The sequence below is a fragment of the Shuttleworthella sp. MSX8B genome (genome assembly GCF_000524295.1).
In the GTDB taxonomy this organism is placed as follows: Bacteria; Bacillota; Clostridia; order Lachnospirales; family Lachnospiraceae; genus Shuttleworthia; species Shuttleworthia satelles.
Genome location: NZ_JAQT01000011.1, coordinates 57,672 through 108,064 on the forward strand (window position 1 = coordinate 57,672; position 50,393 = coordinate 108,064).

Genomic DNA, 50,393 nt, shown 5'->3' on the forward strand with positions numbered 1-50,393 from the left:
CGTGTCCACACCAAAAATAAGCCCCTGGCAGAAGATGTGGATCTCGCGACAGTGGCGCGGACGACGGTTGGCTTTACAGGTGCGGATCTGGAGAATTTGATGAATGAATCCGCCATCGCCGCGGCCAGAGAGGGACGGGCTTATGTCAGGATGGAGGATATCCGCTCCTCCTTTGTCAAGGTCGGAATCGGGACAGAGAAGAAGAGCCGGATCATTTCCGAGCAGGAGAAAAAAATTACGGCTTATCACGAGTCGGGACATGCCATCCTCTTTCATGTTCTGCCTGATGTAGGGCCGGTCTATTCGGTCTCCATTATACCTACAGGCGCTTCAGCGGCAGGCTACACCATGCCGCTGCCGGAGAAGGACAATATGTTTGTCACCAGGGGGAAGATGTTCCAGGATATCGTGGTTGCCTTCGGCGGTCGTGTCGCAGAGGAATTGATCTTCGATGATGTGACGACGGGGGCTTCTGCTGACATTAAGCAGGCGACCCGCACAGCAAGGGAGATGGTGACCAGGTACGGATTCTCCTCCAAAATCGGGCCCATCGCATATGGCGATGATGATGATGAGGTCTTCATCGGCAGGGATCTGGCTCATGCCAAGTCTTACGCGGAGTCTACGCAGGCGGGGATTGATGCGGAAGTGCACAAAATTATCTCCTCAGCCTATGATAAGGCCAGGGAGATTCTGACAGCCAATATGGATGTCCTTCACCGGTGCGCGGACCTGCTGATCAAGCAGGAGAAGATTCACCGGGAGGAATTCGAGGCGCTCTTTGCAAAACACTACAGCCAGCCGGAGGAAGGCGGCGTGACGGTGGAGGAGATGTGAGCTGCAGCGCTTCCTGCGACTGGTCGGCAGACAGGGGGATCAAAGGCGGATGAGCTGTGGAGCGCGGGTTAGCGGCGGGAGGTCAGAGTTCTCTTGCATATCCATATGACGAGGGCAATTCCTGCGATAAGAGCCAGAATCCTGGTGATATCGGGTTTGCCATCCATGGCGTGGCAGTCGCTCGGATGATCCGGGTTGTAGGCGACGGTAAGGGTCTCGCCCACCTGGAGGCTGGTGTCCCTGTCAAAGGTCACCCAGGCCTGTACCTGCTTGCCATTGACCGTGTATTCCACTTGCAGTGTGCTTCCATACTTCGTGTCTGAGCCATCGCTTCGCCTCTGGTAGTTCTCCACCTTGAGGATGCGGGCCTCTGTCTTGGGGTAAGAGTTATAGGGAGAGGCCTTCATGCGCATGCCGATGATGACGACAACTGCTCCCAGGAGGATGAAAATGATGACAAGTCCGATCCAGATTGCTTTTGTGGCGACATGTTTCATGGTCTGGTCTCCTTTCTGTCTTCTCATACAAGTGTAGCACAGATGGAAAGGGGCAGATGGATATTTCTCCGGTTCTGCCGAAGAGAAGCCTATTTGGAATCAGCGGGGAGAGTATCAGGCGGTTCTGCCATATTGGGGCTGACGCCGGACATAGACCGGCCGAGTAAAAACCCCAATACATTTTTTACTACCCCCATAGTAAAATACCTTCTCCTGAGAGCGGCTTCCCCAAGCTGCTCTCTTTTTCGTCTGGAAGCAAATACGAGCAGAGCAGAAATTCTATTTTTTGCATTCGATTTCATAAACGTTTCATATAGGATCGATAGCATATGGTTTGTGAACAAAAGCGGCGGAAAAACAGACGCCTTACCTGCAGGGGGCGAGAAGGAAAGGAGTGGGGGCAGCAGTGATCAAAAATGCCATCGCATATGTCTTGCGAAAAAAGACCCGAACATTGATTGTTTTTGTCATACTGACATTGGTTCTCTCCTGTCTGTATATATGTTTAAGCATTATGCGGACCAGTGAAAATCTGGAGCAGACCTTATACCAGTCTTCAAATTCATCCCTTTCGATCACGAAGAAGGATGCGGACGGATATTTTGAGATCAGTCCGTTCGCGCAGACAGATCAGATCAAAGAGATTACCCAGTCGTCTCCTCAGTATGAGGGGCCGGCAAGACTGACCAATGCAAAAGCGGTCGAGGGGGAGCAGGCGATTACGAGAGACGATCTGACGGACGAATTCAAAAATCTGGTCTCGATTGAGGCCGGCGGTGAAACAGATAAAAACGTCCTCTTCAGCAGCGGGACATTCAGTCTGAAAGAGGGAAGAGGGATTCAGAGAGGTGATTCGGACGCTCTACTCGTCCACGAGGAGTTCGCCAGGAAAAACAAGCTGAAGGTAAATGATGAAATTCGTCTGGAATACATTGACTCCAGGAATGCAGATCGCAAACTTGAGGAGCGCACCTACAAAATCGTAGGCATTTTTTCCGGGAAGAAGCAGGAGAGGTACACGGGGCTGTCATCGGATCTGAGTGAGAACATGATGTTCGCAGACTATGCGTCAAGCCAGAAGGGGCTTGGCCTGTCGGAGAATCAGTGGATTGCCAGTAAGATCACTTTGTCCTGCGCGGGATCTGAGAAGATGGATGAGGCGATCAGGAAGATTCAGGAGCTTCCCGCGGATTGGTCCCAATATCGTGTTGACAAGAATACAAGCGCCTTTCAGGAGGCCATAGAGGCGATTGGCGGCGTCAGGCACATGATCGGGATGATGACCTACGCGATTATGGCCGGCGGCGTGGTTGTACTCTCCCTGATTCTGATCCTTTGGCTGAGAGAGCGAATCTATGAGATTGGAATCCTCCTGTCGATTGGAGTCGGAAAGGTCAAAATCGTGGGCCAGTTTCTTGTGGAGCTGATCCTGATATCCATTCCGACCAGCCTGGCCGCTTTTGTGGTCGGGAGTCTGGCAGTCAGGCAAATTGCAGGGGGATTGCTGGGGGCGGATCAGACAGCATCTCTTATGACAAACTTACCGACCGGTGCGGGCGGAGTCAGTCAGTTGCTGGTGTTTGTACAGAGCTATGGCGTTTTGGCTGCCGTTATCGCGGTATCAGTGATCATTGCATCCGCAATGATTCTGATCAAAAAGCCAAAAGAGATTTTATCCCAAATCAGTTAGGAGGCCAGTATGAGTATCTTAGAAATGAAGAATGTAACTTACAGCTATTCCGGCTCCAGAGAGCGGATTCTCTCATCCATCAACCAGGGCTTTGAGTGTGGGAATTTCTATGCGATCATCGGGAAATCCGGCGCTGGAAAGTCAACCCTGCTCTCCCTTTTGGCAGGACTGGATCGTCCCGATCGGGGAGAGATTCTGTTTAAGAATGAGAATATTGAAAAAGAGGGATACAGCAGGCACAGGAAAAATCATATATCGCTTGTCTTTCAGAACTACAACCTGATCGATTATCTCTCTCCCCTGGAGAATGTGAGGCTGGTCAACAGCAAGGCCTCTGAGGAAATTCTGCTGGAGCTCGGGCTGGATAAAAGCCAGATCAAAAGAAATGTCATGAAGCTCTCCGGAGGCCAGCAGCAGAGAGTCGCAATTGCCAGAGCCCTGGTGTCAGAAGCGCCGGTTATTCTGGCGGATGAGCCGACAGGAAATCTGGATGAGTCTACCGCCGGAGAAATCATAGGAATTTTAAAGAAACTGGCCAAAGAGAGGAATAAGTGCGTCATCGTGGTGACACACAGCAAGGAAGTCGCCGGCGCGGCAGACACAATTCTGGAATTGAGCAATAAGAAGATCAAGCAGGTGAAATATATCTAGGAGGGCGACAATGATCAGAAACGCATTTGCCTATGTCACAAGAAAGAGTCTGAAATCCTTCATCATACTTCTGGTGGTTTTGTCCATGTCTGTCCTCAGTCTGATCAGCCTGTCGATCAGGGATGCGACCAACCGGGCCTCAGCGGAGACCTTTGGAACGATTACCAATAGTTTCTCCATGGAGATTAACCGGCGGGTCAACCAGGGAACACCGCGGGGAGGAGGAAATGTAAGAGGACAGGATATCAAGAAAATAGCTGAGTCCAAGGATATTGACGGCTATGTGAAGAGAATCAACAGCGTGGCCGATCTGGATGGCTATGATATCATTGAGACCAAGGAGACGCTGGCATCCCAGTCTGAAGAGCGCGCAAAGAATTTCAAGAGAACCGTTATGCTGACCGGAGTCAACGATTCATCCAAGGAGACGAAATTCGTATCCGGGGCATACCAGCTGGTTGAGGGACAGCACCTGACCGGGACGGATAAGAATAAAATCCTGATGCATAAGGATCTGGCAGCCAAGAACAATCTGAAAGTGGGGGATAAGTTAAAGATCAAGTCCAATCTCTTTGATGCGGATAATGAGAAGGGCGCCAATGAGACGGTGGAAGTGGAAATCAAGGGCCTGTTTGACGGACACAACAAGGGCGGCGTGAGCGCAGCCCAGGAGCTCTATGAGAACACGCTGATTACAGATCTGGACACGGCGGCGAAGGTCTATGGCAATACGGAAGACACAGCCACCTATCAGGACGCGACCTTCTTCGTGAAGGGGAATAAGAACCTGGATCAGGTGATCAAGGATCTGGGCTCTCTGGATATCAACTGGAAGGCCTATAACCTGATCAAGAGCTCGTCTAATTATCCGGCTCTGCAGAAGTCTATTTCCGGCGTATACGCAATTGCCAACCAGTTGCTGACAGGCTCCTTAGTCTTTGCCGGTCTTGTCGTATCTCTGCTTCTGCTCCTCTGGATGAATGCCAGAAAGAAAGAGATCGCGGTTCTCCTGTCACTGGGCTTTTCCAAGATGAGAATTCTGGGGCAGTTTATGATGGAACTTTTGTTCATCGCGATTCCGGCCTACATCGGGGCTTACTTCCTGGCCGGACATGTGGGGAAAGCGCTCGGAAACCGCATCCTCCAGAGAGTTACGGGGAATATCGCGGATCAGATAGCCAAGCAGTCGGCATCGACCGGCCTGGGCGGCGGCGCGGAAGTGGACGGCTTCAATAAGACCCTGACCAGCCTGGATGTGATCGTCGGTCCTAATGCTCTGATCTATGTGGTACTGTTTATGTCGCTGATTTTGATCGTTTCCGTCCTCATATCCTCGTTTGCGATTTTAAAGAGAAGTCCCAAGGAACTGCTGACAGATACCAAGTAAGAGATCACGCGAAGCAGTGAAGCCCGGCTGGGTCGTAAAGAACTTTCGGATCGCTCTGCCGTCATACCTGTTGATGGGATCGGGGAATGGTCCATTCATAGGGGACAGGAATCATAAGAGCGGATCCGGGAATGAAGCGAGAGCTGATTGTCATAGGACGCATGCGCGTATTTGGAGCGCATGTGTCCTATGATGGTCGGCTCTCTTTATCCATTATTCACGACATGGAATGACAGTAATCTGGAGCGTCTTCTCTGCGAATGAGGGTTCCTTTCCTTCAGAGCGGCCGCCTGGCGGGGAAGCAGCGCGAATACCCGGCTGTTTTGCGTGCCTTCATAGACATTGCCGGGTGTGGTCGGTAAAATAGACTTTGACGGTAAATTCGAGGACATGCCGACGGGGGTTGGGGCGCTTGCGCAGGAAGGGGAGAGCCTATGAAAATACTTGTTGTTGAGGATGACCAGATGATCCGGGAAGGCGTCTGCGAATACCTGTCCGAATCCGGTTATGAGATGGTCGAGGCGGGGGACGGGAGAGAGGCGCTTGCCAGGTTTTATTCAGATGATATCGACCTGGTAATCCTGGATATACAGATTCCGCATATCAACGGCTTGGACGTACTCAAGGAGATTCGAAGAAAGAGCAGGCTGCCGGTACTGATCTTAACGGCCTTCAGTGATGAGGAGTATAAGATAGAGGCATTTACCAGTCTGGCGGACGGCTATATTGAAAAACCCTTTTCTCTGCCTGTGTTAAAGGCCCGCATTGACTCTCTGATAGAACGGCACTTCGGGCTGACAGATCGATTTGCCTACAGGGGAACGGAGGTGAACTTCAGCAGCTATTCGGCCAGAGTGGACGGGGAAAAGGTCGATGTGAACGCTAAGGAAGTGGAGATTCTAAAATTTCTGCTGGAACATGAGGGCTGCGCCCTGACAAGGGCGCAGATTCTGGACGGGGTTTGGAAGGAGACAGAGGAAATCCCCTTTGACCGGGTCATTGATGTCTACATCAAGGAACTGCGGAAGAAACTGGGACTGGACTGCATTATCACCGTTCGGAATGTGGGCTACAAGCTGGAGAGACAATGAAGAATCTGAAAATATTTCCCAAGATGTTCCTGCAGACCTTTGCGATCCTGAGCATTCTCATTGTTCTGATGCATCTGCTGATTTTTTTCGTCTTCCCCAAGACCTATCTGGAGACCAGAAAGCAGGAAGTGTCTGCCAAGGCGGATGAAATTGCCAGCAATATTCAGGGGAGAGATCTGAATTTCGTCGAGCAGTCCCTGGATTTCTACTCCAAGACCAGCCAGATCAAGGCCTTTGTCAAAGAGCAGGGAGCTGATGACGGGATCAGAATCGAAGAGGAAGTGGGAGCTGACTTAAAGAGCAGCAGCAACTCTCTGGTTATTGAGGAGAGAGAGATCCAATTAAACACGGGGAGAAAGATATGGGTTCAGTTCGTCTCGACTGCAGATATGCAAAGAGATGCCAAAGAGCTGAGCCTGAAATTCCTGCCATATTCCCTGATCCTGTCTTTTCTTCTCTCTGTCGTCATTTCCCTGATCTATGCCAGGTCGATCACAAAGAGTATCCAGGAAATCAAGGACGTCACAGATCAGATGATGAAGCTGGACAAGGACGCCAGCCTGAAAGTGGATTCGACCAATGAAGTGGGGCAACTGAAGGGACAGATCAATGAATTGTATGAGACCCTTTTAAATTCCATGGAGCATCTGGAACAAAAGAATCAGGAGGTTCTGCGGCTGGAGAAGCTGAAATATGATTTCTTCCGGGGAGCCTCCCATGAGATGAAAACACCTCTGGCCAGCTTGAAGATCATCCTGGAAAATATGCAATACAATGTCGGAAAGTACAAGGACCGGGACAAGTACATCGGCAGCTGCCTTGCGATTGTGGATCAGCTGACCAGAAATATCTCCCAGATGCTGTCCGTCTCGTCTCTTGACCAGCTCAAAAATGATGAGGAGGAGGTTTTGGTCAGAGATATTTTACAACCGCTTCTGGATCAGTACAGACTGCTGGCGGGCCAGAGGCATATCAGCGTGAGCGAGGAGCTGGGCGATGAGACCATGTATATCGGAAGGCGGGCGCTCAAGATGGTCCTGTCGAATCTGATCAGCAATGCCGTCAAGTACGCGAATGAGAAGGGAGAGATTCACATCGGAGCGGAAGACAACTGGCTCTATGTGGAAAATACGATTGATGAGGAGACAGAGGCGGATCCCAATCAGATTTTTGACGGCGGTTTTGACCTGAACAGCGAGAGGGGGAACGGACTAGGTCTGTATATTGTCCGAAACATCCTGTCCAACTATGAGATCCCATACCGGGTGACCGGGGACAAGGGGAGGATTCGCTTTCTGATCCGGCTGGCTTCACAGTGATTTCCGTTGCGGAGGACGGATAAGGTAGAATATAATAAATCTCGTGGAATTTCCGGGAGAGAGGTTCTCTTCAATCAACCGCTGACGCGGGAATAGAAAGAGGTGAGAGGATGATCGAAGACGCGATTGTCAAGGTGAAAGAGGCGGAGGCCAAAGCCGATGAGATCGTCGCCTCCGCCAGGCGTCAGGCGGCGCAGATTCGCCGCCAGGCGGAGGAAGACGCGGCCAGAGCGAAAGAGGAAGCGCTTGCGAAGGCTGACTCTGATCGGAAGGAAGCCAAAAAAGCGGCCGATGCCCTGACCGCTGCGGCGGAGCATCCTGCTTCGACAGATGGAGAGACCCGGAAACTGCCGGAGGATCAGAGGAGAGCGGCGATCGACGCCGTGATCGGACTGGCGCTGAAGTAAGGAGGATGTTCCATGGCGATTGTGAAGATGCAAAAGATCAGCATCGCCGCCGCGAAGAAACACAGGAAAGCCATTCTCGAGCAGCTGCAGGACATGGGGCTGATGGAGCTCCATGAGGAACAGATTGAGGACGTCGATTTAGAGCGCATGGATACCCAGGCGGCCCGCAATAACTTTGAGCGGGCGGCGCAGACCCTGGATATGGCGCTGAAGCTTCTCAAGGAGTACGCGCCGGAGAAAAACGCCGGACTCTCCCTCTTTTCCGAGAAAAAGCTGATCCCGCGCAGTGATTTTCAGGCGCATGACTCGCGGGCATCGGGCTTGTTGACCAAAGCCCAGAAGCTGGTGGACCTGGAGAAGGAGATTCATGAGCTTGGGGCGGCTAATCTCAAGGATCGGGCGACGATCAGCGGTCTGACCCCCTGGATGAGTCTGGATATTCCGATGTCGACCAGGGGAACCGCGAAGACGGAGGTCTTTATCGGAACCTTCCCCGAAGACCAGAGCGACGAGGCTCTGATCGCGGGGTTGACAGCGGATCTTCCGGCGGATGCTCCGCTCGATGTCAATATTCTTGCCAGAGAGAACCGGATGGTCTACGTCTGCCTGATCGCCGCCAAATCGATCAGCGAGACCCTGGCAGAAAACATGCGCCAGATGGGCTTTGCCCGTCCTGCGGTCAGCTGCAGGCGGATCCCCGGGGACAAGATCAAAAGCCTGGAGGAATCCATCGAGAGGCGGAAGAGAAAAATAGAAGAAAACAAAAAGGAGATGGCCTCCTACGGGTCGTTGCGCCGGGACTTTTACATCAGCGCGGATTACTATCGCAGCCGCGCGCTCAAGTATGAACTTCTGGGGAAGATCCCGCAGACCCGGCATATCTTCTTTTTGCAGGGCTGGGTGACAGACCAGTCGGCCGAGCCGCTTGCCAGGCTCTTAAGTGAGAAGTACGGGGCTTTTGTGCAGAGGGAAGAGCGGAATCAGGACGAGCTGGAGCCCACGGTTCTCGACAATCCCCGGATCGCCAGGCCCGTCGAACCCATTTTGGCTTCCTACGGACTGCCGACGCACGGCAGATTTGATCCGACGAAAATCATGACCTTTTTCTATGTGATTTTCTTCGGAATGATGTTGTCCGATGCCGGATACGGGATCCTGGTCTCTCTGGGGACAGGCCTCATCCTCCTCCGCCACAGGCGCCTGGAGGAAGGACTTAGGCGAATGCTGCAGCTCTTCTTCATGTGCGGCCTGTCAACGACCTTTTGGGGCTTTATGTACGGCGGATTCTTCGGAAACGCCATAGATACCGTGGCTTCGACCTTCTTCGGCTATCAGGGAGACGCCATATTAAAGCCTCTTTGGTTTGAGCCGCTGAAGGATCCCATGCGGCTTCTGATCTGGTGCATGCTCTTCGGCCTGATTCATCTCTATACCGGACTGGCCATCAAGGGATATGAGACCCTGAAGGCCCATGATGTGGTGGGCTTCATCTCGGACATCCTGTCCTGGTTCATGATGCTGACAGGTCTGGTGCTGATGCTTCTGCCGAGTGACCTCTACGGCTCCATTGCGGGGACGGCATATCAGTTCCCTGCCTGGCTGGTCGCATTCTCTAAAATTCTTGCGGGGGGAGGCGCCCTGATCATCCTTGTCATGAGCGGAAGAAGCAAGAAGAACTGGGCGCTTCGGATAGCCCTGGGGGCCTATGACATCTATGGGGTGACCGGCTGGCTGTCGGATTTGCTCTCCTACTCGAGACTTTTGGCTCTGGGGCTCGCGACCGGCGTCATCGCCAATGTCATTAACCTGATGGCCAGTATGGTGGGGGGAGGTCCTCTCGGACCGATTCTCTTTGCCGTCGTCTTTATCCTCGGCCACAGCCTCAACATCGGCATCAACCTGCTGGGCGCTTATGTTCACACCAACCGACTGCAATACGTCGAGTTTTTCAGTAAGTTTTACGACGGAGGCGGAAGAGCCTTCCAGCCATTTGGCAGACAGTATAAGTACATTCAAATCAAGGAGGACAAGTGAGATGAGTTTAGGAATGGTATTTGCATTAACCGGAGCGGTTCTGGCAACAATTCTGGCGGGCATGGGATCTGCCTGGGGCGTAGGTCTCGCCGGTCAGGCGGCCGCAGGCGTCGTCGCGGAGGATCCGGATCAGTTCGCCAAGGTTCTGCTCCTGCAGCTCCTTCCCGGTACCCAGGGTATCTATGGACTTCTGGTCACCTTTATCACGCTGACAAGGATCGGTGTCCTGGGGGGCAGCGCCATTACGGATACCTGGACGGGACTTCTGTACCTGGCGGCCTGCCTTCCCATCGCCATTGTGGGACTTGTCTCCGGCTACCATCAGGGCCGTACCTCTGTGGCCTCCATCGGCATAGTAGCAAAGAAGCCGGATCAGTTCGGTAAGGCTATGCTCTTCCCCGCCATGGTAGAGACCTACGCTATCCTGGCTCTTCTGGTCTCTATCCTCGCGGTTACGAATATTGGTTGAGCAGGTTTTTCATTCATGACAATGGATTCCCCGCAGAGAGCGCATTCGATTGCTCATGAGAGAGGGCCTCGCCAGGCGAATATTCCATCGCTTATGGCAATGAAATGCAGGAAGAGCGTATCTTCCGTTGCTTGACAGAGTAAAGACAGGAGTAGCTATGGCAGGAATTGATAATATTCAATCTGAAATCCTGCAGGAGGCGCAGGCTGCGGCCGATGCCCTGATCGAGGATGCCAGGGCGGACGCAAAGAAGCTGGCGGCAGAATCCGTAGAAGAGCTGGATGCGATCCGCAGGCTGGCGGAGGGAGATTGTGAGCGCATCAGAGCGGCGGGACAGGTTCGCCTGGCGTCGAGGCAGGAGATGCTCAGAAGACAGGAAATCCTTCGCCGAAAACAGGATGCGGTCTCAGGCCTGATTGCGGAAGCTTACGATCAGCTGGCCAATGAAGACCAGGAGTCCTACTGGCAGATGGTGCTCTCTCTTCTGGACGCCCATATCCGTCCGGAGAAGGGGAGGATCTGCTTCTCTCAGAGGGATCTGGAACGCATGCCAAAGGAGGTCAGGAGGTCGATTGAGAAGAGGGCAGGGGAAGCGGGAGCCGACCTGACGATTGCGGCTGACGCGTCGGTCGCCAACGGTTTTGTCCTTGATTTCGGAGGAATTGACGAGAACTGTACGCTGAAGGCGATTTTCGCGGAGCGGTATGAGCAGATGCAGGACGCGGTCTCCGCGATTCTGTGGCAGGAGTAAGTGTCTATGAGGGATGTGGAATATACCTTTGCGGTAGCCAGAATCCGCGTGCTGGAGAAGCATTTGCTCAGTGACGATGACATCAGCGCCATGATCAGTCTGAAAGATGTGCCTGCGGTCGTGGCCTACCTTCTGGACAGGGGCTGGGGCGACGGGAACCAGCAGGATCCCGACCGTCTTCTGGCGGCGGAAGCGTCGAAGACCCTGGACCTGATGCGGGAGCTCAAGGTGGATCCGGAGATCTTTCGGATCCTGACCTATCCCCGTTACTTTCACAACTTAAAGGCCGCGATTAAGGAACTCTGCACAGAGGTCCGTGTGGCAGGGGCCTACTACGAATTAGAGGATTTTGGCAGAGAGAGACTCCTTGAGCTGCTTCGGGAGAAGGACTACCGGGCGCTCCCGGAGGATATGCAGGATGTCGCCGCGGAGGCCTTTGAGACCATGGCGTCTACCCAGGACGGACAGATCTGTGATCTGATGGTTGACCGGGCCTGCCTGGATGCCATGATGGAGATCGGCCGAAAGAACGGCAGCAGCCTGATCCGGGCATACGAGGAGATGACCGTCGCTGTGACGGACATCCGCATTGCCTACCGGGCGGCCAGGACGGGAAAGAGCCTTCGCTTCCTCAGGGAGGGGCTGGCAGAATGCGACAGTATTTCGGTCTCTGCTCTGGCCGACGCGGCCAGCCGGGGGAGTGAGGAACTTCTTACTTTCCTGAGGGGCGCGGGATACGGACAGGCCGCGGACGCGATTGAGGAGGGTCCGTCGGCGTTTGACCGCTGGTGCGACAATCGCCTGATCGAGATATTGAAGCCCCAGAAGACCAATACCATTTCGGTCGGCCCTCTTGTGGCCTATTATCTGGCTAAGGAGAATGAGATCAAGAGCGTTCGCATTCTGCTGACGGCCAAGGCCAATGGTTTCCCGGAGGAGGCAATTCGCGGAAGGGTGCGTGAGATGTATGGATAAGATAGCGGTCATGGGAGATTACGACAGCATTTACGGCTTCGGGGCCCTGGGAATGGAGCTCTTTCCCACGGATGAGGACGAGGATCCTGCAGGCACCCTGCGCAGGCTTGCCCAGAGCGGGTATGGCATCATCTACATCACCGAGGCGGTCTGTCTGGAGCTTGCAGAGACAATCGAAGAATACAGAGAGAGAGTCAGCCCGGCGATCGTTCCGATTCCCGGGATCAGCGGGGATACAAAAGTCGGTGTCGACGCGGTGAAGAGGTCTGTGGAGCAGGCGGTCGGAAGCGACATTCTCTTCTCCCAGGATTAAGACAGGAAAGCGAGGCGTGCGATGAGCACTGGAGTGATCAAGAAGGTTGCGGGACCTCTGGTTATCGCGACCGGGATGCGCGATGCCAACATGTCTGACGTGGTTCGCGTCAGCGATGAGCATCTGATCGGAGAGATCATTGAGATGCATGGAGACGAGGCCTCCATTCAGGTATATGAGGAGACCCAGGGACTTGGCCCCGGCCAGCCTGTGGAGTCGACCGGGATGCCCATGTCGGTCGATCTGGGGCCGGGTCTGATCGGCTCTATCTACGATGGGATTCAGCGTCCCCTCAACAAGATCAGGGAGCTGTCCGGGTCTGATCTCCTCCACCGGGGGGTACAGGTACCTGCTCTGGACGAGGAGAAGGTCTGGGATTTTGTCCCGACGGTCTCTGTAGGAGACGAGGTGGAGGCCGGCGATATCATCGGCACGGTTGAGGAGACGGCGGTCGTCACGCAGAAGATCATGGTTCCCTACCGCCTTTCCGGGAGGATCAAGCGCATTGAGTCCGGACAGCACACCATCCGGGAGACGATCGCGGTCATTGAGACGGACGCGGGAGACGTGGATGTAACCATGGTTCAGAAATGGCCTGTCCGCCGTCAGCGCCCCTATGCCAGGAAGCTGGCTCCCAATATGCCTCTGGTGACGGGACAGCGGGTTATCGACGCCTTCTTCCCCATTGCCAAGGGCGGTGTGGCAGCGATCCCCGGCCCCTTCGGCTCCGGCAAGACCGTCACCCAGCACCAGCTGGCCAAGTGGGCCGAGGCGGATATTGTGGTCTATATCGGCTGTGGTGAGCGCGGAAATGAGATGACAGACGTTTTAAACGAGTTCCCCGAACTGGTTGACCCAAAGACCGGGGAGTCCCTGATGAAGAGGACCGTTCTGATCGCCAACACGTCTGATATGCCCGTTGCGGCGCGAGAGGCTTCGATCTACACGGGAATTACCATCGCGGAGTACTTCCGCGATATGGGTTACTCTGTCGCCCTGATGGCGGATTCCACCTCCCGCTGGGCAGAGGCCCTGCGCGAGATGTCCGGGCGCCTGGAGGAAATGCCGGGTGAGGAGGGCTATCCCGCTTATCTGGGATCCCGTCTGGCTCAGTTCTACGAGCGGGCCGGCCGGGTGATTTCTCTCGGCAGCGAGGGACGCGAGGGACAGCTGTCCGCCATCGGAGCCGTGTCTCCTCCGGGAGGAGATATTTCCGAGCCTGTCTCCCAGGCGACCCTGCGCATTGTCAAGGTCTTCTGGGGACTGGACGCAAACCTGGCCTATCAGAGACATTTCCCGGCCATCAACTGGCTGAATTCCTACTCCAACTACTTGGATGATATGGAGCCCTGGTTCAATGAGAACGTCAAGTCGGACTGGATGCAGGTCCGGCAGAATCTGATGTCCCTTTTGACAGAGGAGGCCTCGCTCAATGAGATCGTAAAGATGGTCGGGATGGATGCCCTCTCGCCCCAGGACCGCCTGAAGATGGAGGCGGCCAGAAGTATCCGCGAGGACTTCCTGCACCAGAATTCCTTCGATGAGATCGACACCTATACCTCTCTGCCCAAGCAGTACGACATGATGAAGCTGGTATACGCCTTCTACGAGGAGGGGAGCAAGGCCTTGAAGGCCGGAGCCAATATTGAAGATATTGTCAGCATGCAGGTCCGCGAGCGGATCGGCCGCTTCAAGTATACGAAGGAGAGCGATATCGCGGAGGAGTACAGCTCGGTTCAGGAGGCTCTGGCCACCGAGATCGCCACGCTGACCCAGGACAAGGAGGACTAAATTATGGCGAAGGAATATCGCACGATAGAGGAAGTCGCCGGACCTCTGATGCTGGTACAGGGGGTATCAGGCGTCAGCTATAATGAAATGGGCGAGATTGAGCTGGCGGACGGAAGCATCCGCCGCTGCAAGGTTTTGGAGATCGACGGGTCAAATGCCCTGGTACAGCTCTTTGAGACCGCAACCGGAATCAACCTGTCCAATTCCAAGGTTCGCTTTCTGGGCAAGTCTCTGGAGCTTGGCGTGTCCGAGGATATGCTGGGCCGCGTCTTCGACGGTATGGGGCGGACCATCGACGACGGGCCGCAGATCCTTCCGGAGAAGAGGATGGACATCAACGGTCTGCCCATGAATCCGGCGGCCCGTCAGTACCCATCGGAGTTCATTCAGACCGGGGTCTCATCCATCGACGGCCTAAACACCCTGGTTCGCGGACAGAAGCTGCCCATCTTCTCGGCTTCCGGTCTTCCCCATGCGCAGCTGGCGGCTCAGATTGCCCGTCAGGCCAGGGTCCGCGGGACCGACGAGCCCTTTGCTGTTGTCTTCGCCGCGATGGGAATCACCTTCGAGGAGGCTAACTTCTTCCAGGAGTCCTTCCGGCAGACCGGAGCCATTGACCGGACGGTTCTCTTTGTCAATCTGGCCAATGACCCGGCCGTCGAGCGTATTTCCACCCCCCGTATGGCCCTGACTGCCGCGGAATATCTGGCTTTTGAGAAGGACATGCATGTCCTTGTCATCATGACGGATATCACCAACTACGCGGACGCCCTGCGCGAGGTATCCGCGGCCCGCAAGGAGGTTCCCGGCCGCCGTGGTTACCCCGGTTACATGTACACGGACCTGGCGACCATGTATGAGAGAGCCGGCCGCCTGAGGGGACACAAGGGATCCATCACCATGATTCCCATCCTGTCCATGCCGGAGGATGACAAGACTCATCCCATTCCCGATCTGACCGGGTATATCACGGAGGGACAGATTATTTTGAGCCGTGATCTCTACCGCAGGGGAATTACCCCCCCTGTGGATGTCATGCCCTCCCTGTCCCGTCTGAAGGACAAGGGAATCGGAGCCGACAAGACCCGTGAGGACCACGCGGCGACGATGAACCAGCTCTTTGCCGCTTATGCCAGAGGCAAGGACGCCAAGGAACTGATGGTGATTCTGGGCGAGGCGGCCCTGACAGAGATGGACCTGCTCTATGCCAGGTTCGCGGATGAATTCGAGAGCAGGTACATTTCCCAGGGGTATCAGACCGACCGGTCCATTGAGGAGACCCTGGATCTGGGCTGGGATTTGCTGCGCCTGCTCCCAAGGTCAGAGCTCAAGCGAATCAGCGACGATATGTTGGATAAGTATTACGAGAAGTAGGGTCGCCGGGGATTCCACCGGCGGAGTGCGCATCTCATCAGACGGGGCCGCTCCTCGGAGTGGATTGAGGAAGGATAAACAGATGGCGGGAACGAATGTGAATCCCACGCGAATGGAGCTGACCCGGCAGAAGCAGAAGCTTGCGACTGCCATCAAGGGCCATCGCCTGCTCAAGGACAAGAGAGACGAGCTGATGCGGGAATTTTTGGACCAGGTACGTGAGAATATGGATCTGCGCCTGAAGGTGGAAGAGGGGATCAAAAAGGCCAATGCCGGCCTGGTCTTAGCCAGGGCGGGGATGTCGGAGGAGCTTCTCAAGGAGGCTCTGATGGCTCCCAAGCAGGAGATCTGCTTAAAGAGCTCCAGGCGAAACGTCATGTCTGTCGATATTCCCCAATATGAGATCGACATGCGCACCAGCGATCCCAATGACATCTACGCCTATGGCTTCGCCTTTACTTCCGGGGAACTGGATTCGGCGGTCAGAGAATTGGCGGATCTGACGGAGGATATGCTTCGCCTGGCGGAGCGGGAGAAGGCCTGTCAGCTGATGGCGGCCGAGATCGAGCGCACCAGACGGAGGGTCAATGCCTTAGAGCATGTTATTATTCCGGAGGCGCAGGAGAATATCAGGACCATTTCCATGAAGCTGGACGAGAATGAGAGGTCTACTCAGGTTCGCCTGATGAAGGTTAAGGACATGGTCTTAAAACAGGCCAGAGAGGCGAAGAAGAAGGAGAGAGCTTCCTGATGGGCCGATGAAAATCACGGCAGAGAGCATTTCAGTCCTTGGCTTCGTCAAGGGCTGGAATGATCGGCCTGAAAAATCAACAATAGAGCGTTGTATGCGGAAGTTCCCGGGTGTTTGCGAACAGAGCGCCCGGGGATCTTTTTATAACAATCAGAATGCCGGCGAACCGGATTCTCCGCGGCTGTCATATCATACCGGGAGAGCGTGCGGAAGAAGGCATACTTTTTATTATAATTCTTGCGTTAACGTTAGCTTTCAGTTGTAAAATCTTCTTGAGACCAGGCGTGATTTTTAAGACGCCTTCGCGCTGGCAGGTGAGTTCGCGAGGTGTCGCCACGGCACATAAGTCAGGAGGTTTTTATGTATCATTTTAAGTTTTATGCGCCGACTAAGGTTGTCTTTGGAAGGAATACCGAGGAGCAGCTTACCGATCTGGTTTGGGAGTTCGGCGGAAAGAAGCTGCTCATTCACTATGGAGGAGGCAGTGTCATCCGCTCCGGTCTCCTGCAGAAGGTGAAGGATCAGTTGGATTCGTCGGGGATTTCCTACGTGAGTCTGGGCGGTGCTGTGCCAAATCCGAGGTTGGGACTGGTCTATCAGGGAATTGAGCTCTGCAGAAGAGAGGGAGTTGACTTCATTCTGGCAGTTGGAGGCGGCAGCGCCATTGACTCCGCCAGAAAGCTGAGCGAGAAGGATATGCTGGCCATCTATCAGGCGAGCAGGTGAATTGAGGGGAAAGCAAGAGGAGAAGCGCTTGCAAAGAAGCCGAGGATTCATGATAAAGGAATATGTACGAAGCGTATGGTTTGTGCCATAGCCTCTCATCATCTATAATAAGTGTTCCAGGTTGTTTGCGGAAAATACAGGGAAAGGAGAAGCCGGCATGGCCTATCAGGCGCTCTATCGCAAATTCCGCCCCCAGACCTTCGAAGACGTCAAGGGACAGGATCACATTGTTACAACTCTGAAGAATCAGCTGAAGAACGACCGCATCGGCCACGCCTATCTCTTCACGGGAACCCGTGGAACAGGCAAGACGACCGTCGCCAAGATCCTGGCCAGGGCGGTCAACTGCCAGCATCCCGTTGACGGCAGTCCCTGCGGGGAATGCCGTATTTGTAAGGCCATTAATGCCGGAAGTTCGATGAATGTCATCGAGATCGACGCGGCTTCCAATAACGGTGTGAACAATATTCGGGAGATCATCGAGGAGGTGGCCTATCCGCCGACGGAGGGCCGCTATAAGGTCTACATCATCGATGAGGTTCACATGCTCTCTCCCGGGGCATATAATGCCCTCTTAAAGACCCTGGAGGAGCCGCCGGAGTATGTCATTTTTATCCTGGCAACTACGGAGGTCAACAAGATTCCCATCACGATCCTCTCTCGCTGCCAGCGCTATGATTTCCATCGGATCAGCGCGGAGACCATAGGGGGCCGGTTGCGTCAGCTCATGGATGAAGAGGGGCTGGCAGTTGAGGACAAGGCGGTGGATTATATCGCCAGGGCAGCGGACGGATCCATGCGGGATGCCCTCTCCCTTATGGATCAGTGCATCGCCTTCTACCTCGGGCAGAAGCTGACCTATGACGACACGCTCAAGGTCCTGGGAGCGGTGGATACGGAGGTCTTCAGCCGCCTCCTGCGGGCGATCATTGACAGAGACGTCACGGAGTCGATCCGCATGATCGGGGAGATTATCGCGGAGGGAAGAGAGCCGGTCCAGTTCGTCAATGATTTCACCTGGTATCTGCGCAATCTGCTCCTGTTAAAGAGCGGGGATCATATGGAAGACGCCCTGGACATCTCCAGTGACAACCTGGTCCTGCTGAAGGAGGAGGCGCAGATGGTTGAGGATGAGATCCTCATGCGCTATATTCGTATCTTGAGCGATCTCTCCAGCCAGATCCGCTATGCTAGTCAGAAGCGAATCCTGATCGAAATCGCTGTGATCAAGCTCTGTAAGCCCCAGATGGAGACCTCCTATGATTCCCTGATTGACCGGCTGACGACTCTGGAGGAGAAGCTGGAGGAAGGAATCCCCGCGCAAGCGTCTGAGGGGAAGAGATCGGATGCCGGCGGTCAGATGAGCGGCCAGACGCAGGAGGCCCCTGTCAGGGCAGCAAAAAAGAACCTGCCGGCGGCTGTCCCGGAGGAGGTCAGGCAGCTGGCAGGCAGCTGGAAGAAGCTGATAGCGGCCATGGAGGATCGCATGCTGGCTTCCATGCTGAGCAAGGCCCTGGTCTCCGTCTCCGAGGAGGGAGAGCTCCTTTTAGTCTATGATGTGGAGGCGCCTGATCAGAACCTGGCCAGAAAGAAGGTGACGCAGGCTAAGACCATGGAGGAATTGCGGCAAGTCCTGGCCGAGACCACCGGCAAGGAGGTCAGGGTCAAGGTGGTCGGCAATGAGGACCGCAGACCTAAGGAGCAGATGTATACCGACGCGATTGACTATTTTGCCAAAACGGCCGGGGTCGAACTCGTCGAAGAAGACTTTTAAAACAAGCGTTTCAAAGGATTTTAAGATCCTGGATTGGAGGACACAATGGCAAGAAGAGGCGGCGGTTTTCCCGGCGGCGGCAACATGAATAACCTGATGAAGCAGGCCCAGAAGATGCAAAAGCAGATGGAGCAGGCCCAGGCAGATCTGGAGGAGAGGGATTTCACCGCGACAGCCGGCGGCGGCGCGGTCAGTGTCGTTGTCAGCGGGAAGAGAGAGCTGAAGAGCATAGAAATTGACAGGGATGTAGTGGATCCCGAGGATGTGGAGATGCTGCAGGATCTGATACTGGCAGCTGTCAATGAGGGCTTAAAGCAGGTGGATTCCTTCTCGCAGCAGTCCATGTCCCGCTTTACCGGCGGCTTTGGAATCTGATCAGAGGCGTTCATGGAATACTACAGCAGAGAAATCAGCCAGCTGATCGGGGCGCTCTCCAGGCTGCCGGGCATCGGCTCTAAATCCGCCCAGAGACTGGCTTTCCACATTCTGCGCATGCCAAAAGAAGAGGTGGATCAGCTGGGGAAAAGCCTGATGGACGCCCGGGCCAATGTCCGCTTTTGCAAGGAGTGCTTTACATTGACCGATCAGGAGATCTGTCCCATCTGTGCCTCAGACAGGCGCAACCACAGGCAGATCATGGTGGTGGAGTCCACCCGCGATCTGGCGGCCTATGAGAAGACGGGGAAATACGAAGGCGTTTATCATGTGCTGCACGGGGCGATCTCACCCATGCAGGGGATCGGACCGGCGGATATCCGCATGAAGGAGCTCTTTGTCCGCCTGCAGAAAGAGGATGTGGAAGAGGTGATTATTGCGACGAATTCCTCTCTGGAGGGAGAGGCGACGGCCATGTATATCAGTAAGCTGATCAAGCCAACCGGAATCCGTGTGACCAGAATTGCCTCCGGAGTTCCGGTCGGTGGAGACCTGGAGTATATTGACGAGGTGACTCTGCTCCGGGCCCTGGATGGAAGGCGGGACTTATAGACCAGACAATTTCCGCACAATAACAAAAATATCCCGGTTATACACAGAAAAAGAGAGGATATCAAGGGGCTTTCCACAGACGATCCACAGATGTATCAACATTTGTCTATATTGACAGGACGATATCCCGGGATCTGTCAATTGTGGAGGAAATCTCGTCCGAAGCCCAGATAAAATAGAGCCAAGTAAGATCAATTCTATAGACATAAGAGAAAGTGACTATCCAAAGTAGACAGATGGACAGTCACTTTTTTGTCGTCTCTGCACAGAAAAACAATTCGTACAAATCAACAGAAAAGAATCTTTCGTCAAACGATATGGAAGACAAAAAGGGGGCCTGCTATATTTTTGGACACAAGAGAAAGGCAGCTGCGGGACCGATAAGAGGGAGGTGAGGAGAGATGAATGAAGTGGGATCAGACCGGGGCAAAAGCGGATGAGGAGGAAGATAAGAAGAAAAGACAGGGGGAGGTCGGCATGTGCCTGCGATTGATATTGGGATCTGCTCTGCTTGCCCTGGCTCTGGGAGAGGATTTGAGGAGCGGAAGGATTCCCAACCGGCTCTTGCTGATGGGCGGATTTCTCGGCCTTGTCAGCTATGCCTGGCAGGTCGCAGATCCCTGGTATATCGGCATTGAGCGCGGCGGTCGGAGAGGAATCGGCATGTTTGATCCGGTCTGGTCGGACATGGGCGGAGAATATCTTTTGTCGGTCGCCCGGGACATGCTTTTGCCTATGCTGGCGGCAGGACTGTTTCTCGCGATCTTCTTTCTCCTTGGAGCGCTGGGAGCGGGGGATGTGAAATTACTAGCTCTTCTGGCAGGACTCTTACCGGCTGACCTTTACCGGCCAATGCTGGGAATCGCGCTTGGACAGGGAGCCTTGCTCGGGCTTATGAGTCTTTTAAGGAGAATGCGAACAAGCGGCAGAGGAATCGAGACCCTGTGCCATCTCCTGTGGTCAGGTCATCCGCTTGCGGAGGGAAGAGACCTGCAGACGAGGGTACATTTTACGATCTGCATCTGCAATGGTTTTTTAGTCTGTCTGGGTTGGCGACTTGTGGCGGATCTCGCGCGCCTGATCAATGTCTAGAAGAGAAAATGACTGCCGGACAGGCCCCGGCAGGCGAAAGAAAATGAATTGGGGGGAGTATGAGTCAGATACAGATTTTGATTGCGGACAGCGACGGAGCCTATGTGGCGGCCCTTGTCAACTTTCTGATGGGCCGGCAGGAGGAGTACGGAATTCGGACATTCACAGAGCCTCTGGCCTTTGAGGAAGAGATCCGTCAGTTGGATTGGACAGATTTTGATCTGACCATTCTGGGAAAGGAATATCTTGCGATTGCGCAGGAGGCGGGATTGCTGGGAGAGATACGCCGCAAAACGGGATCTCTTCTGCAGCTGACCGAAGAAAAGGGGCAGGGGATGTTCGGAGTAGATGAGATGGAGAAGTATCAGCCCATGGACTTTCTTGTGAACTTGCTGGGAAGAGTCAAGTATCCGGGTTCCCTGCGGCTGCACGAAGCTTCTGACGGGGTCATGGGCGCTTATACCGGGGAGCTGCTTGCTGCCTCAGGCAAAGAGAAGGTCTGCGAGGGGAGGGACCGGAACTCTTTCTGGGCGGTATACTCTCCCATGCACCATGATTTGCTCCTGGCATTTACCCTGCTCATGTGTCGGTCCCTGGCGCAGGAGGGACCGGTTATCCTCATGGATCTGGAGGAGAATTCCAGGCTCGGGGAACTCCTTTCCTGCAAATGGAGGGGGACACTGACGGATTATCTGTATCTGCAAAGCACAGACGATGGAAAACTTGCAGATTTTCTGATATATGACGGGGCACTGGCAATCATGCCGCCGGTGGACAGCCCGACAGAGCTGGGAAGAATCAGTCCTGACCAGTGGCAGATGGTTCTGGGCGATTTGCAGGAGACAGGGGCTCGGATTGTATTGCTCTATGATTCTTTCCATCAGGGGGCCCAGCTCATGCTGGATCACTGCAGAAAGATGTTTCTCTTGAGCAAGCAGGAGCCCTATTATCGGCGGCTGACAGCGCGGACGGAGGGGGCTCTTCGCAGGCAGTTTCGGCATCTGGAGCTGGAGACGATGGATTTGCCGCTTTCTCTGGGAAGCCGGGGGGAATGGAACTTCAGCCTGGAGGAAATCGAAGCGGGAAACCTGGGCAATTATGTCGTGAGCCAGAAGTATCGCTGGGAGGAAGAGCATGCGTGCCGAAGTGTGGGATGAAGTTCGCGAGACACTGCATGACAAGGTTCTGGAGCATTTGCAGGAATCCTGTGCGGATCAGAGGAAGAGCGATCAGGAGATTTGCCGGGTCATACGGGAGATCCTGGTAGAGTATGCCAGGGATCATCCCATGGATTTGGAAGACCGGCTTCAGATGGAGCGGGAGCTCTTTAACTCCATGCGCAAGCTGGATATCTTACAGGATCTGTTGGAGGAAGACACCATTACAGAGATTATGATCAACGGGCATGAGAATATTTTCCTGGAGGAGCGCGGAAAGATTCGAAGGCTGAACAGGCATTTTTCCTCGGAGGAGAAGCTGGCGGACCTGGTTCAGCAGATGGTCGCATCGACGAACACATTGGTGAATGAGTCCAGGCCGATTGCGGATACCCGATGGAAGGACGGCTCCAGAATTCACATTGTCCTGCCTCCGGTCGCCGTGGATGGAATCATGGTGTCGATTCGCCGCTTTCCCAGGAAAGGGATTGGGATGGATCAGCTGCTGGAGCTGGGTTCGATTTCCGAGGAGATCAGGGATTTTCTGGCAGACCTTGTGAGGGCCGGTTACAACATCTTCATTTCCGGGGGGACGGGGAGCGGCAAGACCACTTTTCTGAATGCCCTGTCGGAGTTTATCCCCGGATCAGAGCGCGTGGTTACCATCGAGGATTCCGCAGAGCTGCGGCTGACCGGGATCGACAACCTGGTTCGACTGGAAGCCCGGGAGGCCGGCATGGACGGGAACCTTGAGGTGAGTATTAGGGAACTGGTCAGGACTGCTCTTCGGATGCGGCCGGATCGGATCATTGTCGGGGAGTGCAGGGGAAGCGAGGCCCTGGAGATGCTCCAGGCGGCCAATACCGGGCACGATGGAACGCTGGGGACGGGACACGCGAATTCGACTGCGGATATGGTCTCCCGGCTGGTGACGATGGTTTTGATGGGGAACGTCTCTCTGCCCGTGCCGGCAATTTTAAGTCAGATCGCGTCGGGGATCGACATCTTCATCCATCTGGGACGACTGCGGGATGGAAGCCGTAAGCTTCTGGAGATCAACGAGGTTTTGGGCATGGAAGAAGGGCAGGTAAAGCTCTCTTGTCTCTACCGCTATGAGGCGGATGCTGGAGAGGAGGTGAGAGGACAATGGAAACGCGTCAATGCTCTGCAGAGAAGGGGAAAACTGCAGCGGGCGGGAATGACAGAAGGAAGCGGGTGCTGATCAGCTGCGCCATGGCCCTGCTTTTGGCATGGCTCTTCTACAGCAGTCCCCTGGCCCTTCTTTTGGTCATCCCCATTTATCTGGGGCTTGGTCCCTACCTGAGGAAACGGCGGGAGCAGAGAGGGTACGGGATTTTCCTCAGAGAGTTTCAGGACTATCTCAAACTGCTGGTGGCTGCCCTTCGCAACGGTTATTCCGCGGAAAATGCCTTCCGCCTTGCCGAGAAGGAGCTGGGGAAAATCACTCCGGCGGACAGCCCCCTTTTGACAGCGGCCCAAAAGCTGTCCGCCCGTATCCGACTGCAGATGCCACTGGAGGAAGGACTTGTGGAGATGGCCCGGGAACTGGGCTATGAGGAGGCGGTGAATCTGGCAGACCTGATGGCCTTTGCCAGGCGGCTGGGCGGGGATTACAGCCGCTTTCTGGAGAGAAGCGCCCGCTCCATTGCGGCGAGGATTGAGCTGAAGGAAGAGATGGCAGCCAATCTCGCGGCAAAAGAGTATGAACAGAGAGTCATGTCGGTTATGCCGCTGGCGGTATTGCTCTATGTTCGCCTGACCGCGGGAGCCTATCTAGAGCCGCTTTACAGGCCTCCTCTGGGGACAATTATGATGAGTCTTTGCCTGGGACTTTACCTGGGAATGTTTCTTCTGGGGGAGAGGATCATTTACCGGGTGATGCAGGTCTAAAGAGAGGAGGATCTAAACGGGGCCTGGTTGGATCAAGGAAGATCATGAAGAGATGGAAGACGGGGAAGGGAGGGAGAGATGATCAGTCTTATCGTTCTGCTGGGAAGCATCCTCTATTTGCAAAATCGCAGACGCCATGGCAAGACATACCCGAAGAAGATCTGCCGGATGCTTCTGGGGGCGGAACTTGCAGCTCTTATTCTCTCGGGGACAGAGCTTCTGCCGGCAGGCAGACTTGTCAGTGACCTGGTCCGGCCGGAGAACGGGGAGGCCGGACGGGAAGAATCACTGATTGCCGGGACGAGGGAGGGAGAAATTCGCTATCAGCTGACCCTAGAAGAGCGGGAGATGAGCGCCCGGGAGGCAGAAGACAAGATCACAGCGGCGAGGACGGAGCTGGCAGACTTTCTGAGAGAGAATACAGAGGCTCTGTCCGAGGAGAGTCCGGATCCGAAAGCCGGGGAAGAAAGGGCAAAGGCAGGCGGGGGGAAGGAAAAAGAGGAGACAGAGGGCTTGAGTAACAGGAGCCAGGGGGAAGGAGATAAAGCTGATATCCGCGTGATTGACAGGGATCTTCGTTTTCCGCAGAGCCTGCAAAAGGGCCAGGTTGCCCTTCACTGGAGCATGCAGCCGGAGGGGATTCTTGAGCAGAACGGCCGGTTCCATCGGGATCTTTTATCGGAGGATCAGCTGATTGCAGCGAATCTGGTCTATATCTGCGGAAGCAGCCGCCGGGAGGAGACCATCCGATTTCTGGCCAGGGCTTATCCCGCCGACAGCAAAGAGGGGTATCGGAGCAGGATCAAAAGGGCCCTGGAGGGAAGAGAGAAAACGGACCGGCAAAAGCAGAAGATGGATCTGCCCGAGCAGGATTTCAGAGGAGAGGCCATCCGCTGGATGCGTCCCTATTCCTGGCGCGGAGAGAAGCTCCTCGCGCTTGGATTTACAGGAGCCCTTCTGATGCTCTTCGCGCAGAAGAAAAGCCGGATGGAGGCCGTTAAAAGGCGGAGGGAAAACGCGGATCGGGATTATCCGTCGATCATCAGTGAAATCGCCCTATATCTTTCGGCCGGGGTCACAGTGAAAAACGCGCTGGAACGGATCAGCGCGGCCTACGAAGAGCGAAAGAAGCAAGGGCAGACCGGTCATGAGGGGTATGAGGCGCTCTCTCTTCTGGTTCGGCGCATGAAAGAGGGGATATCTGAGAGACAGGCCTATGAAGACTGGCCCGGTCTGTGTCCGACGGCGTCCTATCGCAAGCTCTCCATGCTGCTGATACAGAATCTGCAGAGAGGGAACAGGCGATTGGCAGAGCTGTTTGAGGAGGAGAAACAGAGGGCCGAAGAGGCCGGCCGCCTGCGCTGCAAGAAGCTCGGGGATGAAGCGTCAACCAGGCTTCTGATCCCGATGGTGGGATTGCTGGCGGTAGTTCTGATGATCCTGCTGGCTCCGGCCCTGTTTATACACTTATGAGGAGGTAGAAGAATGGATTGGTTACGAGAAAAAGGAAGAGAATTTATATGGGAGGAAGAGGGAATCGGCACGGTGGAGATCATCCTGATTCTGGTGGTCCTGATCGGGATTGTCATTATTTTTCAGAAGCAGATTACAAATCTGGTCAACAATATCTGGAAGACCATTACCCAGCAGAGCAGGAGTCTTATTGGCTGACTGCCTCCGTGACGGTTTTCCTGAGCCTGATCTTGATGCTGATTATGACTCTTTTGCTGACTCTTGCGGAGGGAGTTCATCTCCTGGGCCTTGTCGCCGGGCAGAAGCAGTTATCGACTTATGCGACAGAAGGAGCCCTGGGGGAATACAATCGGATCCTCTGGGAGGAGTATGGGATTCTCGGGATGGATGCCGGATATGGACAAGACCGGTTTGACCCGTCAGAGCTGGAGCAGAGACTTCGGGTTCGCCTGGAGGAAGAACTGGGGGACACGCTCTATCAGACCAGTCTGACCTCTTGCGCGATACGCTCCTATCAGCTGCTGACGGATCAGAGGGCAGGACCCTTCATTCGTCAGGCGGCGCGACAGGAGGTTGGTCAGCTGGGACAGACCGGCATTGACCGAATCATAGACTATGTCCGGGGAGCAGAGTCCACGTCTGATAAGCGTGATCTTTCATCCATGCTGCAGGAGGGGCAAGGGGCCCTGGAGCAAGTGCAAAAAGAGAAGAGGGAAGAGGGAAAATCGGCAAGAGACAGCCCGGATATCTCAGAGAAGAAAAGCGAAGAAAAGAGCGGGGATCAGGCGGAATCAGGAGAAAAAGAGCGTTCCCCGTCCAATGGAAGAAAGCCAAAGGCGAATCCGATACGGACTGCCCTGGAGTGGAAGAGCAAGGCGATTCTCGCCCAGGTTCTGCCTCCGGACAATAAGTTGTCAGAGGCGAGCCTGCCGGACGGGAAGGACTGTCCGTCGAAGAGGAAGAGGCTCCAGGGGACCTCTGAGGAGAAGATAGAGACAGACCTGAAAGATCAGGGGCTTTTTCGCCTCTACCTGCGGGATCATTTCTCCCGCTTCGGAAAGGAGCAGGGGAAGGGGCATGCCCTCTCTTATGAGATGGAGTACATCCTCTGTGGGAAAGAGAGCGACAAGCGGAACCTGGAGGCTATGGTGCTTCGGCTGCTGGCCCTTCGCGAGTTGGATAACTGCAGGTGTCTCCTGGGAGATCCGGCCCGGATGGCGCAGGTTGAAGAGCTGGCAGTGCTTTTGGCGGGAGCGACGTTAAATCCGGCAGTCCTGCAATTGGTCAAGGGAGGAATTGTCGCGGCCTGGGCCTATCTGGAGAGTATTCTGGATATCCGCCTGGTTCTGACCGGGGGAAAGGCCGCGCTTCTTAAAAGCCCGGCGGAGTGGACCAGTGATATCTATGAGTTTCCGACCTATCTGGACACGACAGTCAAAGCCAGAGAGTCTTCCGCAGGGATTAGCTATGAGATGTATCTGATGGCCCTGCTCTTGCTCGCGGACAGTGGAGATCTCGCTTTAAGGGCGATGGATCTGATGGAGGCCAGCATTCGGCAGGAGGAGGCATATGGGGGGACACGGATGGATCATATGATTTGCGGACTGAATATGCACTATGGGTATGAGGCCAAAACGTATTTTCAGATTCTTCCGAAGAAGACCATGCTTCCCTGGTATCAGAGGGAGTATGAGGAGACTTGCGCCTATCAGTAAGTCTTTTGTGAGCGGCTGGCAGGAATCTGAAATCACACTGTATATTTTGGCCTTATGGAAGATACCCCGCATCCGGGATTCATAGAAGACTGTTCTGCATATGAAATTCATGGAATGTTGGCCTATATTTAGCGTTTGCTCTATGAAATAAAGAAGAAAGGAGGTGTGTCGAGGTGTCTCTACATCTGTTATGGAATCATTTCAGAACCCTATTCACCCTAAATTCAAAAATCTCTCTTTTCATAAGATCGTGTCATCGACCAGCTCATTCAAAATCACATCATTTGTTCCATATAGAGGCACCTCGACACACCTTCACGGAAGATACAGACAGGAGCGAAGGGGGCTTTCGCTGTCGACGGGGGAAGACCAGACTTTCTGCGTCCTATACCCTTGAGGCCAGCATCCTTCTTCCCCTTTTTATCGCGGCTATGGCCATGGCTATCTGCCTCATCCAGATCTTTACTCTGCAATTTCAGATACAGACCTCTCTTCGCCAGGCGACCAGACAGATGGCCCTTCTCCCCGGGAAGGGGGAAAACGCCCTGGAGATCGGTGCTCTGACAGAGGCCGATTTGCTGAAAAAGGGGGTCAATCCCGGGCTGATTCGGGGCAAATGGCTGGGAATTTCCTATGCGAAAAGCCGGATCGACGAGAGAGAAATTTGCGCTGTGGCTGAGTATCAGATAGCTCTGCCGATTCCGCTCCTGGGACAAAGGGAAGCCAGGATGACAGCGACCGCAAGCCAACGGCGCTGGACAGGCTGGGATCCTATGGAGAAAAAAGAGACAGGGGAGATGGTTTATGTGACAGCCAGCGGCGTCGCCTACCACAGGGATCCCGCCTGCGTTTACTTGAATCCGCGGATTCACTCGATTTTGGGAAAGGATCTGTCCAAGGCGAGAAATGATGCCGGGGCAAAATATAAGCCGGGTCCCTCCTGCCCCAAGCATATCGGGAAGGAGGAGGAAAATCAAATCTTTTATATCACAGAGGACGGGCTGGTCTATCACGATCGCCTGGACAGTCCGGCCCTGAGACGGCATGTCAGTCATATATCTCTTTCAGAGGCCCTAGCGCGGGGCTATCATGCCTGTCCTCGTTGTGCGGGGCAGAGTGGGACCGAGGCGGAGACTGCGGGAGCTGTGAGATAGGCAGGAGCCGCAGGAGCTTAGAGAGGGACAGGAGCTGCAGGGTCTGCGAGATAGGCAGGAGCCGCAGGAGCTTAGAGAGGGACAGGGGCTGCAGGGTCTGCGAGATAGGCAGGAGCTGCAGGATTTGCGAAATAAGCAAGGCCGCTGATCATCCTGGTGTGTAGATCGTCCTGGTGAGGAAAGGGAAGAAGGAGGACTATGGAAGGGAAATACATACTCGCGCGGTATCTTCTGCTTGGTCTCATTCTTGCCATAGCTTCCTGGCAGGATCTGCGCTATCGGCGGATTTTCTGGCCACTTCCTGCGGCGGGGATTTTTCTTGCAGGGGCAGGGAATCTCCTGATGGGGAAATTGACGGTCTGGGAAGTGGGAGGAGGGCTTCTCCTGGGACTTTTACTCATTCTGGTCTCGATTCTGAGTCGGAATGCGATCGGTATGGGGGATGCACTTCTGGTGGCGCTTCTCGGAACAGCGCTGGGATTTGGAGAGGCCCTGCTGATCTTCTGGTTTGCTTCGCTTGCGGCGGCAGGCCTGGGCCTTTTTGCCTGGCGGATGGGAAGAGGGAAGGAGAGAGGGAATCGACTGCGAAATTACGCGCTCCCCTTTGCTCCTGTTTTGAGTCTGACAGGCCTGGTCATAGAAGTGTTCTGCAGGATCCTTCCTGGCCTTTTGAGCTGAGCCTTTTCCAATAAGGTCATTTCTTTTGCTTACAGCGTCTTTACAGGGAATAAGGGACAGTGAGCAAAGGACAGTGAACAAAAGGCAACAAACAAAAGACATCAAAAAAGGATTCAGGAAGTGCAAATAGAGTCCTGTATCAGGTCTGCGCAGGGCTTGAATCAAGAGAAAAAGCTGAGATATGGGATATGGGACAGGATCGCTGTCAGGATTCTGAGAGGAGCAGAAGAGGAAATGAAATACAAGGATGATCTATGGGTACCTGCCGCATACACGATAGAAGCTTCGCTGATTATCTCGATTTCGCTGCTTTTGATCGCGGGAGGGATTTTGCTGTCCTTTGAGGTCTTTCGAGCCGGTGCAGAGTCGGTTCGCTCAATCGCGGGACAATTTCGCGGCAGAAGCCCGTCAGAGGCGGCGGACCGCTTTCGTCTGGCCAGGGCAGCGGCAGATGTTATCGGAAATCTTCGGGGGAAGTGATTATGAATTACCGCTATTCCAGAAACAGACAGAAGATTTATATGATCCTGGAGGGCAGACCGTCAGAGGAGGGGTATGAAGACCGGATGCTGCAGAGGCAGCAGTTGTCCTGCCTTCTTCCCTTTCACCTGGTTGACCAGAATGAACAGAGGCAGGTCTGGTACGATATCAGTGGGAAACGCGCGCTCAAGGACTATCTTGAACAAGAGGGAGGACTGGATCTGACTCTTTTGCGAAGGATTCTTCTCGGATTGGCACAGGCCTATGGAGAACTGGACCGCTATCTGATCTCGGAGCGATCCATCTATCTGTCCGCCGAAAGTCTCTATCTGGATCTTCATCAGGGGAGCGGGAGGATAAGCCTCTGTTACTGCCCGATTGATATTCCCGAGGGGGAGGGAGGTCTGCTCTCCGTATTTGAGTATTTGCTCCTTGTCCTGGACCATGGAGATGAGAGACTGCGCGAGACCTGCTATCAGCTGTACGAGATGCTCGCCGCGGATTCCTGTCGCATCCGGGATCTGCTGGAACAGATCCCGGCGGAGGAAGTGAGAGAAGAATACGAAGAGGAGGAGGCAGAAGAGAAATCCCCAGAGGAAGAAGAAGGGCCTCTCATCAAAGACATCAGCAACCGCAAAGACGTCTCTTCGGCAGATGCGGTCACCCGCCTTTTTCAGCGTCACTTAGAAGAGTCTGACCAGATGATTCCACTTGAGCTGCTGGAAGCGCAGTCTCCGCTGAAGGGGATGTTTCAGCGCCTGTTATCGGGCCTTGGTTCCGCTGTCAAGAGGAAGAAGGGGCTGACAGAACGCCTGAGTCAGAGGGCGAGTGTTTTGATTCCGCCGGCCAAAGAGGAGATCCCGGTGCATTTTGACGAGGATCGGCTGGAATCGGACGAGACGGTTCTGCTGGAGCCGGGAAGAAAAGAAAGGGAGGAGTCAGGAGAAGAGCCTCATTGTGCCCGGGGCTTTTTTGAATATCAGGGAAGAGGAGGATTCGAGAGCTTTCAGATGCAGGGGCTGACCTGTCACATTGGGTCAGGACCGGACAACCAGGTCATTTTAAAGAGCCCGGGGATCAGCCGCATGCACGCGGTTTTGTATCGAAAGAGAGACGGGGTTTATCTGGAGGATTTATCCTCACTGAACGGAACCTTCTGCCAAATACGGGGGGAGGAGGTCTGGCTCGCGCCTCATCAGGAGCACCGTCTTTCCATGGGGGAAGAGGTCTTCTTCGCCGGGGAACCGTTTGTCTTCCGCTAGGGCAAGTCCTATAATGAGCCTGTGAAATTCACCTGTGAGAAGATAGGACAATCGAGGAGCCAGGACGATGAAGAGAGACGACTGTATTTTCTGTAAGCTTGCCAACGGACAGATCCCCGCGAACACCATCTATGAGGATGAGGATTTTCGCGTCATCTTAGACGCCAATCCTGCCAGCGAGGGACATGCGCTGATTCTCCCCAAGGAGCATTATGCTGATATCTATGAACTGGACGATACCCTTGCCGCCAGGCTCTTTCCCCTGGCCCGGAAAATGGCCTGTGCCATGACGGAGACGCTTGGCTGTGACGGGTTTAACATTCTGCAGAATAATGGCGAGATTGCCGGTCAGACCGTGTTTCATTTTCACATGCACCTGATCCCCCGCTATAAAAATGCCCCCAATAACCAGGGCTTCCTGCTCTGGAAGCAAAGAGGACTCTCAGAGGAGGAGATTAAGGCGATCAGAGAAAAACTGGCCCGTCAAATCCGCTAGTCAGAAGAAGGGATCAGGGTTTTCAACCGGGAAGAAAAGCTGCCGGGGCCGGGGGAACCCCTATCAGAGGATCAAGAAGGTGGTTAAGACAATTTTCCCTTTTTCCATGGGGAGTTTCAGGATCGGGCGATGGTCTCAAACAGGTCCATAATCTTTCCGATGGAATCCATCTGACCGGAGTCCTCCATGGCGCAGATATAGTCAGAGGCATGCTCAGAGACATAATCAATGGCTTTTGCCAAGCTCTCCTCATTGCATGCCTCCTCCTCTATGACGTAGGAGAAGCCCTGCTTTTCGAAGGAGCGTGCGTTTAAAATCTGATCTCCGCGACTGGCAGCGGCGGAGAGGGGAATCAGAATATTGGGCTTGCGCAGAGAGAGCAGCTCACAAATGGCGTTGGCGCCGGCTCTGGAGACGATCAGGCTAGCAGCCGCGAAAAGATCGGGCAATTCTTCAGAGATATATTCATATTGGCGATAGCCTTCGCGATTGTCCAGGGAGGCATCCAGGTTTCCCTTGCCGCAGAGGTGGATGATCTGATACTGGTCCAGGAGCTGATCCAGAGAACCGCGCACGGCGCGATTGATGAAGACGGAGCCCAGGGATCCTCCGATAATGAGAAGGACGGGCTTGTCATGGGAAAAGCCGGTGAAGGCGTAAGCTCTGGAAGGATCGCCATGCAGCAGTTCCTGACGAATGGGAGATCCTGTCAGCACGGCCTTGTCTTTGGGCAGGTACTTGAGCGTTTCCGGGAAGTTGCAGCAGACCTTGACGGCCCCCCGCATGGCGATGCGGTTGGCCAGGCCCGGCGTCATATCGGATTCATGGATGATGGCGGGAATATGAAGGGTTTTGGCCGCCAGGACGACGGGGACAGAGACAAAGCCGCCCTTGGAAAAGACGAGATTGGGGCGAAGCCGCTTCAGAAGAAAGAGAGCCTCAAAGTAGCCCTTGGCGACGCGGAGAACATCGGTGGCGTTTTTCAGGGAAAAATAGCGGCGCAATTTGCCGGAGGAAATGCCGTGATAGGACAGGCCGGCCTTCTGAACCAGCCCTTTCTCCATTCCGTGATAAGAACCGATGTACTCTACCTGATACCCTTCTTCTCGCAGACGGGGAAGAAGGGCGATATTGGGGGTTACATGACCGGCTGTTCCGCCGCCGGTCAGTACAATTTTCTTCATATGAAACACTCCTTTTTCGCGGGACTGCCACAATCATTGATATAGCAAAAGGTCATTTGAATTGTTGCCATCAGAGAGAAGAGGGACAATCAATATCTTAAGTCTATCCGGGGTTGGATAAAAGTCAATTTTTCAGTTTTTGTTAAGGAATATAAAGGACCTGTCTGATATAATGGGGACAGTGATCTTCCAATATGTGATGGAGCAGAGACTGGAAACGAGGAGGTAAGATATGTCACAAATTATAGGAATTGTCATCCTTATCATTGTTCTGGCGCTGTTGGTGTCCAACGTACGTATCGTACCGCAGGCCCACGCAAATGTGATTGAGCGCCTTGGCCGTTACAAGGCGACCTGGGATGCCGGCCTTCATCTGAAGGTACCCTTTATTGAGAGGGTGGTCAAGAACATTTCGCTCAAGGAGCAGGTGTTTGATTTCCCGCCCCAGCCCGTTATCACCAAGGATAATGTTACCATGCAGATCGACTCCGTCGTCTTCTGCAAGGTCTTTGATCCCCAGCTCTATACCTATGGAGTTGAGAATCCCCTGGCAGGTCTGCAGAATCTGTCAGCGACTACCCTTCGTTCCATCATAGGAGAGATGGAGCTGGACGCGACCCTGACCTCCCGCGAGCAGATCAACGCCAAGATGCAGGCCGTTCTGGATGAGGCGACTGATGCCTGGGGAATCAAGGTAACCCGTGTTGAGATCAAGAATATTCAGCCGCCCCGCGAGATCGAGGAGGTTATGACCAAGCAGATGCGGGCGGAGAGAGAGAGGCGGCAGACCGTCCTTGAGGCGCAGGCGCATCAGGAGGCCGTTGTCAGTCGCGCCGAGGGAGATAAGAAGGCCAAGATCCTGGCCGCCGAGGCGGAGAAGGAAGCGCAGATCGCTTTGGCAGAAGGCCGCGCCAAGTCAATTGAGCTTGTATATGAGGCAGAGGCAGCCGGTGTCAAGATGTTAAATGAGTCCAAGGTCAGCGAGGGCGTCCTCAAGCTCAAGGGACTGGAGGCCCTGAAGGATGTGGCGGACGGCCGCGCCACCAAGATCTTTATGCCCTCTGATATCAGCAGTACCATTGCCAATTTGGGACTTGCCGGCGAGGCGCTGGGGATCGGAGATTATACGCCTGTCGATAAGGCACCAAACCCCAATGTCGACACGACTGCAGATCCGTGCATTCACTCCGATACCGGGAAAGGAGGCATAGAGGCTTCTGTGACCACTCGTTCCATTAATCATGAGGTAACTACCAAGTCTGCCAGTGAGGCCGCAAAGACCGATATCCGTTCACCTCGTCTGAAGTGATATAAAAGCGGATCGCATAGGGCTTTGCCGGGGACGAATGAAAATGCGAGAGCAATGAGAAAGACTGTGTGGAAATGGGGACCAGTGGTGCCGTTTTCATGCAGTTTTTCCTTTGCTCTACAGAATTCACAGAAAAGCGGAACTGGGATATAATGAAGCGGAATTTAACCGGACCGCGAGCCAAAAGGGACGTAGGACAGGTCAACTTCGGGCAGAGGGAACAGCCTGAAGCCGCGCTGATTTTTACAGGAGTAGAACATGAATTTACAGGGAAGAAATCTGCTGAAGATGAAGGATTTTTCCGGGGAAGAAATCAGGAGTCTGATTGATCTTGCCATTCGTCTCAAGAGAGAGAAGCGAGAGGGGATTGACCAGAGCGCTGAGCTTCGCGGCAAGAATATTGCCCTGATTTTCGAGAAAACTTCGACCAGAACCCGCTGTGCCTTCGAGGTGGCTGCGGCGGATCTGGGCATGCATACAACTTATCTGGATCCATCCGGCTCCCAGATCGGCAAGAAGGAGTCGATCAAGGATACCGCCCGTGTCCTGGGAAGGATGTTTGACGGGATCGAGTATCGGGGCTTTGGACAGGAGATTGTCGAGGAGCTGGCCAAGTACGCGGGAGTTCCCGTCTGGAACGGTCTGACGGATGAGTCTCATCCCACGCAGATGATTGCGGATATGATGACAATCAAGGAGCGTCTGGGAGAGCTTGAGGGAAGGAAATTCGTCTTTATGGGGGATGGTTCCTTTAATATGGGCAATTCTCTCATGGTGACCTGTGCCAAGCTCGGCATGCACTATGTCCTCTGTTCTCATCCCAACTGCTTTCCTTCCCGGGAGCTGGTTGATTACAGCAAGAAAATCTGTGAGACCAGCGGCGGAAGCGTGACTCTGACAAGTGATGTAGAGGCGGGCTGCAAGGACGCGGACGTGATATACACGGACGTCTGGGTCTCCATGGGGGAACCCTTCGAGATCTGGGAGCAACGGATTTGCGACCTGCTTCCCTATCAGGTGAACGCGAAAGCGATGTCCTACGCCAGGGATACCTGTCTCTTTATGCACTGCCTGCCTGCCTTCCATGATCTTGGAACCGGACTGGGCCGCCAGATTTACGAGAAATTTGGCCTGAGTCAGATGGAAGTGACAGACGAGGTCTTCGAGAGCCCTGCCAGTGTGGTCTTTGAGGAGGCGGAGAATCGTATGCACTCGATCAAGGCCATCATGTACGCGACCATGCCGCGATGAAAAGAGATCAAGCATGCAGATTTCCTATGACTGGATTGAGAGAATCGACTCTACCAACAGTGAATTGAAGAGGAGGAGCAGTCAGAGCGTTCTTCCGGAGGGATATGTTGTCTCCGCCAATCAGCAGACCGCCGGTCGGGGGAGAAGCGGTCACAGCTGGCAGTCTCCGGAGGGAACGTCGATATCGACATCCATGCTCCTGCATCCGGATACACTGCCCATGGAGGCTGTCCCCAGATTAACCCTCTTGGCGGCCATGGCGACAGTCCTCGCAATTGAGGAGGAGACAGGAATTGAAAGCCGGATCAAATGGCCCAACGATATTGTGATCGCGGGCAGGAAAGCGGCAGGCATTCTGACAGAGATGGCGGCCGAGGGGGGCAGAGCCCGCTATGTGCTTGTCGGCATTGGAATCAATGTTCACCAGAGAAGCTACGACCCGCAGATCGCAGACAAGGCGATCTCCTTAGATGAGGCGGTTCTCCTGCGGGGAGGAGCAGATTTCGATTACAGGGGATCTGTGCATGCGGACAACCGGGAGACGGGTGATCGTGCCGGTATTTCTCATATCAGCCGCAGAAAGCTGATTCGGTCCATTTGGGAGCATTTTTCCGATCTCTACCGGGAGTTTTCGCAGACGGCGAATTTGGAATTTCTTCTCTCGGATTACAATGAACGTCTGGTCAACCGGGAACAGAGGGTCAGGGTTATGGATCCGGCCGGGGTCTATGAGGGCATTTGCCGGGGAGTCAACAGCCGGGGAGAACTGATTGTTGAAAGCGGGGGAAGACGCCGAATGATCAATTCCGGTGAGGTTCATGTGCGCGGGCTCTATGGCTATGTCTGAGCCATGTGCCTCCTCTGGGGAGCGGATAGGAATTGTGATGAGCTGCCCGGAATGATTGGATACATCCGAGAGATGTGTCGCTTTTGGGAGGGCGGATGTATGTCTTCTCGGGATCAATGAAAAAACAGATGAAGAGTGAAAGTGAAAAAATGGCGGATATAACAAGGGGGACTGTTCTCTGCGGAGCCAGTTCCTACAGCAGGAAATTCTATTTCAATCCGGAATTTGTCTCACTGCCCAAGGGCATTCAAGAGGAACTGAAGATTATGTGTGTGATGTACAGCTCGGAGGTCAGCGGAGAGATAGAGCTGGTCTTCACACCGGATGGAGACCTGCTGATTCGCGCTGATCACAGGGAAGATGACGCTCTTTTTGACGAGATCGGAAGTGGGCTTAAGATCAGGGAAATGCAGCGCAAGCGGAGGGAACTCCTGGAATCTTTAGAGAACTATTATAAGGTTACACGGCTGGGACAGGCAGTTCCTGAGAAAGCGTAAGAAATTTGTTACAGGGCATACGATGAACAGAAGAGTTCGACTGCCTCATGAAGCAGTTGGGAAGTTGCAGTCAGAGAAGGAATCCTTTCATAATCAAATTGAGTGATCAAATTGAGCGGAGTGAGAGGAAGAACAGGAGAGGGGACAGCAGGATCATTTCCTGTTGTCACTGAGGAAATTGCTATGTTGCTTTGCATTGATGCTGGAAACACAAATATTACTCTGGGAGTTTTTGACGGTGAGGAGATGAGGGGGCCCTACCGGATGACGACCCGATCAGACCGGACCAGTGATGAGTATGGGGTGATTCTGACAGATATCCTGCAGTACAATGGGATGAATCCCTCCTCTGTCGAGGATTGTATCTTGTCCTCGGTTGTACCAAAAATCAACTACTCTTTAATCAATGGCATCTACAAATATTTCGGAATTCATCCGCTTCTGGTAGAGGCCGGCATTAAGACAGGCATCAAGATCGTCACGGAGAATCCGAAGCAGATCGGCGCAGACCGCATTGTGGACGCTGCCGGGGCCTATGAGATCTACGGAGGACCCTGTCTGGTTTTGGATTATGGAACGGCGACCACCTATGACCTGATTGGAGACGACGGGGCCTTTGAGGCGGCAGTCATTGCACCGGGGATTCGCATCTCCGCCTCAGCTCTCTGGGAAAGGGCGGCAAAGCTGCCCGAGGTGGAGCTGACTAAGCCAAAGAGCATTCTGGCCAAAGAGACGATTTCCTCCATGCAGGCGGGTTTGATCTTCGGACAGATCGGCCAGACCGAGTATATTGTCAGGGAGATGATCCGCGCGTCCGGTTATCAGAAGGTTAAAGTCATCGCTACCGGCGGCCTGGGGGGGATGATCGCCAAGGAGACCGACTGTATAGATATCTATGATCCCAACCTGACTTTGCTGGGATTAAAGATCATATATCAGAAGCAGAGAAGACGGGTTCAAAAATAGAGAGTATTTGACATATGAACCCGCTGTATATGATGGCAGCTGCATATAAGGGTAACGGTAGCTGCATATGAGACGGTATATGAAAAGCGGCAGTCAGAAAGATAATAAAACCGACCGGGGATAGGAAATAGGGACTGCGGGAGAGCAGGTAGATTCGTCGGTTGATTGTGTATGCGAGAGGACTGCCTGATGGCGTATGCAAGAGGAATGGCTGATGGCGGGGACGAACGGGACCGCTGATGCAATTTGTGAACGGGTTACTCAAGGCATAAAAGAGAAGAGGAGGACGGATGACAGAGAAGGCGCGGGCGAAGGAAAGGAAGGATGGGAGAGAGAATGCAGTGATTCATCCTCTGACCATCGGCAGTGTCAGCCTGGCCAACAATCTGATCCTGGGTCCGATGGCGGGGGTGAGTGACCTCCCATTTCGTCTGCTCTGTCATGAGCAGGGGGCGGGGCTTGTCTGTACGGAGATGGTCTCTGCCAAGGCGATTGCCTACAAGAACAGAAATACGAGGGAGCTCCTGAAGGTTTCGGATGAGGAGCGGCCGGTTTCCCTGCAGATTTTTGGGTCCGATCCTGCCATTATGGCGGAACAGGCCAGACAAATCGAAGACCTGCACTGGGACATCTTAGATATCAATATGGGCTGCCCGGTCCCAAAGGTCTTCAATAACGGGGACGGGTCGGCCCTGCTCAGAAACCCGCTTTTGGCGGGGCAGATTATCGAGTCTGTGGCAGGCGCCATTCATAAGCCCCTGACCGTCAAAATTCGCTTGGGAGTCAGCCCGGACACGATCAATGCTGTGGAGATGGCACATATCGCCCAGGAGTCCGGGGCGGCGGCGGTGGCGGTTCACGGGAGGACCAGAGATCAGTTCTATATGGGGGCGGCTGATTGGGAGCAGATCGCAAGGGTCAAGCAAGCAGTCTCTATCCCGGTCATTGGAAACGGCGATATCAAGAGTCCGGCCGATGTGCAGGCCATGTATGAGCAAACCGGAGTGGACGCTTACATGATCGCCCGCGCGGCCCAGGGAAATCCCTGGATTTTCAGGCAAATCCTCCGCTTCTTTCAGGAGGGAGAGGAGCCTGTCAAACCCAGTCCTCAGGAGATGTGCGACACAATGCTGCGCCAGGCCAGGATGATGTGCGATCTGAAGGGGGAATATTCAGGAATCCGGGAGATGCGGAAGCAGGCCGCCTGGTATACAGCAGGCTATCCCAGGTCGGCCAGGCTCAGGGGCATGGTCAACGATGTGGAGACCTACGAGGACCTGGAGCAGCTGTTTCGGGCGTACTTTGGCCTTTCGTGAAGCCTGACAGTTTGTGCGCGTCGAGCTGAGAGGAGACCGATAGAGATAAAGGCACAAGGTATATCATTGTGATAGTGGCAGCCCGTGAGCGTCGAGAGGAGATCGATCGGGGCCATCGGGATCGAGGCGGTCCGGGAACGCCCGCGCTCAATTGGCCCGGGAACGCTATCTTGACATTTGTTTGGCATCTTCCTATAATTTTGAGCATATATAACCCTGTGCTTACGCGTAGGGGTATTTTTATGAGATGCGGGTGAGAGCGTGCAAGGGGGCAGGAGCCCGGGTGAGGAGAGATCATGGCAGAAGCAAAAAAGAATCTGATGACCTATGAGGGTCTGCAGAAGTTAGAGGCAGAGCTTGAGGATCTGAAGACCAATAAGCGTAAGGCGAATTCCAGAGATATCGCTGAGGCGCGTGAACAGGGAGACCTGTCCGAGAATGCCGAGTATGAGGCGGCCAAGGAGGAGCAGCGGCAGATCGAGAACCGGATCAATGAGATCACAAAGATCTTAAAAAATGCAGAGATCGCGGACGATATCGTGGACAAGTCCATTGTCAATATCGGCTCCACTGTAACCCTTTTGGATCTGGAGTACGATGAGGAACTGACCTACAAGATTGTGGGCTCGACAGAGGTCAACAGCCTGGGCGGAAAGATCTCCAATGAGTCTCCCGTAGGCGCAGCCATCCTTCACCACAAGGCAGGCGAAACAATTACCGTTGAGACAGAGGCAGGAAGCTTCAAGTACAAGATCCTGTCCATTTCACATGACGAGTAAAGGGAAAGATCAGAGACAGGTCATCAGGGCCGAAAGAGAGGGGCCGGCCACCATATTCGCGCCTGCGGGATATGCAGCGACGAATTATGGCGGTCGGCTTCATTCATGGAGATGAAATCTTCCGTCACGATTATAAATTCCCGGTTCATATAAGGAGAGATTATGGAAGAGCAGAATAAGAAGCAGGATACCAACCAGCTCAGGAAGGTGCGCCGCGAGAAGGCCGCCATGCTGCGGGAGATGGGCAGGGATCCCTTTGTGATCACAAAGTTCGATCAGACACATCACAGTGTCGATATCCGCGAGCATTTTGAGGAGTTGGAGGGAAAAGAGGTCAAGATTGCAGGCCGTATGATGTTTAAGCGGGTCATGGGCAAGGCCTCATTTGCCAATATTCGTGACCTCAAGGGGGATATGCAGATCTATGTGACCCGTGATGATCTAGGTCAGGAGGATTATGCGCTCTTTAAGAAGTATGATGTGGGGGATATCCTGGGTGTTGTCGGTCAGGTCTTCCGCACCAGGATGGGAGAGATTTCCGTTCATGCCAGTCAAGTGACGCTTTTGTCCAAATCCCTGCAGCCTTTGCCGGAGAAGTTCCACGGCTTGACAGATACAGATACCCGCTACCGGCAGAGATATGTGGACCTGATCATGAACCCCGAGGTCAAGGATACCTTTGTCAAGAGATCCCAGATCATAAAGGAGATCCGCAATTTCCTGGATGGCCGCGATTTCATGGAGGTTGAGACCCCCATGCTGGTATCAAATGCCGGCGGGGCAGCAGCGCGTCCCTTTGAGTCCCATTACAATGCCCTCGACGAGGATGTTAAACTCCGTATCTCCCTGGAACTCTACTTAAAGAGGCTGATTGTGGGCGGTATGGAGCGCGTCTACGAGATCGGCCGCGTCTTTCGCAATGAGGGTGTTGACACCCGGCATAACCCTGAGTTTACGCTCATGGAACTCTACCAGGCTTACACTGACTATAACGGAATGATGGAACTGACGGAGTCCATGTTCCGCTATCTGGCTGAGAAGGTCTGCGGCAGTACCAGGATCACTTACCAGGGGACTGAGATTGACCTGGGCAAGCCCTTTTGCCGTCTGACGATGATTGACGCCATCAGGGAGAAGACGGGGATTGACTTCGATCAGGTGAAGACTCTGGAGGAGGCCCGGAAGCTGGCTGATGAGCATCACATCGTCTATGAGCCCCATCACAAGAGGGGGGATATCATCAATCTCTTCTTCGAGGAGAATTGCGAGGAGTCTTTGATCCAGCCCACCTTTATCATGGATCACCCTGTTGAGATCTCTCCTTTGACCAAGAAGAGCCCCAAAGACCCGTCCAAGGTAGAGCGTTTTGAACTCTATATCTATGGCCGCGAGATGTGCAATGCCTACTCCGAGCTTAATGACCCCATTGATCAGAGAGAGCGTTTCGCGGAGCAGGATGCCCTGGCAGCAGCCGGTGACGAGGAGGCCAACCACACGGATGAGGACTTCTTAAATGCCATGGAGATCGGCATGCCTCCTACAGGCGGCATCGGCTACGGGATTGACCGTCTGGTCATGCTCCTGACTGACAGCCCAGCCATTCGCGATGTTCTTCTGTTCCCGACGTTAAAATCGCTATAATTTCGTCGCTCCTTGTCATTCCTTGTCACGCTTCGTCACACTACGGACAAGTATGGACAACGGCATGTAGACGCAAAAAGTCGCGTTTTCTGAGCCGAAAAGTGAGGTCTCTTGAAGCCTCATGTAAGAGTGGAAAAATGCTTCGTGCATCGTCACGGAATGTGATGTAGAGCACGGATTTGGCTGAAACTAAACAGGTAAATTATCCAGAGGACAGCTTTTGGATGGTTTCACAGGCACTTACTTTAGAGAAATCTAGAGTAGGTGCCTTTTTTCGTGCTTGGGGCAACTTGTAAACATTTTTTCATTCGGAAGGAGGCTCATGATCGTGGCAAAAAGATCAAAGGAAGAGAAGGAAGAAGAAAGAAAAAAGGAACTTCTTCGGACATTAAGAAGAGGACCGGATCTTGACCGGTTCATAGATGAGCAGAAGCGGACTTTTGTTTCTTATGCCCAGGGCGCACGGATGTATTCCATGAACTATTACTCATTCGTGAAACTGGCAAAAGAGGCAGGAGCAAATATCCGTATTAAGAAGAACGTGGTCATCGATCTGGAGTTGATCGACAAGTATCTGGAAAACAATTGCGAAGGCGCGGAAGGAGAAAACTGATATGGAAAGAGGAAGATCAAAAGATCCCGGTAAGCAGGAGAGACTGGATAATTACAAGGCACAGTTCAAAAACGGCAAGAAGAAATGGGTCAGATACGATGAGGGCGCGATCCTTTATTCTATGGGGATCCACTCGTTTATGGATCTGGCTAATGAGGCGAAGGCAGTTTATCGCATCAAGCGTATCTGTCTTGTAAATACTGAAAAACTGGATGAGTACATTGAAGTAATGTACGGAGATCCGGAAAGTAACTAAGGAGGGCAAAGATCATGTGTAAGGTTATCGCAGTTGCAAATCAGAAGGGTGGGGTCGGAAAGACCACCACAGCTGTAAATCTTGGAATCGGACTGGCTGCAGAGGGCAACAAGGTTTTATTGATCGATGGGGATCCCCAGGGCTCCATGACGATCAGTCTGGGATATAGAGAGCCGGACAGTCTTGAATATACGCTGTCTACTCTGTTATCAGAAGTAATGGAAGAGAAAAAACTTTCTCTCACGGAGACCATCATCCAGCATGATGAAGGCGTAGATCTTATTCCGGCAAATATCGAATTGTCAGCTCTTGAGATCAATCTGGTAAATGTCATGAGCAGGGAAGTCATGCTCCGGAGTATTGTGGAATATCTCAAAGCAGAATATGACTACAAGTACATTATTATCGATTGTATGCCCTCGCTCGGGATGCTTACGATCAATGCCCTGGCGTGAGCAGACAGTGTTCTGATCCCGGTCCAGGCTGCATATCTTCCGGTAAAGGGTTTAGAGCAGCTCATCAAAACCATTGGACGAGTACAGAGGAGACTTAATAAGAATCTTCGGATCGAAGGGATATTGCTTACGATGGTAGATGCCAGGACGAATTATGCCAGGGATATCTCACAGCTTGTCATAGATACTTACTCGAATCAGATAGGCGTGTTTCATACCTGCATCCCTCTTTCGGTTCGTGCGGCAGAGATCAGTGCAGAAGGGTCCAGTATTTATCAGTATGATCCGAAAGGAAAAGCTGCAAATGCGTACCGGACATTAACGGAGGAGGTGTTGGATCGTGGCTAAGAGAGTTGGACAGAAGATCAAAATGACATCCATTGATGAATTACTCTGTGTTCCTTCAGTAGCCGGTTGTGATGAGATCGAGGTTGCAAAGATCCGGCCGTTCAAGAATCATCCGTTTAAGGTTCTGGATGATGAAAAGATGCACGAACTTGTAGAAAGCATCATGTTAAATGGAGTACTGGTTCCGGTTACTGTCCGTCCGCTTGAAGACGGAGAGTATGAAATGATCTCAGGTCATCGACGGTTATTTGCAGTTAAGGAAATCGGATTGGAAAGGATTCCTGCTATCGTAAAGAAGTACGATGATGATGAAGCTGTACTGGCCATGGTGGACTCGAATCTGCAGAGAGAAGAGATTCTTCCGAGCGAGAAGGCTTTTGCGTACAAGATGCGTTATGATGCTATGCGCAGACAAGGCCAGCGAAGCGATTTAACTTCGTCCCGAATTGGGACGAAGTTGCAGGAAGGCAGAGCGGATGATGAACTTGCAGAGAAAGTAGGTGAAAGCCGCGGACAGTTACATCAGTATCTCCGCCTGGTAGAACTCGTTCCTCCGATTTTGGAACTGGTTGATAAGAAAGCCTTGGCACTTGCTACTGCAGTAGAAGTTTCTTTCATGGATCATGAAGTTCAGCAGATGCTTTACGAGTACATGTGTGAGAATGAAATCTGCAAGACGTTTCAGATCTTTGCATTGAGAGATTATCTGAAGGAAAATGATACCATCACTAAGATGGAACTCATGCGGATCCTGAATGAGAATGCCCCCAAGGATGAGAGCAACAGATTTCAGCAGCTCACGATCACCAAGAAGAAATTGCAGGAATACTTTCCGAATTTCTATACCAAGTCACAGATGGAAAAAGTGTTGTTTTCTCTTTTGGAGGAGTGGAAGAAAAAGAATTCAGAAACAGAAACCTAATTCAGTATGAGCCAGGAGTTCGTTCCTGGCTCAGCTTTTAATTCCTATATTTCGTCGTGGGGAAACTCTCAGTAAAACGGGAAATGGAAGTGCATAGTAGACTTTAAGTAGACTTTGAAATTCTCAAAAGGGATTTAGATATAAAGGAATAACAGATTATAGCCGATAAAATAGAAAGAGCGTAATGTTGCTTAAAAGGATTTACAGATAAAATTTAAACTATCAGCTAAGGATGGCGCAGGATTTCAATGGAATGAACATGAGATTGTGCGTCGTTTTGTATTGTAGGAGGATTGCCTTTGAACATAAATTCTTTACAAGAAGAAAGTATTATAACTTCGCATATTATAAACTCAACTATTAGTAAAAATGTATCGCAGATGACAGGGAACAAAGGAATCTCCCCTTTTTCTGAAATACTGTCAGAGGCATGTGGAAAAACAGGTGATGTAAGCAGTATGTTTCAGACAGCGTTTTCTAGTTATAATGTTCAAACTAAGGTGGGAAATTGTAATGTGCCATGGGAATCCTGGGATCGTAACGATTTTCCAATTTGGGAGTATTTTAAGAAAGACTCATCAGCAGAATGCCTGAATAAATGGAGACCAAGTGGTCCTGAACCACTACAGACGGATAGAAATGTACAGAAAGGTCTCAGCCAGATTAATTATGGGGAGATGGTTATTCTGATGCCGGAAAGTCTTCAGAAGAAGATGGAATCTGATCCGAATTTTGCAGAAGAGGTTTTAAAGAAGGTACAAAAGTGGAAAGAAGATTATGATAGAGAGGATAATGCAATTGCAGCTTCTCTCGGATATGATCCTGGACTTAATCAGTTGTCGAAAAGCTACTGTATTCAGTTAGACGAGAACGGGAATGTCGGAGATTATACTGTCGTTGGCGGAGGTTTTGATGATCCGCACGATACAAGTGTCACAGTTATTAGCAAAGATGATCCGTTTTTGTTTAGGAAAACTGTAAGGAAAGAGAACCAGCTGGTAACAGAGAATACGGTAGTAACAGAAAAGAATGATATTGACTTTGAAAGCGTTGCTCCATATTTGATGGACTTGAAGGTGAAGAAGGAATAGAAGGGCTTTATCACAGACGGTGGCGATTGATTAGATTCAGATTAGATTCATTTGCCCCGTCTTTTTTTGCCTTGATATGTAGTCAATGACTACATATAATAAAAACAGAAGAACACGCATTGACTACATTGAGGAGGTGCCTATGAAGAAGGAAATATATAACCTCGAAGGAATCGAGATTGAAGTAGAAAAGTATGACAAAAATGACAAGGATGCTGAGCGTCGACGCCTGGCTTATTGTTTCAGAATGATCAGGGAAAAGTCCGGTATGAGCAGAACTGATTTTTCTGTATGGTTGGGTGTACCTTATCGGACCATGCAGGAGTGGGAACTTGGCCGTAGAGCCATGCCGGAATATGTTTTACGTTTGATCGCTTACAAGGTGATGAACGAGCTGCGCGAAGGGAGGATTGGTTAATATGCTCATATTACGAAAACTCTTGAAGGTCTTGTTGTTACCGGTTGCTTTTGTTCTGTTTTTTATAAGATGGGCTTTGGAGGCTTCGGTGAAGCTGACAGAATGGGCAGTAGGGCTGCTAACATTAATTGTTGGAGCAGCTATTATCTATAGCATCGTTATCCATAGGTGGGGGGATCTGTTCCTTTATTCATTGATATTTGCTGGTATCATGGTTATCTTGATGGCAGTGGTTGTAGTGCAGGATTTTTGCAGCTCCATGCTTGATAAGATAAGCATGTTGTAATTCGATGAGGTTATAGAAATGGTATTTTTTACAGCAGATATGCACTTTGGCCACAGAGCCATAATAAATATGCAGAATCGTCCTTTTGAATCTGTAGAGGAAATGGACAGAGTTCTTCTTCAGAATTTCAATTCGGTGGTTCGTCAGAATGATACAGTTTATATTCTGGGTGATATCTGTCATCACATGAAAGTCGATGATGCGGATGCCCTTATCAAAAAGCTGAATGGAAAAAAGTATCTGATCATTGGGAATCATGATAAAAACTATGACCCGAGACTCTTTGAGGATATTCGGGACTTTATGAAGATTTCTATAGATGGTCGTAACTTTGCATTGATGCATTATCCGATGTTGTCATGGCCAAAGAAAAGTAGTGGAGGATACCAGTTGCATGGTCATATACATGCTCGTATGGAATATAACGAAGCAAATCGTGCAGAGGGGATCAGGCGATATGATGTCGGAGTAGATGCCAATAACTTCTTTCCGGTTTCGGTAAAGCAGATAATAGATTTCTTTGGAGAGCAGGTGAATGTGGATGATCACAACATTATATGAACCATTCCGTCATTGGTCTGAAGGCGGTAGTGTATATATTCTTTCGGATCTGCATTTCTCAGACAGTGATTGCAAATTGATGGATCCAAATTGGATCACGCCGGAGGAACAACTTGATATAATCAATGGAATGGTAGGCAAAGGAGATACCTTTGTTTGCCTAGGCGATGTTGGTGATCCGAAGTATGTACCTATGATTAAAGCGCGTAAAAAGATTTTGCTCTTGGGAAATCATGATGCGCGTGGAGCATATAAAGATCTGTTCAGCGAAGTATACGCTGGACCGTTGTTTATTTCGGACAAGATCCTTCTTTCACATGAGCCTGTGTACGGGCTTTCCTGGTGTTTGAACATCCATGGGCACGATCATAATAATTTGGAAGCGTACAAAGATGGTTGCAAGCATATCAACCTTGCTGCCAATGTATGTGGTTATACGCCCACCAATCTTGGAAAGATCATAAAGGATGGTATCCTGTCAGATATTGAAAGTATTCATCGCGTGACAATAGATCGTGCGGTGGAAAGGAAGATGAAGCGTAATGAGTAAGGTCTTTGTAATTCCGGATGTTCATCTGAAGCCTTGGATATTTGATAAGGCAGAGGAACTTCTTTCTCAAAATGAATATGACAAAATAGTTTGTCTTGGAGATCTTGTTGATGACTGGGATCAGGAAAAGAATTTGGGATTGTATGGTGAGACCTTTGATGCAGTTGAAGAATTTATAGAGCGTCATCCGAACTTTCTACTATGTTATGGAAATCATGATGTGAGTTACATCTGGGAGGCTCACGAGTCAGGGTATTCTGACTATGCGAGACCGGTAGTGCTTGAAAGAATATCAAAACTTGAAAAGCTTATTCCAGCAGGGAATATAGCGTATATTCATCGGATAGATAATGTTCTTTTCAGCCATGCAGGTTTGACAGAAGTTTTTGTTTCGCATTTTCTCCCAGATTTCTGCGGAGATATAGATGGGCTTCTTGAAAAGATCAACGGTTTCCGAAGAGATGAACTGTGGTGTGATGCCTCACCAATCTGGGCAAGACCGCAGGATGGCAGAATTGAAATGTATCCCGTCGGATATCTGCAGGTTGTAGGGCATACTCCGGTCAGAATGACTGATTACTTTGGAGAAATTGTCACGGTAGATAATTTCTCTACGTATCGTAACGGAGATCCTATCGGAGACCAGCGATTTATCTGGGTTGATACAGTTTCAAAGCAGTGGGGATTTGCAGATGGTGACGGAGCACCGGAGAAACTGCCGGATCCCAAACTGGATATCCGCAATTATACGGTTGGTGATCATGTTAAGTTCAAGATCAGATATCATGGCTCTGACAAGGAAGAGATTCTTGATGGTACAGTTGAAATCATAGATCATTATCCCGGCAGTCGAGCGTCAATTGATGTTATGAGCGGAGATACTTTGTATAAGCATTTATCGTTGACAGATATTCTCGAGCATGATTATGAATAAAATGATTTAAGTTTGGTATTTTTGTACTACAGCATAACAGACGTTGTGATATATTTAAGCGATTTAGCAGGACAATGCTATTTGGACGGGTAGGGAAATCGAAAGGAGAAACTATGTACCATTGGGTTGAAGACAAAGATTACACCCCGTTTATACCTTTTAAGCATAAAGAAAAGAAGAAGGCTGAAAAAGAAGCAAGAGAAGAACGCTTGCAGAAAGCAAAAGATAAAAAGACAGATAAAACAGCCGACGAGGAAGAACCTCAGAATATTGACGATGGCAAGGAGTATGTAACCATAGAAGCGAAATCTATGGATGAATTGCTTTCTAAAGTACAGAAATACTCATATAGCGAAGCGCTTAATCGTGTTTTTACTGATTCTGAGCGCATGGTCGGCGGACATGTCGATTTTAGGGGGTGATGACTATGAAATTAGGTGAAGTCATTCCGAAATACAGAGAATACCGACAGGAGCTTGTTGATCAGACCAGAAGCCTTGCAAAGCAAAGAGATGAGGCAAAAAAGAAGTTTGAGTTGACAGGTGATAAAAAGTTTGAGGAAGAAGCGGCTACATTACAGCTTTCCGTGGAGGCTTCGGACGAAGAGTTTAAGAAAAACCAGGAAGTGCTTGATGGATTGATGGAACAATATGCAGCGGCTTGGAATGCTGAGGTCGCAAGGCAGCAATCGGATCCGGAGACGGGATATGCTGCAACTATGGGTAAGATCATGACAACAGCCATGAGGATGTCCAGAGGCGATAATGTTCCATATTCCGATGAGAAGAAGCTTCAAGAGGCAAATGAGAAATTATACGCTTCCGCAAAACAGGCGCAGGCTATGATGAAGCAGATGAAGAATCATAAGGCGAAAGATTATGATTCCCTCTGGGATGAGGAAGGTGGCGAGTATGATCCCGAAGCTGCTGCGGAAAATGCTGAGGCAACGGGAGAACTGCCAGAAATACCTGAAATCGGTTCGCAGGAAGCTGGAATGGAGGCTTCTGCAGGAGAGTCGGAAGGGTAATTTTAGAAGGGAGACATGAGTATGCCGGTTAATCTTTTTGGAAATATAAATGGGACCTATCAGCCACCGCAGATGAACCTGCTTGGGTCGGCTAAGGTACAAAACAGTAATCCAGTTAGATATAATGAAACTGAGCTTGGGAAGAATAATCCTGTGGTTAAGGTCAATATTTCAGCAGAAGGATTTAGGGCTTTACATGGAAGTAAACTTCCTGGAAGCGTAGATATCAAGGCAGAACAGGAACAGATAAGATACATATCTGAGCATCAGCCAACTGAGAGCTACTATAACCGTATGTCCCGTGAAATGAGTAATGCCCTTGAGCAGAAACGGACAGAGAATAATGGTAACCTGACGATAGAAGACAGGGAAGATGCTATACTGAGCAGTTTTCAGTCTATTGCTGATGAGATTGTTAAGGGCTATGAAAGCGGTGCAAGAGTAAGATTTGTTGAAGCCCCAGATTCTGAGGACGGATACCGCAAACTTACAAAGGGAGACGAGCTTGAAATACTTCAGAAGGAATTTGATGATCTTTCAGAAGCTAAATTCGGGAAGAAGCATCAGGAAGAGGCTGAGGCAATCGCTAAATCTTTAGATGCACTTCATAAAATCATGGAAGAGAACGGCAAAGCGACAACCGCTAAAAAGTATGACCCCATCAAGATGCCGGATGATTTTCTTGAAAGGCTATTAAGAAAATCCCGGATGTTTATAGCAAATCTTTAATAGAAATATGCTATAAGCGAAGTAAGAAGGCGCAGCGCGAGTATCACGCAAAGCAGAGACGCACCTGGGGTGAACTTAATCCCGTGACAAGGAGCGTACCGAGCGGAAAGACCTACAATCGAAAGAAGGAAAAGCAGAGGTTGCTACGTGCCAGTGGCACGTGTTCAGCAACGACCGAAGCGAAGCGGAGACCGGCAAAGAGTTCAAAAATGGATTTGATGCCGATTTTTTTTGCAAAATTATATATATTTTGCTTGACTATGACGTAACGTAATAGTTTATGATGTAATCACACGTGAAGGAGATGATAGCCATGAAGACAGTAAATGAAGTGAGTAAGCTGACAGGAGTGAGTATACGCACGCTGCAGTATTACGATAAGATAGGGCTCTTAAAACCGGCGGAGTATACCGAGTCCGGATACAGGCTGTATGACGATGCGGCGCTGGAGAGACTTCAGCAGATTTTACTGTTTCGTGAGCTTGAGTTTCCGCTTAAGGATATCAAGGATATCGTAACCAGATCTGATTTTGACAAGAGATTGGCACTTGACCAGCAGATAGAACTTCTAGAATTAAAGAAGGAACACATCGAAAATCTGATCAGTATGTGCCGTGGATTAAAACTGAGAGGAGTGAGACATTTGGATTTTACAGCATTTGATTCAAGCAAATTAGACGAATACGCTAAGCGTGCAAAAGAACGGTGGGGTAATACTCCGGAATATAAGGAATTTGTAGAGAAGGACCAAAAGCGTTCAAAGAGCGAGGAAGAAAGTATGATGGCCAATTTCATGAAAATCTTTGAAGAGTTTGGAGGTATGAAGGATGAAGATCCTGCTTCTGCAGAAGTACAGGATCAGGTAAGGAAGCTGCAGAGTTTTATTACCGAGCATTTTTATAAGTGTTCTAATGAGATTCTTTCCGGACTTGGTAAGATGTATGCCGGTGGCGGAGAATTCACCGAGAACATTAATAAGATGGGCGGAGAAGGAACTGCTGAATTTACTCACCGGGCGATACAGATCTACTGCGGATGATACAAATTTTTGAAAAAAGTAGATTTTCGGTAGGTTTTTGGTAGGAAAGTGGTAGGTTTTGAGTATTCTTTTTTGAGTTATAGGACAAAATGTGTTGATGAAAACCCCTACAAGCCCTTGTAAATAAAGGGC

54 protein-coding genes and 3 pseudogenes (1 of these 57 only partly in view) are annotated in these 50,393 nt (G+C 51.9%); 55 read left to right on the top strand and 2 right to left on the bottom strand.

The window, feature by feature from the left end; translation table 11 throughout:
- Window positions 1-837: the 3' end of an ATP-dependent zinc metalloprotease FtsH gene (gene ftsH / locus HMPREF1508_RS02630; RefSeq protein WP_044959178.1), read on the top strand. 1,065 nt of this gene lie to the left of the window's left edge; only the last 837 of its 1,902 coding nucleotides appear in the window; its start codon lies beyond the left edge, outside the window; its stop codon occupies window positions 835-837.
- Between the two features lie 68 nt (window positions 838-905).
- On the opposite strand, the gene HMPREF1508_RS02635 is transcribed toward ftsH, so the two are convergent.
- Window positions 906-1,361: a DUF3592 domain-containing protein gene (locus tag HMPREF1508_RS02635; RefSeq protein WP_049906855.1), complete on the bottom strand. Its 456-nt coding sequence runs from the start codon at window positions 1,359-1,361 to the stop codon at window positions 906-908.
- Between the two features lie 66 nt (window positions 1,362-1,427).
- Between HMPREF1508_RS02635 and HMPREF1508_RS10520 the strand changes: the two genes are divergently transcribed.
- From HMPREF1508_RS10520 to HMPREF1508_RS02790, 31 genes and pseudogenes are all read left to right on the top strand, one after another.
- Window positions 1,428-1,862: a hypothetical protein gene (locus HMPREF1508_RS10520; RefSeq protein ID WP_242834486.1), complete on the top strand. Its 435-nt coding sequence runs from the start codon at window positions 1,428-1,430 to the stop codon at window positions 1,860-1,862.
- Entirely contained in the window at window positions 1,849-3,024 is a 1,176-nt protein-coding gene (locus tag HMPREF1508_RS02645; RefSeq protein ID WP_443018242.1) for an ABC transporter permease, read from the top strand. The genes HMPREF1508_RS10520 and HMPREF1508_RS02645 overlap by 14 nt, the downstream gene beginning before the upstream one ends.
- Before the next feature lie 9 nt (window positions 3,025-3,033).
- A complete protein-coding gene (locus HMPREF1508_RS02650; protein WP_044959185.1) occupies window positions 3,034-3,675 on the top strand; it encodes an ABC transporter ATP-binding protein in 642 nt (213 codons plus the stop codon).
- A gap of 10 nt (window positions 3,676-3,685) precedes the next feature.
- A complete protein-coding gene (locus HMPREF1508_RS02655; protein WP_044959187.1) occupies window positions 3,686-5,062 on the top strand; it encodes an ABC transporter permease in 1,377 nt (458 codons plus the stop codon).
- Window positions 5,063-5,496: 434 nt separating this feature from the next.
- Window positions 5,497-6,153 (top strand): response regulator transcription factor, encoded by a 657-nt coding sequence (locus tag HMPREF1508_RS02660; RefSeq protein WP_044959189.1) that lies wholly within the window; start codon window positions 5,497-5,499, stop codon window positions 6,151-6,153.
- Complete coding sequence (locus tag HMPREF1508_RS02665; RefSeq protein ID WP_006906842.1) at window positions 6,150-7,472, top strand: sensor histidine kinase; 1,323 nt, start codon at window positions 6,150-6,152, stop codon at window positions 7,470-7,472. The genes HMPREF1508_RS02660 and HMPREF1508_RS02665 overlap by 4 nt, the downstream gene beginning before the upstream one ends.
- Before the next feature lie 110 nt (window positions 7,473-7,582).
- Window positions 7,583-7,879, top strand: a complete 297-nt coding sequence (locus tag HMPREF1508_RS02670) for a hypothetical protein (RefSeq protein WP_006906841.1) — start codon at window positions 7,583-7,585, stop codon at window positions 7,877-7,879.
- Window positions 7,880-7,891: 12 nt separating this feature from the next.
- On the top strand, window positions 7,892-9,913 hold the full coding sequence (locus HMPREF1508_RS02675) for a V-type ATP synthase subunit I (RefSeq protein ID WP_044959193.1): 2,022 nt from the start codon (window positions 7,892-7,894) through the stop codon (window positions 9,911-9,913).
- A 1-nt stretch (window position 9,914) separates the two neighbouring features.
- Window positions 9,915-10,382, top strand: a complete 468-nt coding sequence (locus HMPREF1508_RS02680) for a V-type ATP synthase subunit K (protein WP_044959196.1) — start codon at window positions 9,915-9,917, stop codon at window positions 10,380-10,382.
- 157 nt (window positions 10,383-10,539) lie between these two features.
- On the top strand, window positions 10,540-11,133 hold the full coding sequence (locus HMPREF1508_RS02685) for a V-type ATP synthase subunit E (RefSeq protein ID WP_044959198.1): 594 nt from the start codon (window positions 10,540-10,542) through the stop codon (window positions 11,131-11,133).
- A gap of 6 nt (window positions 11,134-11,139) precedes the next feature.
- Window positions 11,140-12,108 carry a V0D/AC39 family V-type ATPase subunit gene (locus tag HMPREF1508_RS02690; protein ID WP_044959200.1) on the top strand — a complete coding sequence of 323 codons (969 nt, stop codon included), beginning with the start codon at window positions 11,140-11,142 and terminating at the stop codon, window positions 12,106-12,108.
- Window positions 12,101-12,421, top strand: coding sequence for a V-type ATP synthase subunit F (locus HMPREF1508_RS02695; protein ID WP_044959202.1), 321 nt, complete (start codon window positions 12,101-12,103; stop codon window positions 12,419-12,421). The genes HMPREF1508_RS02690 and HMPREF1508_RS02695 overlap by 8 nt, the downstream gene beginning before the upstream one ends.
- Window positions 12,422-12,442: 21 nt before the next feature.
- Complete coding sequence (locus HMPREF1508_RS02700) at window positions 12,443-14,212, top strand: V-type ATP synthase subunit A (RefSeq protein WP_044959204.1); 1,770 nt, start codon at window positions 12,443-12,445, stop codon at window positions 14,210-14,212.
- A 3-nt stretch (window positions 14,213-14,215) separates the two neighbouring features.
- Window positions 14,216-15,586, top strand: a complete 1,371-nt coding sequence (locus HMPREF1508_RS02705; RefSeq protein WP_006906833.1) for a V-type ATP synthase subunit B — start codon at window positions 14,216-14,218, stop codon at window positions 15,584-15,586.
- A gap of 82 nt (window positions 15,587-15,668) precedes the next feature.
- Window positions 15,669-16,337, top strand: coding sequence for a V-type ATP synthase subunit D (locus HMPREF1508_RS02710; protein WP_044959206.1), 669 nt, complete (start codon window positions 15,669-15,671; stop codon window positions 16,335-16,337).
- 360 nt (window positions 16,338-16,697) lie between these two features.
- A pseudogene (locus tag HMPREF1508_RS02715) lies at window positions 16,698-17,060 on the top strand (iron-containing alcohol dehydrogenase); the annotation flags it as partial.
- Between the two features lie 160 nt (window positions 17,061-17,220).
- Window positions 17,221-18,837 (top strand): DNA polymerase III subunit gamma/tau, encoded by a 1,617-nt coding sequence (dnaX, locus tag HMPREF1508_RS02720; protein WP_044959211.1) that lies wholly within the window; start codon window positions 17,221-17,223, stop codon window positions 18,835-18,837.
- A gap of 45 nt (window positions 18,838-18,882) precedes the next feature.
- Complete coding sequence (locus tag HMPREF1508_RS02725) at window positions 18,883-19,212, top strand: YbaB/EbfC family nucleoid-associated protein (protein WP_044959213.1); 330 nt, start codon at window positions 18,883-18,885, stop codon at window positions 19,210-19,212.
- Between the two features lie 12 nt (window positions 19,213-19,224).
- On the top strand, window positions 19,225-19,824 hold the full coding sequence (recR, locus tag HMPREF1508_RS02730; protein ID WP_006906827.1) for a recombination mediator RecR: 600 nt from the start codon (window positions 19,225-19,227) through the stop codon (window positions 19,822-19,824).
- Window positions 19,825-20,229: 405 nt separating this feature from the next.
- Entirely contained in the window at window positions 20,230-20,916 is a 687-nt protein-coding gene (locus tag HMPREF1508_RS02735; protein WP_044959214.1) for a prepilin peptidase, read from the top strand.
- Between the two features lie 59 nt (window positions 20,917-20,975).
- Window positions 20,976-22,073, top strand: a complete 1,098-nt coding sequence (locus tag HMPREF1508_RS02740; protein WP_044959215.1) for a hypothetical protein — start codon at window positions 20,976-20,978, stop codon at window positions 22,071-22,073.
- Complete coding sequence (locus HMPREF1508_RS02745) at window positions 22,051-23,295, top strand: CpaF family protein (RefSeq protein WP_044959216.1); 1,245 nt, start codon at window positions 22,051-22,053, stop codon at window positions 23,293-23,295. Before HMPREF1508_RS02740 ends, HMPREF1508_RS02745 begins: the two co-directional genes overlap by 23 nt.
- A complete protein-coding gene (locus HMPREF1508_RS02750) occupies window positions 23,289-23,984 on the top strand; it encodes a type II secretion system F family protein (protein ID WP_044959217.1) in 696 nt (231 codons plus the stop codon). The genes HMPREF1508_RS02745 and HMPREF1508_RS02750 overlap by 7 nt, the downstream gene beginning before the upstream one ends.
- Before the next feature lie 78 nt (window positions 23,985-24,062).
- Window positions 24,063-25,457, top strand: coding sequence for a type II secretion system F family protein (locus HMPREF1508_RS02755; RefSeq protein ID WP_044959218.1), 1,395 nt, complete (start codon window positions 24,063-24,065; stop codon window positions 25,455-25,457).
- Window positions 25,458-25,469: 12 nt separating this feature from the next.
- Entirely contained in the window at window positions 25,470-25,655 is a 186-nt protein-coding gene (locus HMPREF1508_RS02760; RefSeq protein ID WP_006906820.1) for a Flp1 family type IVb pilin, read from the top strand.
- Between the two features lie 8 nt (window positions 25,656-25,663).
- Window positions 25,664-27,172 (top strand): DUF5702 domain-containing protein, encoded by a 1,509-nt coding sequence (locus tag HMPREF1508_RS02765; RefSeq protein ID WP_044959219.1) that lies wholly within the window; start codon window positions 25,664-25,666, stop codon window positions 27,170-27,172.
- A 284-nt stretch (window positions 27,173-27,456) separates the two neighbouring features.
- On the top strand, window positions 27,457-28,326 hold the full coding sequence (locus tag HMPREF1508_RS02770; protein ID WP_156923163.1) for a hypothetical protein: 870 nt from the start codon (window positions 27,457-27,459) through the stop codon (window positions 28,324-28,326).
- Window positions 28,327-28,524: 198 nt separating this feature from the next.
- The gene (locus HMPREF1508_RS02775; protein WP_044959222.1) at window positions 28,525-29,004 is read left to right on the top strand and encodes a prepilin peptidase; all 480 of its coding nucleotides are present in this window, start codon (window positions 28,525-28,527) and stop codon (window positions 29,002-29,004) included.
- Window positions 29,005-29,160: 156 nt separating this feature from the next.
- Window positions 29,161-29,484, top strand: a complete 324-nt coding sequence (locus HMPREF1508_RS02780; RefSeq protein ID WP_006906814.1) for a hypothetical protein — start codon at window positions 29,161-29,163, stop codon at window positions 29,482-29,484.
- 2 nt (window positions 29,485-29,486) lie between these two features.
- On the top strand, window positions 29,487-30,746 hold the full coding sequence (locus HMPREF1508_RS02785; protein WP_044959224.1) for a DUF6382 domain-containing protein: 1,260 nt from the start codon (window positions 29,487-29,489) through the stop codon (window positions 30,744-30,746).
- 67 nt (window positions 30,747-30,813) lie between these two features.
- Window positions 30,814-31,242 carry an HIT family protein gene (locus HMPREF1508_RS02790; RefSeq protein WP_006906812.1) on the top strand — a complete coding sequence of 143 codons (429 nt, stop codon included), beginning with the start codon at window positions 30,814-30,816 and terminating at the stop codon, window positions 31,240-31,242.
- Between the two features lie 116 nt (window positions 31,243-31,358).
- On the opposite strand, the gene HMPREF1508_RS02795 is transcribed toward HMPREF1508_RS02790, so the two are convergent.
- On the bottom strand, window positions 31,359-32,426 hold the full coding sequence (locus HMPREF1508_RS02795; protein WP_044959226.1) for an undecaprenyldiphospho-muramoylpentapeptide beta-N-acetylglucosaminyltransferase: 1,068 nt from the start codon (window positions 32,424-32,426) through the stop codon (window positions 31,359-31,361).
- A 232-nt stretch (window positions 32,427-32,658) separates the two neighbouring features.
- Here HMPREF1508_RS02795 and HMPREF1508_RS02800 point away from each other — a divergent pair, with 232 nt between their 5' ends.
- The 23 genes and pseudogenes from HMPREF1508_RS02800 to HMPREF1508_RS02905 all read left to right on the top strand — a co-directional run bounded on the left by HMPREF1508_RS02800 (window position 32,659) and on the right by HMPREF1508_RS02905 (window position 50,261).
- On the top strand, window positions 32,659-33,735 hold the full coding sequence (locus tag HMPREF1508_RS02800) for an SPFH domain-containing protein (RefSeq protein WP_006906809.1): 1,077 nt from the start codon (window positions 32,659-32,661) through the stop codon (window positions 33,733-33,735).
- A gap of 68 nt (window positions 33,736-33,803) precedes the next feature.
- Entirely contained in the window at window positions 33,804-34,064 is a 261-nt protein-coding gene (locus HMPREF1508_RS10345; protein ID WP_198015549.1) for a hypothetical protein, read from the top strand.
- Window positions 33,994-34,986, top strand: coding sequence for an ornithine carbamoyltransferase (gene argF / locus HMPREF1508_RS02805; RefSeq protein ID WP_044959228.1), 993 nt, complete (start codon window positions 33,994-33,996; stop codon window positions 34,984-34,986). The genes HMPREF1508_RS10345 and argF overlap by 71 nt, the downstream gene beginning before the upstream one ends.
- A 13-nt stretch (window positions 34,987-34,999) precedes the next feature.
- Window positions 35,000-35,833: a biotin--[acetyl-CoA-carboxylase] ligase gene (locus tag HMPREF1508_RS02810; RefSeq protein ID WP_049906856.1), complete on the top strand. Its 834-nt coding sequence runs from the start codon at window positions 35,000-35,002 to the stop codon at window positions 35,831-35,833.
- A gap of 149 nt (window positions 35,834-35,982) precedes the next feature.
- Window positions 35,983-36,330, top strand: coding sequence for a DUF6145 family protein (locus tag HMPREF1508_RS02815; RefSeq protein WP_044959269.1), 348 nt, complete (start codon window positions 35,983-35,985; stop codon window positions 36,328-36,330).
- Between the two features lie 183 nt (window positions 36,331-36,513).
- On the top strand, window positions 36,514-37,296 hold the full coding sequence (locus HMPREF1508_RS02820; RefSeq protein ID WP_044959230.1) for a type III pantothenate kinase: 783 nt from the start codon (window positions 36,514-36,516) through the stop codon (window positions 37,294-37,296).
- Between the two features lie 290 nt (window positions 37,297-37,586).
- The gene (gene dusB / locus HMPREF1508_RS02825; protein ID WP_242834484.1) at window positions 37,587-38,612 is read left to right on the top strand and encodes a tRNA dihydrouridine synthase DusB; all 1,026 of its coding nucleotides are present in this window, start codon (window positions 37,587-37,589) and stop codon (window positions 38,610-38,612) included.
- A 296-nt stretch (window positions 38,613-38,908) separates the two neighbouring features.
- Window positions 38,909-39,391, top strand: coding sequence for a transcription elongation factor GreA (greA, locus tag HMPREF1508_RS02830; RefSeq protein ID WP_044959233.1), 483 nt, complete (start codon window positions 38,909-38,911; stop codon window positions 39,389-39,391).
- 162 nt (window positions 39,392-39,553) lie between these two features.
- Window positions 39,554-41,029: pseudogene (lysS, locus tag HMPREF1508_RS02835) on the top strand (lysine--tRNA ligase); the annotation flags it as partial.
- Window positions 41,030-41,360: 331 nt separating this feature from the next.
- A complete protein-coding gene (locus HMPREF1508_RS02840) occupies window positions 41,361-41,645 on the top strand; it encodes a DUF6462 family protein (RefSeq protein WP_156923164.1) in 285 nt (94 codons plus the stop codon).
- 1 nt (window position 41,646) lies between these two features.
- Window positions 41,647-41,901 carry a DUF6462 family protein gene (locus HMPREF1508_RS02845; protein WP_044959236.1) on the top strand — a complete coding sequence of 85 codons (255 nt, stop codon included), beginning with the start codon at window positions 41,647-41,649 and terminating at the stop codon, window positions 41,899-41,901.
- A 14-nt stretch (window positions 41,902-41,915) separates the two neighbouring features.
- A pseudogene (locus HMPREF1508_RS02850) lies at window positions 41,916-42,704 on the top strand (ParA family protein).
- Window positions 42,697-43,626, top strand: a complete 930-nt coding sequence (locus HMPREF1508_RS02855) for a ParB/RepB/Spo0J family partition protein (RefSeq protein WP_198015550.1) — start codon at window positions 42,697-42,699, stop codon at window positions 43,624-43,626. Before HMPREF1508_RS02850 ends, HMPREF1508_RS02855 begins: the two are co-directional and overlap by 8 nt.
- A 299-nt stretch (window positions 43,627-43,925) precedes the next feature.
- Window positions 43,926-44,717 carry a hypothetical protein gene (locus HMPREF1508_RS02860; protein ID WP_044959237.1) on the top strand — a complete coding sequence of 264 codons (792 nt, stop codon included), beginning with the start codon at window positions 43,926-43,928 and terminating at the stop codon, window positions 44,715-44,717.
- 142 nt (window positions 44,718-44,859) lie between these two features.
- Window positions 44,860-45,135 (top strand): helix-turn-helix domain-containing protein, encoded by a 276-nt coding sequence (locus HMPREF1508_RS02865; protein WP_044959238.1) that lies wholly within the window; start codon window positions 44,860-44,862, stop codon window positions 45,133-45,135.
- Window position 45,136: 1 nt separating this feature from the next.
- Complete coding sequence (locus HMPREF1508_RS02870) at window positions 45,137-45,421, top strand: hypothetical protein (RefSeq protein ID WP_044959239.1); 285 nt, start codon at window positions 45,137-45,139, stop codon at window positions 45,419-45,421.
- Window positions 45,422-45,439: 18 nt separating this feature from the next.
- On the top strand, window positions 45,440-45,982 hold the full coding sequence (locus tag HMPREF1508_RS02875; protein WP_044959240.1) for a metallophosphoesterase: 543 nt from the start codon (window positions 45,440-45,442) through the stop codon (window positions 45,980-45,982).
- Complete coding sequence (locus tag HMPREF1508_RS02880) at window positions 45,963-46,532, top strand: metallophosphoesterase (RefSeq protein ID WP_198015551.1); 570 nt, start codon at window positions 45,963-45,965, stop codon at window positions 46,530-46,532. The genes HMPREF1508_RS02875 and HMPREF1508_RS02880 overlap by 20 nt, the downstream gene beginning before the upstream one ends.
- Window positions 46,525-47,466 (top strand): metallophosphoesterase, encoded by a 942-nt coding sequence (locus HMPREF1508_RS02885; RefSeq protein WP_049906858.1) that lies wholly within the window; start codon window positions 46,525-46,527, stop codon window positions 47,464-47,466. The genes HMPREF1508_RS02880 and HMPREF1508_RS02885 overlap by 8 nt, the downstream gene beginning before the upstream one ends.
- Window positions 47,467-47,579: 113 nt before the next feature.
- On the top strand, window positions 47,580-47,888 hold the full coding sequence (locus HMPREF1508_RS02890) for a DUF6033 family protein (protein ID WP_044959242.1): 309 nt from the start codon (window positions 47,580-47,582) through the stop codon (window positions 47,886-47,888).
- 5 nt (window positions 47,889-47,893) lie between these two features.
- Window positions 47,894-48,493 (top strand): hypothetical protein, encoded by a 600-nt coding sequence (locus HMPREF1508_RS02895; protein WP_156923165.1) that lies wholly within the window; start codon window positions 47,894-47,896, stop codon window positions 48,491-48,493.
- A 21-nt stretch (window positions 48,494-48,514) separates the two neighbouring features.
- Entirely contained in the window at window positions 48,515-49,222 is a 708-nt protein-coding gene (locus tag HMPREF1508_RS02900; protein ID WP_044959251.1) for a hypothetical protein, read from the top strand.
- Between the two features lie 313 nt (window positions 49,223-49,535).
- Window positions 49,536-50,261 carry a MerR family transcriptional regulator gene (locus tag HMPREF1508_RS02905; RefSeq protein ID WP_044959252.1) on the top strand — a complete coding sequence of 242 codons (726 nt, stop codon included), beginning with the start codon at window positions 49,536-49,538 and terminating at the stop codon, window positions 50,259-50,261.
- The last annotated feature ends 132 nt before the right edge of the window (window positions 50,262-50,393 follow it).

Bases quoted from the DNA above. Each gene is read 5' to 3' on its own strand.
- HMPREF1508_RS02635 (WP_049906855.1), bottom strand. From the start codon at position 1,361: ATGAGAAGACAGAAAGGAGACCAGACCATGAAACATGTCGCCACAAAA.
- HMPREF1508_RS02645 (WP_443018242.1), top strand. From the start codon at position 1,849: ATGCGGACCAGTGAAAATCTGGAGCAGACCTTATACCAGTCTTCAAAT.
- HMPREF1508_RS02650 (WP_044959185.1), top strand. From the start codon at position 3,034: ATGAGTATCTTAGAAATGAAGAATGTAACTTACAGCTATTCCGGCTCC.
- HMPREF1508_RS02655 (WP_044959187.1), top strand. From the start codon at position 3,686: ATGATCAGAAACGCATTTGCCTATGTCACAAGAAAGAGTCTGAAATCC.
- HMPREF1508_RS02660 (WP_044959189.1), top strand. From the start codon at position 5,497: ATGAAAATACTTGTTGTTGAGGATGACCAGATGATCCGGGAAGGCGTC.
- HMPREF1508_RS02665 (WP_006906842.1), top strand. From the start codon at position 6,150: ATGAAGAATCTGAAAATATTTCCCAAGATGTTCCTGCAGACCTTTGCG.
- HMPREF1508_RS02670 (WP_006906841.1), top strand. From the start codon at position 7,583: ATGATCGAAGACGCGATTGTCAAGGTGAAAGAGGCGGAGGCCAAAGCC.
- HMPREF1508_RS02675 (WP_044959193.1), top strand. From the start codon at position 7,892: ATGGCGATTGTGAAGATGCAAAAGATCAGCATCGCCGCCGCGAAGAAA.
- HMPREF1508_RS02680 (WP_044959196.1), top strand. From the start codon at position 9,915: ATGAGTTTAGGAATGGTATTTGCATTAACCGGAGCGGTTCTGGCAACA.
- HMPREF1508_RS02685 (WP_044959198.1), top strand. From the start codon at position 10,540: ATGGCAGGAATTGATAATATTCAATCTGAAATCCTGCAGGAGGCGCAG.
- HMPREF1508_RS02690 (WP_044959200.1), top strand. From the start codon at position 11,140: ATGAGGGATGTGGAATATACCTTTGCGGTAGCCAGAATCCGCGTGCTG.
- HMPREF1508_RS02695 (WP_044959202.1), top strand. From the start codon at position 12,101: ATGGATAAGATAGCGGTCATGGGAGATTACGACAGCATTTACGGCTTC.
- HMPREF1508_RS02700 (WP_044959204.1), top strand. From the start codon at position 12,443: ATGAGCACTGGAGTGATCAAGAAGGTTGCGGGACCTCTGGTTATCGCG.
- HMPREF1508_RS02705 (WP_006906833.1), top strand. From the start codon at position 14,216: ATGGCGAAGGAATATCGCACGATAGAGGAAGTCGCCGGACCTCTGATG.
- HMPREF1508_RS02710 (WP_044959206.1), top strand. From the start codon at position 15,669: ATGGCGGGAACGAATGTGAATCCCACGCGAATGGAGCTGACCCGGCAG.
- dnaX (WP_044959211.1), top strand. From the start codon at position 17,221: ATGGCCTATCAGGCGCTCTATCGCAAATTCCGCCCCCAGACCTTCGAA.
- HMPREF1508_RS02725 (WP_044959213.1), top strand. From the start codon at position 18,883: ATGGCAAGAAGAGGCGGCGGTTTTCCCGGCGGCGGCAACATGAATAAC.
- recR (WP_006906827.1), top strand. From the start codon at position 19,225: ATGGAATACTACAGCAGAGAAATCAGCCAGCTGATCGGGGCGCTCTCC.
- HMPREF1508_RS02735 (WP_044959214.1), top strand. From the start codon at position 20,230: ATGAAGTGGGATCAGACCGGGGCAAAAGCGGATGAGGAGGAAGATAAG.
- HMPREF1508_RS02740 (WP_044959215.1), top strand. From the start codon at position 20,976: ATGAGTCAGATACAGATTTTGATTGCGGACAGCGACGGAGCCTATGTG.
- HMPREF1508_RS02745 (WP_044959216.1), top strand. From the start codon at position 22,051: ATGCGTGCCGAAGTGTGGGATGAAGTTCGCGAGACACTGCATGACAAG.
- HMPREF1508_RS02755 (WP_044959218.1), top strand. From the start codon at position 24,063: ATGATCAGTCTTATCGTTCTGCTGGGAAGCATCCTCTATTTGCAAAAT.
- HMPREF1508_RS02760 (WP_006906820.1), top strand. From the start codon at position 25,470: ATGGATTGGTTACGAGAAAAAGGAAGAGAATTTATATGGGAGGAAGAG.
- HMPREF1508_RS02775 (WP_044959222.1), top strand. From the start codon at position 28,525: ATGGAAGGGAAATACATACTCGCGCGGTATCTTCTGCTTGGTCTCATT.
- HMPREF1508_RS02785 (WP_044959224.1), top strand. From the start codon at position 29,487: ATGAATTACCGCTATTCCAGAAACAGACAGAAGATTTATATGATCCTG.
- HMPREF1508_RS02790 (WP_006906812.1), top strand. From the start codon at position 30,814: ATGAAGAGAGACGACTGTATTTTCTGTAAGCTTGCCAACGGACAGATC.
- HMPREF1508_RS02795 (WP_044959226.1), bottom strand. From the start codon at position 32,426: ATGAAGAAAATTGTACTGACCGGCGGCGGAACAGCCGGTCATGTAACC.
- HMPREF1508_RS02800 (WP_006906809.1), top strand. From the start codon at position 32,659: ATGTCACAAATTATAGGAATTGTCATCCTTATCATTGTTCTGGCGCTG.
- argF (WP_044959228.1), top strand. From the start codon at position 33,994: ATGAATTTACAGGGAAGAAATCTGCTGAAGATGAAGGATTTTTCCGGG.
- HMPREF1508_RS02810 (WP_049906856.1), top strand. From the start codon at position 35,000: ATGCAGATTTCCTATGACTGGATTGAGAGAATCGACTCTACCAACAGT.
- HMPREF1508_RS02815 (WP_044959269.1), top strand. From the start codon at position 35,983: ATGGCGGATATAACAAGGGGGACTGTTCTCTGCGGAGCCAGTTCCTAC.
- HMPREF1508_RS02820 (WP_044959230.1), top strand. From the start codon at position 36,514: ATGTTGCTTTGCATTGATGCTGGAAACACAAATATTACTCTGGGAGTT.
- dusB (WP_242834484.1), top strand. From the start codon at position 37,587: ATGACAGAGAAGGCGCGGGCGAAGGAAAGGAAGGATGGGAGAGAGAAT.
- greA (WP_044959233.1), top strand. From the start codon at position 38,909: ATGGCAGAAGCAAAAAAGAATCTGATGACCTATGAGGGTCTGCAGAAG.
- HMPREF1508_RS02845 (WP_044959236.1), top strand. From the start codon at position 41,647: ATGGAAAGAGGAAGATCAAAAGATCCCGGTAAGCAGGAGAGACTGGAT.
- HMPREF1508_RS02865 (WP_044959238.1), top strand. From the start codon at position 44,860: ATGAAGAAGGAAATATATAACCTCGAAGGAATCGAGATTGAAGTAGAA.
- HMPREF1508_RS02870 (WP_044959239.1), top strand. From the start codon at position 45,137: ATGCTCATATTACGAAAACTCTTGAAGGTCTTGTTGTTACCGGTTGCT.
- HMPREF1508_RS02875 (WP_044959240.1), top strand. From the start codon at position 45,440: ATGGTATTTTTTACAGCAGATATGCACTTTGGCCACAGAGCCATAATA.
- HMPREF1508_RS02880 (WP_198015551.1), top strand. From the start codon at position 45,963: ATGATCACAACATTATATGAACCATTCCGTCATTGGTCTGAAGGCGGT.
- HMPREF1508_RS02885 (WP_049906858.1), top strand. From the start codon at position 46,525: ATGAGTAAGGTCTTTGTAATTCCGGATGTTCATCTGAAGCCTTGGATA.
- HMPREF1508_RS02890 (WP_044959242.1), top strand. From the start codon at position 47,580: ATGTACCATTGGGTTGAAGACAAAGATTACACCCCGTTTATACCTTTT.
- HMPREF1508_RS02895 (WP_156923165.1), top strand. From the start codon at position 47,894: ATGAAATTAGGTGAAGTCATTCCGAAATACAGAGAATACCGACAGGAG.
- HMPREF1508_RS02900 (WP_044959251.1), top strand. From the start codon at position 48,515: ATGCCGGTTAATCTTTTTGGAAATATAAATGGGACCTATCAGCCACCG.
- HMPREF1508_RS02905 (WP_044959252.1), top strand. From the start codon at position 49,536: ATGAAGACAGTAAATGAAGTGAGTAAGCTGACAGGAGTGAGTATACGC.